This window comes from Duncaniella dubosii (genome assembly GCF_004803915.1).
Classification (GTDB): domain Bacteria; phylum Bacteroidota; class Bacteroidia; order Bacteroidales; family Muribaculaceae; genus Duncaniella; species Duncaniella dubosii.
In genome coordinates, this window is record NZ_CP039396.1 from 2,305,639 (window position 1) to 2,363,309 (window position 57,671).

Annotated in this window: 56 protein-coding genes, 1 other RNA gene and 4 pseudogenes (2 of these 61 only partly in view); 25 read left to right on the plus strand and 36 right to left on the minus strand. The window is 45.3% G+C overall.

What is annotated here, in order from left to right:
• From E7747_RS09990 to E7747_RS10015, 6 genes are all read left to right on the plus strand, one after another.
• Window positions 1–602, plus strand: partial view of a hypothetical protein gene (locus tag E7747_RS09990; RefSeq protein WP_136415732.1) — the 3' portion only. Its footprint begins 37 nt before the window's first position; 602 of the gene's 639 nt are visible here — the last part of the coding sequence; its start codon lies off the left edge, out of view; its stop codon occupies window positions 600–602.
• A 3-nt stretch (window positions 603–605) separates the two neighbouring features.
• Window positions 606–1,715, plus strand: coding sequence for a hypothetical protein (locus E7747_RS09995; RefSeq protein WP_124076567.1), 1,110 nt, complete (start codon window positions 606–608; stop codon window positions 1,713–1,715).
• A gap of 3 nt (window positions 1,716–1,718) precedes the next feature.
• On the plus strand, window positions 1,719–2,603 hold the full coding sequence (locus E7747_RS10000; protein ID WP_136415734.1) for a hypothetical protein: 885 nt from the start codon (window positions 1,719–1,721) through the stop codon (window positions 2,601–2,603).
• Window positions 2,590–3,000, plus strand: coding sequence for a hypothetical protein (locus tag E7747_RS10005; protein WP_136415736.1), 411 nt, complete (start codon window positions 2,590–2,592; stop codon window positions 2,998–3,000). Before E7747_RS10000 ends, E7747_RS10005 begins: the two co-directional genes overlap by 14 nt.
• Complete coding sequence (locus tag E7747_RS10010) at window positions 2,997–3,521, plus strand: hypothetical protein (RefSeq protein WP_136415738.1); 525 nt, start codon at window positions 2,997–2,999, stop codon at window positions 3,519–3,521. Before E7747_RS10005 ends, E7747_RS10010 begins: the two co-directional genes overlap by 4 nt.
• Before the next feature lie 564 nt (window positions 3,522–4,085).
• Window positions 4,086–4,454 carry a hypothetical protein gene (locus tag E7747_RS10015; RefSeq protein ID WP_136417100.1) on the plus strand — a complete coding sequence of 123 codons (369 nt, stop codon included), beginning with the start codon at window positions 4,086–4,088 and terminating at the stop codon, window positions 4,452–4,454.
• 65 nt (window positions 4,455–4,519) lie between these two features.
• Here E7747_RS10015 and E7747_RS10020 read toward each other — a convergent pair whose 3' ends face one another.
• From E7747_RS10020 to E7747_RS17500, 11 genes and pseudogenes are all read right to left on the minus strand, one after another.
• Window positions 4,520–5,020, minus strand: coding sequence for a hypothetical protein (locus E7747_RS10020; RefSeq protein WP_136415740.1), 501 nt, complete (start codon window positions 5,018–5,020; stop codon window positions 4,520–4,522).
• A gap of 11 nt (window positions 5,021–5,031) precedes the next feature.
• Complete coding sequence (locus tag E7747_RS10025; RefSeq protein WP_136415742.1) at window positions 5,032–6,228, minus strand: relaxase; 1,197 nt, start codon at window positions 6,226–6,228, stop codon at window positions 5,032–5,034.
• 4 nt (window positions 6,229–6,232) lie between these two features.
• Window positions 6,233–6,688, minus strand: coding sequence for a plasmid mobilization protein (locus tag E7747_RS10030; RefSeq protein WP_136415743.1), 456 nt, complete (start codon window positions 6,686–6,688; stop codon window positions 6,233–6,235).
• 209 nt (window positions 6,689–6,897) lie between these two features.
• A complete protein-coding gene (locus E7747_RS10035) occupies window positions 6,898–7,305 on the minus strand; it encodes a hypothetical protein (protein ID WP_136415745.1) in 408 nt (135 codons plus the stop codon).
• A gap of 254 nt (window positions 7,306–7,559) precedes the next feature.
• Entirely contained in the window at window positions 7,560–8,051 is a 492-nt protein-coding gene (locus tag E7747_RS10040; protein WP_136415747.1) for a hypothetical protein, read from the minus strand.
• 27 nt (window positions 8,052–8,078) lie between these two features.
• Complete coding sequence (locus E7747_RS10045) at window positions 8,079–8,318, minus strand: helix-turn-helix domain-containing protein (protein ID WP_123485460.1); 240 nt, start codon at window positions 8,316–8,318, stop codon at window positions 8,079–8,081.
• A 224-nt stretch (window positions 8,319–8,542) separates the two neighbouring features.
• Complete coding sequence (locus E7747_RS10050; RefSeq protein ID WP_136415748.1) at window positions 8,543–8,953, minus strand: hypothetical protein; 411 nt, start codon at window positions 8,951–8,953, stop codon at window positions 8,543–8,545.
• Complete coding sequence (locus E7747_RS10055; RefSeq protein WP_136415750.1) at window positions 8,950–9,573, minus strand: hypothetical protein; 624 nt, start codon at window positions 9,571–9,573, stop codon at window positions 8,950–8,952. Before E7747_RS10055 ends, E7747_RS10050 begins: the two co-directional genes overlap by 4 nt.
• Entirely contained in the window at window positions 9,570–10,901 is a 1,332-nt protein-coding gene (locus E7747_RS10060; protein WP_136415752.1) for an ATP-binding protein, read from the minus strand. Before E7747_RS10060 ends, E7747_RS10055 begins: the two co-directional genes overlap by 4 nt.
• 134 nt (window positions 10,902–11,035) lie before the next feature.
• Entirely contained in the window at window positions 11,036–12,247 is a 1,212-nt protein-coding gene (locus E7747_RS10065; protein ID WP_124030412.1) for a site-specific integrase, read from the minus strand.
• Between the two features lie 18 nt (window positions 12,248–12,265).
• Window positions 12,266–12,436: pseudogene (locus E7747_RS17500) on the minus strand (tyrosine-type recombinase/integrase); the annotation flags it as partial.
• 285 nt (window positions 12,437–12,721) lie between these two features.
• On the opposite strand from E7747_RS17500, the gene E7747_RS10075 reads away from it, so the two are divergent.
• The 3 genes from E7747_RS10075 to E7747_RS10085 are packed head-to-tail and all read left to right on the plus strand — an operon-like array spanning window position 12,722 to window position 15,581.
• Window positions 12,722–13,951, plus strand: coding sequence for a site-specific integrase (locus E7747_RS10075; protein ID WP_121773634.1), 1,230 nt, complete (start codon window positions 12,722–12,724; stop codon window positions 13,949–13,951).
• A gap of 13 nt (window positions 13,952–13,964) precedes the next feature.
• Complete coding sequence (locus E7747_RS10080; protein WP_121773633.1) at window positions 13,965–15,185, plus strand: site-specific integrase; 1,221 nt, start codon at window positions 13,965–13,967, stop codon at window positions 15,183–15,185.
• A gap of 21 nt (window positions 15,186–15,206) precedes the next feature.
• Window positions 15,207–15,581, plus strand: a complete 375-nt coding sequence (locus E7747_RS10085; protein WP_057329352.1) for a hypothetical protein — start codon at window positions 15,207–15,209, stop codon at window positions 15,579–15,581.
• Between the two features lie 347 nt (window positions 15,582–15,928).
• Here the strand turns inward: E7747_RS10085 and E7747_RS10095 are convergent, their stop codons facing one another.
• The 3 genes from E7747_RS10095 to E7747_RS16595 are packed head-to-tail and all read right to left on the minus strand — an operon-like array spanning window position 15,929 to window position 16,834.
• Window positions 15,929–16,234, minus strand: a complete 306-nt coding sequence (locus E7747_RS10095) for a helix-turn-helix domain-containing protein (RefSeq protein ID WP_057329351.1) — start codon at window positions 16,232–16,234, stop codon at window positions 15,929–15,931.
• Between the two features lie 46 nt (window positions 16,235–16,280).
• Window positions 16,281–16,592, minus strand: coding sequence for a helix-turn-helix domain-containing protein (locus E7747_RS10100; RefSeq protein ID WP_057329350.1), 312 nt, complete (start codon window positions 16,590–16,592; stop codon window positions 16,281–16,283).
• A gap of 56 nt (window positions 16,593–16,648) precedes the next feature.
• Entirely contained in the window at window positions 16,649–16,834 is a 186-nt protein-coding gene (locus E7747_RS16595) for a hypothetical protein (protein WP_155268273.1), read from the minus strand.
• Window positions 16,835–17,044: 210 nt separating this feature from the next.
• On the opposite strand from E7747_RS16595, the gene E7747_RS10105 reads away from it, so the two are divergent.
• The 12 genes and pseudogenes from E7747_RS10105 to E7747_RS10165 all read left to right on the plus strand — a co-directional run bounded on the left by E7747_RS10105 (window position 17,045) and on the right by E7747_RS10165 (window position 30,512).
• Entirely contained in the window at window positions 17,045–18,115 is a 1,071-nt protein-coding gene (locus tag E7747_RS10105) for an IS110 family RNA-guided transposase (protein ID WP_055301324.1), read from the plus strand.
• A gap of 603 nt (window positions 18,116–18,718) precedes the next feature.
• Window positions 18,719–19,186, plus strand: a complete 468-nt coding sequence (locus tag E7747_RS10110) for a DUF3408 domain-containing protein (RefSeq protein WP_121773632.1) — start codon at window positions 18,719–18,721, stop codon at window positions 19,184–19,186.
• Window positions 19,187–19,466: 280 nt separating this feature from the next.
• A pseudogene (locus tag E7747_RS10120) lies at window positions 19,467–19,694 on the plus strand (plasmid mobilization protein); the annotation flags it as partial.
• Window positions 19,695–19,766: 72 nt separating this feature from the next.
• The gene (locus E7747_RS10125) at window positions 19,767–20,183 is read left to right on the plus strand and encodes a hypothetical protein (protein WP_136413419.1); all 417 of its coding nucleotides are present in this window, start codon (window positions 19,767–19,769) and stop codon (window positions 20,181–20,183) included.
• A complete protein-coding gene (gene tnpB, locus E7747_RS10130) occupies window positions 20,170–20,526 on the plus strand; it encodes an IS66 family insertion sequence element accessory protein TnpB (protein WP_136413421.1) in 357 nt (118 codons plus the stop codon). The genes E7747_RS10125 and tnpB (E7747_RS10130) overlap by 14 nt, the downstream gene beginning before the upstream one ends.
• Before the next feature lie 78 nt (window positions 20,527–20,604).
• Entirely contained in the window at window positions 20,605–22,206 is a 1,602-nt protein-coding gene (gene tnpC, locus E7747_RS10135; RefSeq protein ID WP_136413423.1) for an IS66 family transposase, read from the plus strand.
• Between the two features lie 51 nt (window positions 22,207–22,257).
• Window positions 22,258–22,479, plus strand: a pseudogene (locus tag E7747_RS10140) (plasmid mobilization protein); the annotation flags it as partial.
• 258 nt (window positions 22,480–22,737) lie between these two features.
• Entirely contained in the window at window positions 22,738–23,307 is a 570-nt protein-coding gene (locus E7747_RS10145) for a Crp/Fnr family transcriptional regulator (protein WP_027201740.1), read from the plus strand.
• A 105-nt stretch (window positions 23,308–23,412) separates the two neighbouring features.
• Window positions 23,413–24,261 carry a hypothetical protein gene (locus E7747_RS10150; RefSeq protein ID WP_027201741.1) on the plus strand — a complete coding sequence of 283 codons (849 nt, stop codon included), beginning with the start codon at window positions 23,413–23,415 and terminating at the stop codon, window positions 24,259–24,261.
• 28 nt (window positions 24,262–24,289) lie between these two features.
• Window positions 24,290–26,581: a TonB-dependent receptor domain-containing protein gene (locus tag E7747_RS10155; RefSeq protein WP_034502598.1), complete on the plus strand. Its 2,292-nt coding sequence runs from the start codon at window positions 24,290–24,292 to the stop codon at window positions 26,579–26,581.
• A 306-nt stretch (window positions 26,582–26,887) separates the two neighbouring features.
• Complete coding sequence (locus E7747_RS10160; RefSeq protein ID WP_027201743.1) at window positions 26,888–29,197, plus strand: hybrid sensor histidine kinase/response regulator; 2,310 nt, start codon at window positions 26,888–26,890, stop codon at window positions 29,195–29,197.
• Window positions 29,190–30,512: a sigma-54-dependent transcriptional regulator gene (locus E7747_RS10165; protein ID WP_027201744.1), complete on the plus strand. Its 1,323-nt coding sequence runs from the start codon at window positions 29,190–29,192 to the stop codon at window positions 30,510–30,512. Before E7747_RS10160 ends, E7747_RS10165 begins: the two co-directional genes overlap by 8 nt.
• Window positions 30,513–30,654: 142 nt before the next feature.
• Here the strand turns inward: E7747_RS10165 and E7747_RS10170 are convergent, their stop codons facing one another.
• A complete protein-coding gene (locus tag E7747_RS10170; protein WP_136415756.1) occupies window positions 30,655–31,698 on the minus strand; it encodes a site-specific integrase in 1,044 nt (347 codons plus the stop codon).
• Window positions 31,699–32,314: 616 nt separating this feature from the next.
• Between E7747_RS10170 and E7747_RS10175 the strand changes: the two genes are divergently transcribed.
• A complete protein-coding gene (locus tag E7747_RS10175; RefSeq protein ID WP_136415758.1) occupies window positions 32,315–32,581 on the plus strand; it encodes a helix-turn-helix domain-containing protein in 267 nt (88 codons plus the stop codon).
• The gene (locus E7747_RS10180) at window positions 32,578–33,780 is read left to right on the plus strand and encodes a VapE domain-containing protein (RefSeq protein ID WP_136415760.1); all 1,203 of its coding nucleotides are present in this window, start codon (window positions 32,578–32,580) and stop codon (window positions 33,778–33,780) included. Before E7747_RS10175 ends, E7747_RS10180 begins: the two co-directional genes overlap by 4 nt.
• A 75-nt stretch (window positions 33,781–33,855) precedes the next feature.
• Here E7747_RS10180 and E7747_RS10185 read toward each other — a convergent pair whose 3' ends face one another.
• The 17 genes from E7747_RS10185 to E7747_RS10265 form a co-directional block, all read right to left on the minus strand.
• On the minus strand, window positions 33,856–35,202 hold the full coding sequence (locus E7747_RS10185) for a hypothetical protein (RefSeq protein WP_136415762.1): 1,347 nt from the start codon (window positions 35,200–35,202) through the stop codon (window positions 33,856–33,858).
• Window positions 35,203–35,293: 91 nt separating this feature from the next.
• Entirely contained in the window at window positions 35,294–35,887 is a 594-nt protein-coding gene (locus E7747_RS10190; protein WP_136415764.1) for a WG repeat-containing protein, read from the minus strand.
• Entirely contained in the window at window positions 35,880–36,287 is a 408-nt protein-coding gene (locus E7747_RS10195; RefSeq protein WP_136415766.1) for a pepsin/retropepsin-like aspartic protease family protein, read from the minus strand. Before E7747_RS10195 ends, E7747_RS10190 begins: the two co-directional genes overlap by 8 nt.
• A gap of 14 nt (window positions 36,288–36,301) precedes the next feature.
• Window positions 36,302–36,589 carry a hypothetical protein gene (locus E7747_RS10200; protein ID WP_136415768.1) on the minus strand — a complete coding sequence of 96 codons (288 nt, stop codon included), beginning with the start codon at window positions 36,587–36,589 and terminating at the stop codon, window positions 36,302–36,304.
• 242 nt (window positions 36,590–36,831) lie between these two features.
• Window positions 36,832–37,269 (minus strand): hypothetical protein, encoded by a 438-nt coding sequence (locus tag E7747_RS10205; protein WP_136415770.1) that lies wholly within the window; start codon window positions 37,267–37,269, stop codon window positions 36,832–36,834.
• A 444-nt stretch (window positions 37,270–37,713) separates the two neighbouring features.
• The gene (locus tag E7747_RS10210; protein WP_136415772.1) at window positions 37,714–38,778 is read right to left on the minus strand and encodes a DUF3871 family protein; all 1,065 of its coding nucleotides are present in this window, start codon (window positions 38,776–38,778) and stop codon (window positions 37,714–37,716) included.
• Window positions 38,735–39,637, minus strand: coding sequence for an AAA family ATPase (locus tag E7747_RS10215; protein ID WP_136415774.1), 903 nt, complete (start codon window positions 39,635–39,637; stop codon window positions 38,735–38,737). Before E7747_RS10215 ends, E7747_RS10210 begins: the two co-directional genes overlap by 44 nt.
• A gap of 83 nt (window positions 39,638–39,720) precedes the next feature.
• Window positions 39,721–39,990: a hypothetical protein gene (locus E7747_RS10220; protein WP_136415776.1), complete on the minus strand. Its 270-nt coding sequence runs from the start codon at window positions 39,988–39,990 to the stop codon at window positions 39,721–39,723.
• A 241-nt stretch (window positions 39,991–40,231) separates the two neighbouring features.
• Window positions 40,232–40,810, minus strand: coding sequence for a site-specific integrase (locus E7747_RS10225; protein ID WP_228449135.1), 579 nt, complete (start codon window positions 40,808–40,810; stop codon window positions 40,232–40,234).
• 90 nt (window positions 40,811–40,900) lie between these two features.
• A complete protein-coding gene (gene tnpC / locus E7747_RS10230) occupies window positions 40,901–42,502 on the minus strand; it encodes an IS66 family transposase (RefSeq protein ID WP_136413423.1) in 1,602 nt (533 codons plus the stop codon).
• 78 nt (window positions 42,503–42,580) lie between these two features.
• Entirely contained in the window at window positions 42,581–42,937 is a 357-nt protein-coding gene (gene tnpB, locus E7747_RS10235; RefSeq protein ID WP_136413421.1) for an IS66 family insertion sequence element accessory protein TnpB, read from the minus strand.
• Window positions 42,938–43,000: 63 nt separating this feature from the next.
• Entirely contained in the window at window positions 43,001–43,339 is a 339-nt protein-coding gene (locus E7747_RS10240; RefSeq protein WP_136415780.1) for a hypothetical protein, read from the minus strand.
• Window positions 43,340–43,390: 51 nt separating this feature from the next.
• Window positions 43,391–44,002: a phage integrase SAM-like domain and Arm DNA-binding domain-containing protein gene (locus tag E7747_RS10245; RefSeq protein ID WP_136415781.1), complete on the minus strand. Its 612-nt coding sequence runs from the start codon at window positions 44,000–44,002 to the stop codon at window positions 43,391–43,393.
• 254 nt (window positions 44,003–44,256) lie between these two features.
• Window positions 44,257–44,655, minus strand: a transfer-messenger RNA (tmRNA) gene (gene ssrA, locus E7747_RS10250).
• A gap of 111 nt (window positions 44,656–44,766) precedes the next feature.
• Window positions 44,767–45,804 (minus strand): alpha/beta hydrolase, encoded by a 1,038-nt coding sequence (locus tag E7747_RS10255; RefSeq protein ID WP_168185305.1) that lies wholly within the window; start codon window positions 45,802–45,804, stop codon window positions 44,767–44,769.
• A 133-nt stretch (window positions 45,805–45,937) separates the two neighbouring features.
• A complete protein-coding gene (rprY, locus tag E7747_RS10260) occupies window positions 45,938–46,645 on the minus strand; it encodes a response regulator transcription factor RprY (protein ID WP_107033005.1) in 708 nt (235 codons plus the stop codon).
• Window positions 46,646–46,651: 6 nt separating this feature from the next.
• Window positions 46,652–48,148, minus strand: a complete 1,497-nt coding sequence (locus E7747_RS10265; protein WP_123614356.1) for a sensor histidine kinase — start codon at window positions 48,146–48,148, stop codon at window positions 46,652–46,654.
• Between the two features lie 431 nt (window positions 48,149–48,579).
• Here E7747_RS10265 and ahpC point away from each other — a divergent pair, with 431 nt between their 5' ends.
• Window positions 48,580–49,146: an alkyl hydroperoxide reductase subunit C gene (ahpC, locus tag E7747_RS10270; RefSeq protein WP_123614357.1), complete on the plus strand. Its 567-nt coding sequence runs from the start codon at window positions 48,580–48,582 to the stop codon at window positions 49,144–49,146.
• 196 nt (window positions 49,147–49,342) lie between these two features.
• Here the strand turns inward: ahpC and E7747_RS10275 are convergent.
• Together E7747_RS10275 and uvrB are read right to left on the minus strand one after the other, a co-directional pair.
• A pseudogene (locus tag E7747_RS10275) lies at window positions 49,343–51,240 on the minus strand (YgiQ family radical SAM protein).
• Between the two features lie 63 nt (window positions 51,241–51,303).
• Complete coding sequence (uvrB, locus tag E7747_RS10280) at window positions 51,304–53,406, minus strand: excinuclease ABC subunit UvrB (protein WP_136415785.1); 2,103 nt, start codon at window positions 53,404–53,406, stop codon at window positions 51,304–51,306.
• Window positions 53,407–53,615: 209 nt separating this feature from the next.
• Here uvrB and E7747_RS10285 point away from each other — a divergent pair, with 209 nt between their 5' ends.
• The gene (locus E7747_RS10285; RefSeq protein ID WP_136415786.1) at window positions 53,616–55,580 is read left to right on the plus strand and encodes a KUP/HAK/KT family potassium transporter; all 1,965 of its coding nucleotides are present in this window, start codon (window positions 53,616–53,618) and stop codon (window positions 55,578–55,580) included.
• An 87-nt stretch (window positions 55,581–55,667) separates the two neighbouring features.
• Here the strand turns inward: E7747_RS10285 and E7747_RS10290 are convergent, their stop codons facing one another.
• Together E7747_RS10290 and scpA are read right to left on the minus strand one after the other, a co-directional pair.
• Window positions 55,668–56,837: an iron-containing alcohol dehydrogenase gene (locus E7747_RS10290; RefSeq protein ID WP_136415787.1), complete on the minus strand. Its 1,170-nt coding sequence runs from the start codon at window positions 56,835–56,837 to the stop codon at window positions 55,668–55,670.
• 96 nt (window positions 56,838–56,933) lie between these two features.
• Window positions 56,934–57,671: the final stretch of a methylmalonyl-CoA mutase gene (scpA, locus tag E7747_RS10295; protein ID WP_123614362.1), read on the minus strand. It continues 1,398 nt past the right edge of the window; only the last 738 of its 2,136 coding nucleotides appear in the window; its start codon lies beyond the right edge, outside the window; the stop codon is at window positions 56,934–56,936.

A 57,671-nucleotide genomic window follows, 5' to 3' on the forward strand; every position in this document is an offset into this window, starting at 1 on the left:
TCTTTACTTTACTGACGGTGGTGATTGCATTGCCATTGGCCGGTATTGTATGTTGGCTAAGCAGGAAGCATAGGAAACGTAATACCATACTGGCATTATCATCGCCATTTGTGTTTATATATTCGTTCTATTTCACTTGTCTAATCGGCGGTTTCACCTGTGCATCAATCTTTGATACCGGCTGCGGAATGGACGGATACTATAAGACCGATTTGCCTAACGGTTATCAGATAGAATCCCTTGCGGATGACTTCGACCGCGAATATTTCACAGGGTATATCCGCAAAGACGGAGCGCGCGTTTTTGAATGGGTAACTAAAATCAAGATTGTAGGCGATTCGATTTGTGGAGAACAGTCTTTTGAGCCTGCCGGACGAGATCATTACTTTGTCATTGACACTAAAACTGACAGCATAACGCAATATAAATCACCCCTTGAAGCAAAGGAAAAAGCACCGATGGTTGTGACTGGGCTAACGCACTTGGAGGCATTCTATTATAAAAGTTGGCCGTGGGTAATTCCTTTGACAATCCTCTCCGTTGTCGTATCATCTGGATTAGTATTTCTTTTATGGTTTATTGTTAACAAAATCTCAAAATAGCGTATGATTCAGATTCTCATAATTATAAGCGTTATTATCCTGCTTGTCGGTCTTATGGTAAAATGGCCGAGACCGGGACTGTATATTTTCAAGACTGTCTGCCTGATGCTTTTGCTGATCGGTCTGTTTTTCGCTCTGTTCTTTACTCTTATGGGGCTTGGAAAGCAAGCTTTAAACATTGACCTTCATCCTTGGCGGGAATATGTAGGTCCTCGTTTCATTGGAGCATTGATTGTAACAACGGTTATCTTCATAATATCTCAAATTCCTCTTCTTTTCTTGAAGAAATTATCAAGCAAGGTAAAATCGAAAATCTTGAAAATTGAAGGACTGGTATATGTGGCATTGTTGATACTTGGCACAGGCTTGCTATATGTGGCTGTGAGTGACAGGAATTATCCCGAAAACCAAGTTATTGACAAAATTGAGGATTTCCACGCCAGACACGGACAATATCCTAAAGATTTGAGCGACATTAATGTCAACATCGATAACGATAGCCTGTTCATAAATGATAATGTTCATCTCGGATATTCCTGCGATAAAAACGCTTATACGTTATCTATGAATTATGAATATGGCAGTTATGTTTATGATAGTAGGAAAGATAGATGGAGTGAGATTCAGGAAGGCTCGTCGATTGAGAATTATATGATTGCGATTCCCAAGGAGGCCGATGATGTGATTATAAGCGATTACGATAAGGGGGAGCTTGGTCTTTACGGAGTAAGCAACTCTGAATTTTATCAGCTCACACAATCGCAATATGAAAAGGCTCGTGAAATATTGATAAAGCATTTCGCCGATTCCATACAGCCGTCTACCAATGGTGAATACCTTATAGAACATCCCGGAGGCTGGCTGGAATATATAGCATATCCGTATGAACAATATCGCCGTCAATATTTCGGTTGGAAAGACCGGGATGGAACGCATTTTGCTATGGTTATACTCATCAGCAAGAAGCTTATTGAGCATTATATTTCATTGGGCAATTTTGAAGATAATGGTCAACTGTTTTGGATTGAAGATGGTGGAAGCGATGAAGTCGATGTCCTAATCAATCTTGATGAGAGCAAACTGGAAACCTTCGTAGTACACCAACATGGGTAAAAAATGAAATCAGACAGCAAAATATATCGGTTTTTCTTTGGACAGCGGGGTGAGAGGCACTTGCCATTTGGTGCTATATTGCTGATTCTCGTGCCTTTTCTTATTGGAGGTCTGTATTTCCAGAATCGCAAGTACAATGCTTTGTCGGCAAATCCGGAACATACATCGACTGTAATTTCAGATATTGGCTATATAGGCACAAGTGGTCCTATAATATATTACAACTTTACAGTGAATGGTGTAACATATAAAGGTGGTATGCATGCCAAAGGTTTTGCCGTTGGCGACAGCATAGGTGTGGTATATCAGAAAGATAACCCGGAGAATAATATGACGGTGTTTAAATATTATGATGGCCCGTCGTATGGTTCGGTCACAATATTCGTCCTCGCTGCGATTGTTCTGGCACTATACCGATGGCGAAAAATCAATCGAAAATACAACGAGAGCTGCCCGGAGTTGGATGGCACTGGAAGGTGTAGTATTTACCGCATTGACAAGGAATATATATTTGTTACAGTATATAATGTCACTGCGAGTCTTCCGATTAAATTCCTCCCCATAGACTGTGGTAACGGGGAATTTGAGAATACACTCATGGAAATATTCCATGCAAGTCTGCATGGCAAATATGTGGAGCTGAAAAACGCGGAACTGATCAAAGCCATGAAGCAACGCTCATGGCGACAGCTTTACCAACACTCCAAAGGCGTGCTGCTGAAACACGACAGCCGCACTCTGGAGATTTTGCCAACCCGGAAAGCCACCGATGGCAAAGGTCTTGACTGGGATTATTCCCGCGCCCTGTCTTTTGAGCTTGGCGGCGCGTCATGGAAAGACATCATAAATTCAACCCGAAAACTCCTTGAACACCATGAAACTGACTGATAAACGATTTTGGATATTTGAGGCATTTACCATTATCTATGCCGGATTATTGATGCTTCTTGGACTGATAATCTTTGGTAAATCCCTAACAGGTGAAATAATGTTATTCATTATTGCTTGGTGTTGTATCACTGGAGCTATTACCTGGCCTTTTGCAAACAGGAAACACTGGTTCGTATTTGGGCTAATCTATGAAGTCATATTCATTATCTTACTATCCGCCTACCTTATGATAGATGGATTAAATCGTGGACTTTTGGATTGGATTGACTTTGAAATGTGCGTTGCTTTTGTTTTACCGATTGCCATTGTATGTTTCATACCTTCAATGATATTGGCCTTTGTCGGCTATCATCTCTTTAACAAGAATATAACGAATAAGGAAAAATTACAATGACAGATATAACCGAGAGATATAATCAGGAGATAGAATCCACTATACAGTATGATATTTCTGAGCTGCTGCATACGGATTTAAGCGACGATCTGAAAGAACGCCTTATGAATTTGGGCAATCCAACAGTAGATAAATTCATCGCCTTATTCCCTATACAGGATAAAATCAAATTCTCTACTATAAGGGACGCGTTGAACGGCATGAAAGTTATTCTCCCAAAAAACTTGTTTGAAGAAACCAAAGATGAAGTAACAGAGATTTGCGATGATTATAAATGGCTGAATAGTAAGAATGGCAAGTTAATACTGAAAATAGAGGAATGGATAAAGGATGCAAGACATTGTATTGCGATTGATTTTCCTTCTGAATATATCTATATTGGCAGAAGTCTTTTTGACCCTATTAGTCTTATCGTTGGAGGCTATGTAAAAGAATTGAACACTAAGACCATAATTGAATCATGTCTTGACAATATGAATCCGCCAATAGACATTGAATATAGAATTGTGATATGCGATTGAACGATAAACGATTTTGGAACAGATGTGGAAACGCGGTCAATGAGTTATTCTTTTGGCTCTTTATTGCGTTTGCCGTATTGCTCGCCATTGATTTATGGTGTATGTTGGCGACTGCCATAGTATGCCGGTTTGGTGCGATGGATAAGTCATTGACATTGTTGAAAATATTTGGAGCGTTTGGGATAATTCTCATACTTTTCACCAATTTTACATTATGGCTGACAATGTATTCGCCAATGATATATAAACGGCTTGCGTCAGTAGTCTGGAGCAAAAGACTGAGGCCATTGTATTTCCTGACATTAGGCTATGTGAACGTATTTCTGCTGAGCCTCTATTACATCAGATTCAGATATAGCCAATATGACCTGACTCAGTATCGTGTAAATGTGTTATATTCGGTTTTAGTCATGTTCCCAATCATAAATATCCCGGTCTATATAGCGGCCATTCGTCGTAGCGGGCGACAAGTGCCCTTGGGCTATGCGGCAAAGTTATATATGCAGGGAAGATTGGCAACGTACCTGATACAAAAGGATTATTCATCATTGATTAAAGATGGAAATGAACAGTGAAATATACCATCCTATAAATTTGATTGATTGCGAGTGTTCAATCAACTCAATAGACTACAATGCAACGGATCTTGTTGTCGAGCTGGAACGGTTCGACAACAAAGGCATAGTCAGAGTTGAGTTCAAAGAAGTGTTCGCGTATCGCGTGACTTTGGAACATTTCAGAATTAACGACATACTGGAGGGTGCAGGTATGGCACCATTATATGAAGTTAAAAACTCTGATTATTATAGCTGGCTAATGCAATCCGGTATGAAGGTGCTATATGGCGACACCCTCAAAGTCAGGCATTTTGCCATAAAGACAACCGAACATATCATAGATATTCTCACCACTAATAGTTATACTTTGATATGATGGAATGTAACCAAACATATTATCGAAAGAGAATCCCCATGCTGACGCACAGGGATTCTAAGGTTTCAGTGCCATTTGAATTTTCGGGTGAGATAGGTGACGAGTGCCACTGAGACCACCCAAAAGAAGATTATCAGGGAGACAAGCAAATTTATCTCTTCGGAATGTATGGCTTGGGAATTTGCGAAAATTACCAAGGCGAGAAATACGAACAGCCATATCAGGGAAAAGAGGATTATGTAGGCGGCGAGTGCCGGAATGATTACGCAGTTCCTTGCGGTCTCCATCTTATCGGCCATAGGCTTGACTTTGGCGTTGAATGTCGCCGCCATTTCGGTTGCGGTCTTCTGGAGATTCCCACTGACTGCCGATGAGAACTTTTGAGCGTCCATAGGCGAGGCGGATTCCCGAATCTCGCGGATTATATAGGGAGCCTCTTTCATGAAGAGCCGGATCTGCAAGGCGAGGTCGCTCTGCGCCTCGATCTCTTTCTGCCGCAACTCGTCGTCTCTCGTCTCGGCTATCGCGCTGTCGATGCCGGAGACATCAATCTTTTTAAGAGCCATAATATAATCGGTTATCTTCGGATTCCTTTTCTTCTTACAATTCCTATCTTGGAGCGGGCTGCTGCGGCACAACGACGGGCGCGGGCTATCTCTTCCTCGATGTCGTCACGCTTCTTCGGGAGGTCGTTGTTCGATGCCCCTCCGCTGCCGGAAACATAGGTCGGCGCGTTCAGGAACGACATGAAGCTCATCGCGACGGCGAAGTGGTAGCAAGCCTCATTGATAAGGTCGGCCCAGTTCTCAACCTCCCGGAAGTCAAACTCGTCATCGAACACGCGCATGACCTGTTCCGGGATAAAACGGGTGTGGGTCTCGTCATCATGGACAATATCGACACGCCGTGTGTCAGGTCTGTAATCGTTATAGTCCGGGCGAATATCGGATTCCCTGCTGTCGGCTTTTGTCTGCTGTTCCTGTGCCGGGTGCAACTTGTTCCATGTGCCTTCAAGTTTGCTTACCATGAGATTGCGGCCTTTGCCAAGCTCGGATGCCTTGAACTTGGCGTTGCCTTTCTTCAGTATATAGCCTCTTACAATGCCCTTCTCATCTTTCCTTACCTTGACATCATATCCTTTCGCCTCAAGCCGGGCGAAATAATACTCAAGCGACCATTTCCCCATTCTGCCGAGGACATCGAGGCAGTCACGGCTTACGGACTGACGGTTGATGTCGTGGATGTTGGCCGCTGTCTGCCAGCCCCGTTTTCTCGCCACACGTTCCGCCGCCCGTTGTGCCCGAAGATGGATGTTGCGGTCATTGTTGATGTTCCCGTTTTCGTCAAGACGGCTCACAACCGCATGGAGGTGGGGTATGCCGCTGTCGGATTCAAGGTGCAGCCACACGGTTGACTTGCTTCCTGCGAGATTGGTTTTCGGAGATAGCAAGCAGCCTTTCTTGTCCTTCATCTCCAGACGGTCAAACTCTGCAACGAAATCCAGCCATAGCTGCCTCCAATCTTCGGCCGAGAAATGGCGTGTATGCTCCTTTGCCGGACTTATCTCAATCCGGATGAGGTTGTTCTTCATTCGAGGACGGCACAAGGAATCAAGTCTGACGGAGTTCCATATCCCCAACGGGTCTATGCCGGGAGGGAGAAAACTGTCGCAGATATGGAAGATTCTCTCCGGGTGTTTCTTGTTCGCCGACACGCCTGTTATGTAGTTAAGGGCATTGATGCCGTGCGATATTGATTTTGCTTTCGCTATCATGTTCTCAAATTTTTGTGATGGTTTTCCTTGTGCGCGGACTCAGACGGCCAGCGTTTATCACGGAGTTAAGGAACTCGGTTACGGCGTTGGTTATCGGCACCATCTGCCTGTACCAGTCGAGCATGAAGGAGACCTTTTGAAAAAGTACGATTCTCTTGTCTTGCTTCATTCCGGCGAGTGCGTTGGCGAAGTTGAGTATATCTACACGGCAGCCGTCAAGGTTGTGCAATAGTTCCGATTCTTCGGCTGTCAATGCCGATGGTGGCTCGTAGCCCAAGGCACGCTGCCTCATGTAGTCGCTCGGTGTAAGGTTGCATCCGGCGGCAATGTCGTGTATATTCTCACGTTCTGCGGCTGTCACTTTTGTGGTGACGGTGCATGACCGCACAGCCTCCGGCGGCAGTTTCTTTCGCTTCGTCTTTCCAGTGTTGTCGCCGGGGCTATTGTCTGTCTTATTCATATATAAGCGGATTTTTCACGATTGGTATAACTGATTATCGGGTGCGAGCCTGCGAGCGGCCATGACCCTGACCGCAGGGAGGGGCGAGGCGTTTTGGTGCAACCGGGCGAAGCCGGGTGTAACACCAAAACATATCTCGCAACACTTCTCAAAAGACCTGCCTTCACGCCATAGTTCCCTGCATGTAGCCGCACATCGGATTTCATTGCTCACCCTTCGGGGAAGCCGTTGGTTATCGGTTCTCCGTCGGGGTTCACCCAGCCCGTTATGCAAGAAAACGAGAGAGCCGAGCCAATACGCGAGTTATAAATTGTCACCAGCCCTACGGTCTCCATTCTCGATAGGAGATTGTGCATCCTCTTCCGTCCGAGATTCCATTTCCCGGCAAGACCAATTTCCGAGAACTGCGCCTGACCGGGGTTCAGGTTGAGCGGTCTGCGGAAAGTGCCGTCATATCCGGGAGCGGTACGCATCTCTTTCAGCAGTCCGCTGAATATAGCCATGTGGCTGATTGCTTTGCCGTCGTTGTCGGTCGTTGTTCCCGACAGCCATTCAACGGCTTCAACTGTAAGCCGGATGTTTACCGATGAAAAGGGATATATATTTTGTTGTTCCATGTTCCTTGTTTTCTTATGGATGGATTATTGGCGAATTACCAAAGATTGGAAATTTCACAATAGAAAATTTGTGTATGATAATTTGTCGGCGGTTCTCCTTGTCCCCTTTGCTCGTCAGTCAATATTTCCAGAATATTCAATTTATATATAAGATTGCGCTTCCAAATATCCTTCAAACATCAGCTCCGACAATTTTCTAATTGAGGATTGGGGAACAATGAAAACGGAGGGAAAAGAGGGATGACAATGATTCCCTATTTCGGTATAGGCACATTTGACGATGTGTTTCCTGCATTTGCACCACTGCCGGGAGTCTGCAATTTCGGAAGGCTGTTCAACACCGTCTGTATGTCCTGCCTGTCGGAAGATACGGTGAGCAGTGCTGTAGTGATGTCTATTATCTCTTCCTTCCCCACATATTGCGACACCGATTTCATCAGTCCGAGTGCCCGCTTCTGCCGATGTGCGCGGATGCCGTCCACACCTTCGGTTTCCTTGTCGCAACCGAAGTTGAGATAGCGGTTGAGCGCGGAGCGGTCATACTGCGGCATGGTCTCCAACGTGCTCTTTCCTGTCGCAATCGAAAGCATGGCTCGGAGCGCGTCTGCCTCGTAGGGGGTACATCCGCCAAGAAACTCCATGATGACTTGGGTTTTCCTTTGATTCCCGGATTTTGACTCTTTGGATTTGGTATCCGATGATTTGCCGGTCTTTCCTCCCGGCGTGGTTGTTATGTCTGTCGGCATAGTCTTTAATGATTTGATTTGTGAGGGTTAAAGAGGCTTCTTGTTCGCGAGATAGCGGGCGGCTTCGGCGTCTATTTCGTCCTGCGAGGATATGCGGACGCTCTTGAGGTATGCGTCGAGGTCATCGGGGTCGAAGAAGCATATCTTTCCGCTCGGCTTGTACATGGGGATTACGCGCCGCATCATCATCTTGCGGAAGTACGACAGGGAGAAGCCGAGATAGTCTGCGGCTTCCTGAGAGTTGAGAAGTTTTCGTTTAGTCTGCATCGACAAAAGTTTTTTAGTTGATATTCTTTGTTTTTAGAATGTGCTGATTGATAGACTTGTCAGCCTTTTGATTCCGATGCAAAATTACAGCCGTCCCCGTGTGGCACAATGTGGGTCTCACGGGGAAAGGTTAAAAATGACAAACGCACCATACGCTGAATTTCAGTCGTATAGTGCGTCGTTAAAACGAATATGTCTGTTGTAAATGGGGATAAGCCGGATTATTACGGGATTCTGCGCCTTGAACACCATTCCTCTATGGCTTCATCAATGGATTTGCGGTAATTCCGGTTGTCCTCGGTGGCATGGCCGGCGCAGATGTCGGAACGGTGCTTGTCGTAGTATGACCTGGCGATGCCGCAGCGTTGCAGGAACAACCGCGCCCATGTCTCAGCCTCTTTCCTCGGGCTGATGTTACTCGCCACGGCAAAGACCATGTAGCAGACCCGCAGTTTCTCCTTCGGCAGCACGGCAATGGATTTTGCCTCTTCCCTTACGTTGAGGAAATTGGCAAAATCGAGAGGGGTACAGTTCTCAAACTGGCTGTCGTTGCAGACATCGTGTATCGCCATGCACAAGCCCAGTTCAACCACATCACGCCACTTGGCGGTTTCAAGCAACAAACCTCCGTTCATCGACCTTCCCCTTTCTCCATGCGGTCAAGGTCGTTTATAATACTTCCGGCTATGCCGTTCAGTTTCGTGGCAAGCGCATACAGGTGTGAGGCTTTGAGGGAAAAGACATCCCCGGCGCGCTGGTTCTCATGCTCGTATTCAGCATATATTCTCCTGACATCGGTCTGCCGCCTGTCATGTTCCGCCTTTGCAGCATCGCACTCCTTCTCAGCCTCGGCATACTCTTTTGAGCCGAGAGGTAGATAGTCAAGGCGATGGTTCAGCTCGCAGTACCGTTTCCAGTAAGGGTTAAGTTCATCAGAAGCCTTTTGAAATATGGCATGGTAATGTCGGGAGTGAGCGTTTGCAATCCCCCGGAAATCAATGCCATCAAGCCGCCCTATATTATTAAGGAGTGTCGTGGTCTCTGCTTTGAGGGAAATAGCTATCTCACGTAATCCTGACAAATCCTCACCTGCCATAACCTCCGCATCGGCTATAAGCGCATTGGTGTCCTGAAAGTCGTAGTAGAACCGTGCAAGCTCATACGCCTGTTCAAAAGACATCGTACTACCATTGCAAGCGGCAACAATCCCATTGACTTCATCGAGCCGGTTTGCGATATTTATAGATTTCTTCATAAAAACATTGTCATATATACCGGGAGACACAATACAGTGCCATCCTTGCGCATATCTTTCGTATATACAAGATATTCATTTTTAATTCTTGACGAAAATTTAGAGCAGAAAGCATCCAATGAGGCATGAGCCTTGTAACCGGACGATTTCACCTCGATTGGGCTAACCTTGTCTCCGTCTGAAATCAAGAAATCAACCTCGTAATTGTGTTTTCCGCTCTCTGTCGGAAATGTATAGTAGTGCAGTTCGTGGCCTGCGGCCTTAAGTATCTGCGCCACCACATTCTCGTAAACATAGCCGAGGTCGGCACTGAGTTTGTTGCTCAGCAGTTTTTCATATATTACATTCTGTGTGAATTTTTTATCCCAAAATGCAAGTGTTACGAAAAGTCCGGTGTCACCGACAAACATCTTGAAACGGCTTGTGTCATGGTGCAACGACATCCCGGCACCCGGATCGTTGGCATGGTATGACATATTGACCGTCATTGACTCCTTCATTTCCGACAGCACGTCCGCAAGCTCGTGACTTCTTGCCCCGCCTGTTGAACTCCACGCCATATAACGGTTTGAATTGCGTGTCAATTCCGACGGAATGTTATGGAACAGCAGCGATGCGTTGCCGGATGGGTCTATGCGGTTGAAGTCGTTTTCATAGAGAGTGATTATTCCCCGTTTCGTGCGATCGACCTTCTCCATATTGTTCGTCTCTATATAAGTGGCGACGGCCTGCGGCATACCTCCCACAAGCATATACAGCCGGAAATCGCGCATGAGTGAGCGGTTGGCTACATCCCCAAGAGATTTTCGGTCTCTGAAACATTCCTCAAGCATAGGTACGGACACTCTGTCACCTAAAGCCCACTTGAACTCCTCGTAATCCATCGGGTACATATTGACCGTAAGTTCCTCGCTGGGTATCAGTATCCCATCAACATTTTTCCTTATAGAAATCAGCGAGCCGGTCTCAATATAGTCATAACGACGGTCTTTAACGAGATATTTTATGGCCTGTCGTGCCTTGGGGCAGTTCTGCACCTCATCGAAGATGATGACAGACTTCCGTTCAATCAGCTCAACATGATATATCATCTGCAGGCGCATGAATATGAAATCGAGGTTTGACACGTCATTGAACAAATCCCGTACCTCGTCGCTGCACTCGACAAAATCAATCAGTATGTAACTGTCATACTCGGCGCGTGCAAATTCCTCGGCAATCGTTGACTTTCCGACCCGTCGCGCGCCTTTTATCAACAAGGCTGTGGAACCGTTGTCCGATTCTTTCCATTGTTGCAGTTCCCGGTATATCTTTCGCTTGAATATCATGTAATAGCCATTGTTTAACAGGTGCAAAGATAATCAATCTCACACGATTCTCAAAATGTTTTAGACTGTGTTTGGCACGATTCTCAAAATGTTAGCCTTGTGCAAATGTAACTTACTGTCAGACAATGACATTTTTAGTCGTTTTCTTCTTTTTCATTTCTCTTCTCAAACATCTTGTCAACGAGGTTGACAGCCTCAATCTTCTTACTGTCAACAATTTTTGCGTAAATCTGCGTTGTGCGGACATCGGAATGCCCCATCAGCTTACAGGTCGTATAAAGGTCTGCTCCTACGGTCATCATGAGTGTTCCGAATGTATGGCGGGATGTGTGAAAAGTCAGATGTTTGTCTATTCCGGCGGATTTTGCCCAAACCTTGAGAATCTTGTTGATTGTCATCAGAGACGGCAGCCCTGAGAAAATGGGAGAGTTTTCATCTTCATTTCTTTCAGGAAGCCATGCGAGCGCATTGTTGGAAAGCGGGATATAAACAGGTGTCGATGTCTTCTTCATTACAACCGACAGCAGGTATCTGCCGTCATTCATCTGCACATCTTTCCATTTCAAGGCGTAAATGTCGCTCATTCTAAGTCCGCAATAGCATGAAAACAGGTATGCCTGTTTCACAACCGGATTATAGCAATCGGTGGCTGTGATTTTCTTTAATTCTTCAATCGTCAGGAACTGTCGTTGTGATTCGGGCTTTTTCACACGTTCTGCCGCAGAAAGCAGCATGAACGGATTTTCGCCGAGTACTTCCGCACGGACAGCGGCATTGAGCGCAATCGAAAGCTGGGAGATATAGCTCACCGCCGTGCCTTGCGATATACGGCCTTCCTTTGGCGCGTATGCACTGTTCCTAATTCCCTCGCTCACCTTGTTCTGCCTGTTGTATGAGTTCTGCAGCCAGTCGATGAAGCCGAGTGCCCATTTCTTGTCTATATCACCCATGCGGGTCTTTTTGCCGTACAGTGTCACGACTTTAATAACACTGCCCAAAAGTGCTATATTGCGTATGCCCTTGCGTTCCTGCGCGGCCTTGAATTTGTCGAGCCAGTCCGTCAGCAGAAGTTTCTGCCACCCGGCATTGCGCCTTATTCCGGCCTTTCCGTTGGTTATGTCTATTATACGCTGGGATTTTATGGCTTCCACTGCGGCACGGGTCGCCCTGTTCTGCTCCTTGACTTTCGCGCTGACTTCAGGAAGCAGATAGAGTTTAAGAAACTCATAACTACGTTTCCCATTGACATATATGTCAAGATAGAAGGATTCTGAACCGTCAGCGAGTTTCTTGGTGCGCACTCTGACAGGTTCTTTGAGTTTTGTTTTCTTTTTGGGAGAGGTCATATTATTTAGTTTTGTCATTTATAAAACCTTGTCAAGGAGATTCATCGCCTCGACTTTTTTACTGTCGATAATTTTTGCGTAAACCTGGGTCGCGCGCACATCGGAATGTCCCATCATCTTGCTTGCCGTATAGAGGTCAACCCCGGCAGTCATCAGCATTGTTCCGAACGTATGGCGCGACATGTGGAATATACACGGCAAAGCAAGCGACAGCGAACAGGTAAAAATTAAACGTAAACCGTTAGAAATAAGCGACATTTCAGTATTCTGCCAAGTTGAGAAAATGCAAACCACAACGGAATATTGAGGTTGTTCAGTTACCAAACCGTTAGCCGGGCTGTTACCGAAACGGGAATAGGTAACAGAAAGCGATAAAAAGAAATCCTCACCGTTTTGTTTGCACTCATACACAGTGTTTTGCATATCAAGGAACGCTTATATGGCAAGTAAATTTGCACTTAAAAATATAAGCGTATGAAAGTAGAAAAATTCAAGGTGCTGCTCTACCTCAAAAAGAGCGGACTGGACAAGTCGGGCAAGGCTCCCATCATGGGACGCATCACGGTGAACCGCACGATGGCGCAGTTCGGATGCAAGCTGTCCTGTACCCCCGAACTGTGGAATCCCCGTGAAAGCCGTCTGAACGGCAAGAGCAAGGAGGCGGTGGAAATCAATGCCAAGATTGAAAAGTTGCTGTTGGCGGTGAATAACGCTTTCGATAATCTGATGAGCCGTAAAGTGGATTTTGATGCAACCGATGTGAAAAACCATTTTCAAGGCAGCATGGAAACACAGATGACCCTTATGAAAATGACGGACGTTATCTGTGACGACCTCAAAGCCCGTATCGGCATTGACCGGGCGAAAGGGACTTATCCCGGTTATCACTATATGCGCCTGACACTCGGTGAATTCATCGAACATCAGTACAAGGTCAAGGATTTGGCATTCGGGCAACTGACGGAGCAGTTCATCCACGACTATCAGGCATTCGCTATGGAAAACAAGGGATATGCGATAGATACCGTTCGCCACCATCTTGCCATCTTGAAGAAGATATGCCGTCTGGCATACAAGGAGGGCTATGCAGACAGGAGCCACTTCCAGCATTTCACCCTGCCTAAGCAGTCAGATAAAACCCCACGGGCATTGAGCCGTGAATCGTTTGAAAAAATCCGTGATGTGGAAATACCTGCTTACCGTAAATCCCACATATTGGCAAGGGATATGTTTCTCTTCGGGTGTTACACCGGGGTCTGTTATGCAGATGTTGTCTCAATTACCCGTGAGAACCTATGTACGGATGAGGACGGGGCTTTGTGGTTGAAGTATCGGAGAAAGAAAAACGAACTTCGTGCCAGTGTAAAACTGTTGCCGGAAGCGATTGATCTGATTGAGAAGTATCACAGTGAGGAAAGGGACACCCTGTTTCCTTTACTGCGCTGGTCAAATCTCAGAAGGCACATGAAGGCGTTAGCTGCACTGGCTGGCATCAAGGACGACTTGTGCTATCATCAGGCGAGGCATAGTTTCGCCTCGTTAATCACGCTCGAAGCGGGTGTGCCTATCGAGACCATCAGCCGGATGTTGGGACACTCCGATATTTCCACCACTCAGGTATATGCCCGTGTCAGCCCGAAAAAACTGTTCGAGGATATGGACAAGTTCATAGAAGCAACCCAAGATTTCAAACTCACCCTATAAACCCAACAACAATATGCGAAGCACTTTTTCACTATTGCCCTATATCAACCGCAGCAAAGTCAAGACTGACGGTACGACCGCCGTACTTTGCCGTATAACCATTGACGGCAAGCAGACAGTCATAAGCACAGGTATCTATTGCCGCCCAGAAGACTGGAACGGCAGGAAGAATGAGATAAAGATTATCAGGGAGAACAACCGTTTACGGGAATACCTGCGTCTGACGGAAGAAGCCTACACCGAGATACTGAAATCGCAAGGCGTGGTCAGTGCCGAAATGCTGAAAAACCACATATCCTTGAACAACATTCATCCGACTACCTTATTGCAAATGGGAGAATGGGAACGTGAGCGGTTGAAGAAACATTCCGAAGAGATTGATTCCACTTCTTCCTATCGGGCTTCAATGTACTACCAGAAGTACCTGACGGACTTTATAGCGTCAACCGGGAAAAAGGACATTCCTCTTGAAGAAGTGACGGAGGATTTCGGCAAGTCCTACAAAGCCCATTTGAAGAAATGCAAGAACTTCGGAGTTTCCCAAACAAACCATTGTCTGCGTTGGCTGAACCGATTATTGTACCTTGCAGTCGATAAGGAGATTATCCGTGTGAACCCCTGCGAGGATTTGGAATATGAAACGAAACCTGAGGCAAGACACAGGTACATCAGCCGTGATGAGTTCAAGAAGATACTTTCCACACCGATGTATGACAAGCGGATGGAACTGGCAAGACGGGCTTTCATCTTCTCGACCCTGACCGGACTGGCGTATGCAGACATACAACTGCTGCATCCCCATCATATCGGGACGAATGCGGAGGGCAGACGCTACATCCGCATCAACCGCAAGAAGACAAAAGTGGAGGCGTTCATACCCTTACATCCCATAGCGGAACAGATATTGTCGCTGTATAACACAACTGATGATGAGAAGCCCGTGTTTCCTCTTCCCAACCGTGATGCCCTATGGTTTGAGGTTCACGAGTTGGGAATAACCATAGGAAAAGAGGATAACTTGACCTATCATCAAAGTCGGCACAGCTTCGGCACTTTCCTGATTTCAGCGGACATACCCATTGAGAGCATCGCCAAGATGATGGGACACTCCAATATCAGGACGACACAGGGATATGCACGGATAACAGACGATAAAATCTCCAAGGATATGGACAAACTGATGGAGCGGAGAAAGAAAATATCGGCTGGCGAAAAGAAAGAGAATAGTAAATAACCATTATAAAATAGATGAATTATGAACAGAGGAATAATAACAATCAGTGAAACGGGGGTGGTCACCGTACCAACTGCCCCCGTGTGGATGACCCAGTTTGAGATAGCCGACCTGTTTGGGGTGTTCTCGTGCGACATCCGCAAGGCGATACGGGCAATCTACAAGAACAAGGAATTGAGTGAAACTTATACAATGAAGTATATCAAGCAAACTGACGGCATCAGCTATGATGTGTATAACCTTGAAATGATTATAGCCATTGCATTCAGGATATGCAGTAAAGAAAGTTTTCAGTTCAGACGGTTCGTAATAAATGAAATCTGCGCCTCCAAGAAAGGAAGTCCGACAACATTGTTCTTCTCTTGCGGTAAGGGCAGTAACCTATGGTATAGTTGAGGTTCATCCCGTCAGCCACCTGTTCCCGATGCTCGGATGCAAAGGTAGCGTGTGGCTTTGACGGCATTGGCAAGGTCAGGCGGCAGAGCCGTTTCAGGCAGAATCTTCCTCAAACGGGTTTGAGCGTATTCCGCCCGAAAACCTTGCCACTGCCATCCACACGCTTGAAAGGCATCCGGCAACGGAAACAAGCGACTGGCGGGAAATCAGAAGAAATAGAGGAACGGCTTACAGACGAAGCTAAACATTGATGCTTCATCTGTAAGCCGTTCCTTTTGTCTTTTTGCCGAAGTTCCATTGCTGCCGCAAACATAGGGCAGACGGCAAACTGCGCTCCTTCAAGAAAATCAGGTTGCCTTCAGTCGGTAGGCGGATTGGTAGCCGTCAGCCAGCATCCTTTCGATGTCGGATTCACGGTAGAGGATTTTGCCGCCCAACTGAATGTAGGCTATACGTCCCTCGTTGCGGTAGTCCTGAAGCGTCCGGCGGCTCACTTTCAACCGTGCCGACACTTCCTTGTCTGTGAAGAAACGCTCCCCGTTCAGTGTCGGGCGGTAGTTTGCGGTCAGATGCTCTACGTTGTCCAGCAGACGGTCAAGGCTGCCCAAGAAGTGGATTATCCACTCGTTGTCTTTGTTAATCAGTTCGTTCATATTACTTTGGATTTAGTGGAATTATTGTTATTACTCTATTCGGTTATCAGATTGTTCTGCCTTTGAACTTTGCTTCTTTTCGCCTGTCCTCCACGATGGAAACGATGCGTTGCACGTCTTCGGGACGGTAATAGGTCTTGTGGTTTATCTGCGAATAAGCCAACGTGCCGTTGTCCCGAAGCGTCTGCAAGGTTCGGGGGCTGATGTTGAGCATCCGGCACACGTCCTGATTGTCCATCCACTCGCTCATTTTCTTTTCGCCGTGACGATGGCAGATGGCATCCATACGGCTGACGAAGCGGTCGAACTTGGCGACCAGTTCCTCGAAGGTCTTTCTCTCGATTGATACGATTTCCATATTGTCTTTCTTTTAGTTGTTACTGTTTCTTTTGCCGCAAAGGAATATATAATCCGTTACCTGACAATAGGTTCCCCGAAAGTGGAAGCGTGTTGCGCTGATACGGCAGTCATTGTCCGGGATGCTGACTTCCCTTTGGCGGCTATCATTCCTTCTCCTGCAAAGAAATACATAATCCGGCATCCGGCAATGGTTTCAATCAGGTCTGGCAGCAAGTGGCACAGGGTGGTAGAGGTTGGCATTGGCTGGAGGCAGCGGTTATCTTCTTAATTCTAAAAAATAGAAAGTCACTATGTTTGCATCAGATTAGCTGACGGGGCGCTCAACGGGGGCTGTCTGCCCCCTTGCCGCTAAGGCTTCCCCGAGAGGAGTGAGGAGAAAAGATAGACGTAAGGGCAATTGCATGTAAATTTGTAAAAGCAAAATACATTAACAGCAAAACCGATACGTCTATGGTACAAAGTAACAAAAAAGATTTCAGCGGACAAAATATCTCTATTGGTATCGACGTCCATCTGAGAACATGGAGTGTCACGGTGCTCACCCCCTCTGGTTTTATGCGCACTCATACTCAAAAGGCTTCGGCCAAAGAGCTCTTTGAACATTTGAACAAGCATTATCCTAACGGTAGCTACCATGCAGCCTACGAGACGGGGTTTTCGGGCTTCTCGACCTATTATGCCCTGACTGAGCTTGGTATAAAATGCACCGTGGTACATGCGGCTGACGTTCCGACCACCCAGAAGGAAAAGGTCTCGAAGTCAGACCCGGTGGATTCAAAAAAGCTGGCCAAAGCCCTTATGCGCGGTGAGCTCGGCAGTGTGTACATTCACTCGAAGGACAGCCTCGATGACCGTGCGCTGGTACGCCACCGCGCCACTATTGTGAAGCTTTCCGGCGGCATAAAATCCAGAATCAAGCATCTGCTGTACAACAACGGCGTGGAGTACCCCGAAGAATATTTCCGAAGCAACCGCCACTGGACAAGAAGTTTCATAACGTGGTTGCAGAATGACGTGCGGTTGCTCTCCGACACACGGGTCTCGCTTGACCTGCTCATTGCCGAGGTACTCCATTACAGGGAACGCCTCCTTGATGTGAACCGCAGATTGCGCTCGCTGGCGCGCAGCGACAGGTATGCCGAGAAATACGGCATCCTGATGTCGGTTCCAGGCATTGGTTCGACAATTGCCATGAGCCTGCTTACCGAGATTGACGACATCGGTCGCTTCAGTAACCAGCGCCAGTTCGCATCGTTCCTCGGACTCGTGCCGATGATGTCGTCAAGCGGCGACAAGGAATACGTCGGTGAGAAGACTTTCCGGGGAAACAAATTCCTCGGTCCAAAAATAGTCGAGGCCTCATGGATAGCCATACGGCACGACGCGGAACTCTCCGCAAAGTTCGGCGCATTGTGCACCCGCGGAATGAAGTCGCAGGAAGCCATAATCCGGATAGCCCGCAAGCTCTCCAACATAATATTTTCCGTACTGAAATCAAACCGCAGATATGAATGCCGTTAGATAATGCGACACTCAAAAGTCTTATAGGCAAATACAGTAAGACGGCTACTCTCGCCTCCTTGATGAGCCTTGGCTGCATCTAAAAGAAAGGTTGTGGCGTCTTTCCTATTATGCTGAATAAGTAAACTGTCAGCCCGATGGGGCGTGACTGATAGAAGTTTGCCTGATAGGACTTTTTTAACTACAAGGCATTTCGGGCTCTAACCGATTGCCGGTTATTTGATTGGGGCAGAGGCCTCGATCATGACTCTTTTGTGCCTACACAATTGGCACAGAAACATAAGCAATTGATTTTTAACGTTAATCTTTTCTAAATCTCAACGAGAATTTTGGAATACAACATAGAAGGTGGCAAGGGGAAAAATAAGGACTTAATTCAAATTCGCCTACAATTGAGTCTTTGCCCTTTCGGGCATATACATCCGGCAAAACGGTGAAGTCCTCACCGCTTTATCAACCGCCATAATGCAAAACCACACAAAATTGCCTAAGAGAATCCAAGTGCTTGACTGACTGTATTAAAGCACCTTACTTTGCTCCCGATAATCGGTCAAGGTGTTTACCAAGACCACAGTTAATAACTTAATCAATTTGTTTTTTACAATGAAGAGAGAACCAAACATTACAGAGCAGCAGGCTCGTGAAATCGTGGAAAAGATGGGACGCAGGGAATCCTACACTCCCAAGTCGATGAATGACATCTACAGACGTATCGGTCTGGAGCCGGATGAGCTGGAACTGCCCGGCAATATCGTTACGGAGGAAACGGAGACCGCTATGGCGGATGAACCGTCAAGTGAGGCGGTCGAGAAAACGGCAATGCTGCAGAAGCGTGTCAGCAGCAAGCAGCGCAGGTTGTCGTTGGAGGAGTACCGCGCCACCTACTTGAAAGTCCCGAAACTTGTCAACCGCAAGCCCGTGTTCGTCAGCGAGACGGTGCGTGACGAACTCGACAGGGTTGTCCGCTTCCTCGGAGGAAAGGGCATGAGCGCATCGGGGCTGATTGAAAACCTCGTCCGCCTGCACCTCGACACCTATCGGAACGACATCGAGCAGTGGCGCAAGCTCTGACGGGATTACAGAAAGTCGGTTGGGCTGGTGAATACACTTCATCGGCTTAACCGATACCCAAGATGAGTGAGTACACCCGGAAACAAATCCGACAGGCGGAGGATTTTTGTGTCCTCAAAGACACAGCAAGGTATATTTTCAGTTACCCGAATAATTCTAAGTAACTGAAAATGCCTTCACCGCCGTGGGCAGAATTATCCTCCGCAGTCGGATAATTTCGGGGTTCTTTAATCAAAGATTAAGCAATAGACAAGCCATAAAATTAAAAGAATTAAGAAGTATGAAAAAGAAGACTAAGTACGGGAGAAATCCCAAGTTGAACCCGAAGACGCACTGCGTGATGGTGCGCTTCGACGATGTGGAATGGAACAGGTTCCTGACGATGTACGAGGAATCGAACGTGTATGCGAAAGCAGTCTTTCTAAAAGCGCACTTCTTCGGACAGAAGTTCAAGGTGCTGAAGGTGGACAAGACGATGCTGGACTACTACACCAAGCTGTCGGATTTCCAGTACAACCATCCGCGATAGCATATTGACGAACTCCGAAAGAGAGTTGTATCTTTGTCGACAAAAAGAATCATGGGTTATAACAAGTCTTTGTCCGATGTCTATTCAGAGACATGGACGCGTTACAAGAATCAATGCGAGACAGACGGCTATATCGCATTGAACCGTTTCTGTGCCGGTACCGGCGTCAACGTCCAGCGGCTTTATGAGTGGCTTCGGCGCCGCAAAATCAGCATAAGCGATTATCAACGCAGTCTGCCGGAGAGACCGGATTCGTCGCGGGAAGGTGGCGGGCCGTTATTCCGGGAGGTTAAGGTTCCCGGTATTCAGGTTGCGGATGAGAGCCGGGATGTCGGTGCCACCAGTGTCGTGCGTGACGTGCACATCGAACTCGGTTGGGGCCGAGGCGTGAGTCTGGGAGAGATAAGCGCGGAGGGGCTGGCGCTTCTGGTGGATGTCATGACACGCAGGAGTGATGTGGAGTCTTGAGGCGGATATGCGGCTCTGGGTATGCCGGCAGCCGGTATCGATGCGCTACGGCATCCGGGGTCTGGCCCAGATGGTGTGGTCGTGGAAGGGGCATTCTCCGGCATCGGGCGATGTGTATGTGTTTTTCTCAAAGGACCGCAAGACCATGAAGGCGTTGAAATGGGATGGCGACGGATTTTTGATGTACACAAAAAGACTGTCGCGAGGCCGTTTCCGGGAGGTGCTCAAAAAGGGCGATGACGGCGTGCGCAGGCTCCAATGGGACGATTTCTATATGCTGATGAGGGGCCTCACGCCTGTGAAGGTGATGGTCGAAAATCGCTTCAGAATGGCCGTAAAATAAGGCTTAATAATTTGTTAATCAAATAAATAAATGGCGTGGAAAGTTGCAAATGTCAGATATTTTTTGTAACTTTACACCATGAAAAAGAACGAGTTGATAGAGTTTCTGCAACGTCAGATCGAGTTCCTTCAAGGGCGGCTCGACGAGGCGTTGGCCTCTGTCAGCTCGCTTACTTTATCCAATGAAAAGCTGCAGTCGACCAACGAGAAGCTTGTGGCGACTGTAGATGAACTGCGCAAGCAAATGGCCTCAATGGAGGAGGCTATGAAAGGCAAAAGTGCGGAACTGAGCAAAGAGAAAGCCGCGCGTCAGGCAGTGCAGCGTCTGCAGGGCTCGCCGTCGGAGCGTCAGAAGAAACCGGTGACGACTCCTGCCACATCCGAAACTCGACAGCAGAAGCCAGAGAAGAAACGTACCAACAACGGCGCCAAAAGGAAGACGCATCCGGAGTGTGAGGTGGAGACCATTATAGTGGAGCCTGACAGTCCGGACTTCAATCCCGAGGCGGCGACGTTTATCGGCGAGTGCGATGTCGTGCGCTACGTCATGGAGCCGATGCGCTTCAAAAAAATTATCTACAAGGTCAGAAAATACGTGCAGGACGAGAAAATATACAAAGGTTCCGCACCCGCCACACCGCTGCTTAACTCGCAGTATACATCTTCCTTCATAGCCGGACTCGCCGAGCTACGCTATCTCCACTGCATGCCACTTGAAAATGCTGTCGAATACTTCCGTGCCCACGGCTTCGACCTTGACAAAGGCACCGCACAGAAGCTCGTAAGTAAGGTAAGGGTACATCTGGAAAATCTATACAAGGCGCTGGGTCAGGCAATAGTCGCGGACAATTATATCTGCGGTGACGAGACCTATCAGAAAGTGCGGCTGCAGGTGGCAACTCCTTCGGGAAGAAAGATCAAGAAAGGCTACATATGGGTGTTCGTCGGCATGACAACCGGGCTTGTGTACTTCTTCTATGACGACGGCTCCCGCTCGGCCGAAGTCTTCGAGCAACACATAAAAGGCTTCAACGGAGCCTTCCAGTGCGACTATTACTCGGGATACCGGCATATCGGAATCGGTGGGATGAGCGGGATAAAACGCTTGCCATGCCTGCAGCACATCAAGCGAAAGTTTCTCGATCTGAAAGACAATCCAAAGGCGCAGGAAATAGCAAAGCTCTTCGGACTCCTTTACCACTTCGAGCATCAGCACCGCATAGGCAAAGACGGATGGACGGCGGGAAAGCACCTTGAGTGGAGACAACGATACTCCAAGGTGATGCTCGAGAAAATCCGCATGAGACTGACAGCAGTCAAAGACCGCATCGGCGTGCCACCCGACGACCCGCTGCTCGCCGCCACCGAACATGCACTCAAACAATGGGACGAGATACCACGCATCTTTGCCTCACCCACCTACAGACTCGACAACAACGAAGTCGAGCGAATCAACCGCTACATATCCCTGACCCGTCGCCGACTTACAATCGGCTCCCACTCCGGAGCCGAAGCCGCCGCCCTGTACCACTCTCTTGCGATCACCTGCCACCGCTGCGGAGTCAACGTCTTCGACTACTTCTGCGACATAATCGACCGATGTGCCGCATGGCCGCCAAACACCCCGATCGAAAAATACCGCGACCTGCTTCCCGACCGCTGGAAACTCTCACAAAAATAGCCGCCCAAAACCTGGACGGCTATTTTTTTAAGCTATACCTGCTGTCGCGGACGGTTGTACGATTTCCATGTCCAGTTCCGCTGCATAGGCACGAACTACAATCAGGTCGTTAAAGAGCTGCGCATCCACTTTTCGGAGAAAAAGGCGATGGTGTTGCTCTACAAGCTGGAGAAGTGTACCATCGACCTCGTGAAACTGAGCCGGGAGATTGTGGAGCTTTCGAGGGAGATGGAGGCTAAGTGGCAACAAAGATGGGACGATTCCATGGCATAATGCTCCTTTGATAAGCAGTCCGGCAAGTGAACGAATTCCCACGGGCAATTTCATTGCCGACCATGTCACAATCGTGCGTCCGGGGCTGTATGTCAAGGATGAGAACCGACCGATAGGAATGAAAATGTAAAATTTTAATAGTCCCAAGAAGCCATTTAGAGTGAATTGTAGTCTGAATGGCTTCATTTACATGTTATGTTATAGATAGTTTGAAATAAAATCACTACCTTTGCAAATAGATGTCATACAGACTATTATATGGATAAATTCAATCTCTATATAGATAAAATTGATTTGAACTTTTGGCGCGAACTATGCACCAAAGAGGGTAAGTTACGCTCATACAAAAAAGGTGAATATTTTCTTCATCGTGGAGAAACCACAAAATGTGTATGGGGATTCATTAAACACGGATATTTCAAGTATTCTGTGATAGACTCAGAGGGTAATATTCATATTACCGGATTTTCATTTTGTGATACTCCGATAGGTGATTATTCAAGTCTGGTGATGAATACTCCTGTTGCAGCAGATATTATAGCGGCAAAGGATTCTGAAGTTTATGTATGTAACCGAAACATTGTGGATGAACTATTCGAGAAAGAACCTAAGCTGCATAGTGCTATATCGGACGGATTTTTCATTCAGGCATACGATAGTTTTCTGAATATGTATCGTCTGTCTGCAAAGGAACATTATATCCATTTATTAAGGTGTTGCCCTGATATACTGCAAAACATCACACTTAAAGAATTGGCATCTTATCTGCAAATAACGCCAACATATCTTAGCCGTATTCGCAAGGAGATTACTTTTGGAGAGAAATAGCATCTCCGAAAAAATACCCTTCTGTGCAACTCTCAACTTAGTTTGAGAGTTGTTTCGTTTAATGCCCGTAACTTTGCACTGATTATAACAACCAAAAAAAGTAATATGAACCAACTTAAATTCTGGCATATAGCATTGCTGCTAAGCATATGGTCACTGACAAGTTGCAGTGATGATAATAACGAAAATGAAGCGATTACTCCGTTCTGTCTTGGAGATACTTACTATGAGGTAAGATTAGGACAAGAAACTAACAGCATCTACATAACAAATGGTAGTGGGGATATTAGTTTGGCGATAGAAGATGAAAATATTTTGCAAGCCACTTATAATGGCAAGTTATATGCAGACAAGCCGGGAGGTGTTGTCTCTTTGTTCGGAAAACAGAAAGGAAGTACCATGCTGTCCATTATAGACAATGTGACAGGAGATAAAGAAACTATTGAAGTGAAAGTAACAGATTGCTACCTTGCATACGTTATCAATGACAGCAACTACCCGATATTGCCGGCAGGCACCACACTCTTTTTAGTGAACAATCAAGCTCAGGACTACTATCTGTTCGACCAAGATAACATATATAACAAGCCTATACTAAAAGACAGCGGTTACGAGTTCTTCATCACGCAGAATGCCGACACAGGTGCGGCACCCACTAAATACGCTATTCCCAACTTACGCTTATACAAACACAATCCCGCTGATGCTGGAACTACTGCGTCGAAGTTCTATGATTTCCAAATAGAACTGTATGGCGAAGAAGCCAGTTCTTCGTACGTGCTACAAGTCATTCAAGCCTACTTAGGCGTCGATTGGGAAAGGCTTATAAACAATGCTTTGACCAAATCACCTGCTCCCATAGATATGACTATGATATTGACCGTTCCTGATACAGACTATCGAATAAGAGGAATAATAAGCTTTGTATCCATTCCGAAATACATATTGGATTGATAGATTTCTTGTAATCAACTGAATTCGTATGATGCAGTTACGCAAAATTAAAGTACTTACATTTTTCTTCCTATCGTTCGTTTGCTCCCAAACGACTGTTTATGGGCAAATGATTAGCGGTAAAATAATAGATGCCGAACAACTACCGATAGACGGAGCGACTATTATTCTGCAAGCGATGGATTCGACCTATATAGCCGCATCCATCTCTAATACTGACGGTATATTCGTTTTTAATAGCCAACAGGAAGAATACCGTTTGATAATACAACACATTTTATATGAAACCAAACAAATGGCAGGTAAGGGAAATGATGTCGGAACTATTCAACTTCAACCTAAAGACTATGCTTTGGATGAAATTATTATAAAGGCAGAACGTCCTTTTGTTAAAGTGAAGAATGGACTTTTAGGGTATAATCTTGCTGTCCTTACCCAAAATCAACTTGTAAACAATGCTTATGAAGCATTGACAAAGATACCGGGAGTACAAGAAGAGAGAGGAATACTGACTTTGGCAGGAGCCGGGAAACTGACGATTATTCTAAATGGCAAACCAACAACAATGGATGCCGGACAACTTGAAACGATTTTGCGCAATACTCCGGTTAATCGTGTGGAAAAAGTGGAAGTGATGTACAGTGCGCCTCCTGAATATCATGTACGGGGCGCGGCTATTAATGTTGTTTTAAAGCGTTCAAACGACTACTCTTTTCAGGGTGAGATAAGTGCTGACTATAAAAACCAATACTTCAATGACGGGGGAATGAACGGGAACTTTCGGTTGTCAACTCCTAAAATGGCTTTTGATGTAATGTATGGAGTAAATAACGTAAAAAAAATGGAGTACATAGACCTTGATTCCAAGCATACGCTAAAAGAAGAACTCCATTCTATCACACAAAATGAACAGTTGCGCAGCAAGTATTGGAAGCATGACCTTAGAGCCGCTTTTGAATATAATTTCAACGATAAAAACAATATCAATATTGCCTACACAGGTAGTTATACCCCTGACCAATATAATAACAGCCGGACATCAGGCAATTACCAAACCGGTAATGTTGATAAATATATTGACAATCAAATGCACAATGTCACATTGCAATATCATTCAGGATTCGGTCTTGAAATAGGAGGTGACTATACCTATTATACTTCCAATAATAATCAATGTTTACATACTGATTATCAAAATGGAAATCAGAGTAGTTTCTCTATGGTTGGCGGACAAAAGATAGACCGCTATTCTATTTATGTAGACGGGAAACACTCTTTATCCAAAGGATGGAATTTGGGTTATGGAGTTTCCTATCGATTTGCCAAAGATCTTGATTTCCAAACTTACGATAAAGTGACAGGTGACATTCAAACACAAAATACATATTCCAATCTGAGAGAACAAACTGCCAGTTTTTATGTGTCGTTGAGCAAAAACTATGCAACAGGTACATCTTTATCCGTTTCTGCTACAGGAGAGTATTATACGATTGGCAATTATCATAAATGGGCAGTCTTTCCACAAGCATCATTGACCTATTTTAAAACACCGGAACATCTGTTTCAATTGTCATTATCTACGGATAAAACCTATCCAAGTTATTGGGATATGCAGTCTTCCGTCAGTTATCTTAATGGATATACAGAATTGTGGGGTACACCGAATTTGAAGCCGATGACGAATTATAATCTGAATGGAAGTTATATCTTCATGAAGAAGTATATTTTCAGTCTGTTTTTCACGCATACATCGGATTATTTCACACAAGCCGCCTATCAATCTACCGACAGGCTGGCACTGATCTATAAAAATACAAACTGGAACTATATGCAGCTATGGGGAGCAAATATCATAGTACCCTTTAAAGCAGGAAACTGGCTGGATTCCCGATTCTCCTTAGTCGGAATGCAAATGCACCAACGCTGTGATGATTTTTTCGACATTCCTTTCAATCGGAGGAAATGGGTATTTAGCGGCACATTGGATAACACGTTTAAAGTAAACAAGAATTTATCTTTCGAGTTGATAGGGAATGTACAGACTCCTGTCATACAAGGGACATTTGATATAGAATCTATTTTTAATCTCACTGCCGGATTAAAATGGAATTTTGCAAATGACAAATTGAGTTTATCAGCCCGTTGCAATGACATATTTGATACAGGAATGCCTGCAACAAAAGTCCGCTTTAAGGGGCAACACTTGGATATGAACAGCGGATTTTATTCACGTTCATTTACTTTGCATTTCAGTTATTGTTTTGGCGGATATAAGAAAAAGGAGATAAAAGGAATAGATACATCAAGATTCAGATACTAATTCAAAAATGATATGAGGACATTGTTGCTAACTCTGAGTGTTTTATGCTTATACTCATGCTCATATAAAACTTCTCTGATTACCTATCGAAATGGATATGTATTTAACACCCAGGGTAAAATGATTGGAAACTATTCCAATGGCTATATTTTCACCGAAAATAAAATACTCATAGGATATTACTTCAATGGATATATTTGTGATGATAATCACAATATTATAGGAAACTATGCAAATGGATTTGCAAAAATTGGAAAAACAAAATAATTAATTTTTTTCTGTCAATATCATAGATGTAAACATACAGTGAAACATCTTCAGAAAGCGGTCGCTTTCGGCTATACACTTATTGCATTGTTAATCGGATGTATTGCCTACACTTGGCATCATGAATGGCAGGAAGTGGAAGCATTGGAGGTTGGCAATCGACGTATAAATGAATTCAGGAAGGATGTAAACCGTATTCATATCCGACTGATAGAGTTCTCTTTGTTGGGAGAAACTATATTGGATTGGGACGAAACAGATTTGGAGAATTACCATGCCCAACGTATTGCATTGGACAGTATATTATGCAGTTTCAATGTAACTCACAAAATTGAGCGTGTTGACAGCGTGCGCAGTCTTTTGGAGTATAAGGAACGGCAGATATTCCAGATTGTCCGGTTAATGGATGAGCAACAATCCATCAACAGGAAGATAGCCAGCCAAGAACCGGTGATTGTGCAGAAGATTGTGCAGGAACAGCCCAAGAAACCGAAGCGCAAAGGATTCTTGGGCATATTCGGTAAAAAAGAGAAAACGAAGCCATTGACAACAACGACTACGCTTCGTTCTCCCGATAGAAACATGGTCAGCGAACAGAAAGCACAAAGCCGTCGGTTGTCGGAACAAGCCGACAGTCTTGCGGCTCGTAATGCCGAACTTAACAGACAACTGCGAGGATTGATTTGCCAAATCGAAAAGAAGGTACAATCTGATTTACAAAGCAGGGAAGCCGAGATAACCGCCATGCGTGAAAAATCATTTATGCAGATAGGCGGCTTGATGGGATTTGTCCTTTTGCTGTTGGTCATTTCTTATATCATCATACACCATGATGCAAAGAGCATCAAACGATACAAACGCCAGACAACGGATTTGATAGGGCAATTGGAACAGTCCGTGCAACAAAATGAGGTACTCATAACCTCCCGAAAGAAAGCGGTATATACTATTACCCACGAGTTGCGTACACCGCTGACGGCAATAACAGGCTATGCCGAACTGTTGCAAAAAGAGTGCAGCAATGGGAACAATGTGCATTTCCTTCAAAGCATACAACAATCCTCCGACCGTATGCGGGCTATGCTCAACACTCTGCTGGACTTCTTCCGCTTGGATAACGGCAAGGAACAGCCCAAAATGCAACCTTGCAGAATTTCAGCAATCACGCACATCCTTGAAACGGAGTTCATGTCCGTTGCCATGAACAAGGGACTGTCCTTGACCATGAAGAACGGGAATGATGCTGTTGTATTGACCGACAAAGAGCGAATAGTTCAAATCGGTAACAACCTGCTGTCAAACGCCATCAAGTTCACAGAGAAAGGTGGTGTGTCACTGACTTCCGACTATACCAACGGAGTGTTGACACTGACCGTCGAGGACACCGGTACGGGCATGACCGAAGAGGAACAGCACCATGTGTTCGACGCATTTGAACGCCTCTCAAATGCCGCCGCAAAGGACGGTTTCGGACTTGGACTTGCCATCGTTCATAATATCGTGACGATGCTTCATGGAAAAATCAGACTGAACAGTGAAAAAGGGAAAGGAAGCCGTTTCATGGTGGAAATACCGATGCAAAAAGCTGATGATGTGCCGGAGCAAGTAATACAGACGTATATTCACAGAAAAGACAGAAACCTCAATGTCATCGCCATCGACAATGACGAGGTGTTGCTCCTGATGCAGAAAGAGATGTACGCCCAAGAGGGAATACACTGCGATACTTGCACCGATGCGGCGGAACTGATGGAGATGCTACGCCGGAAAGAATATAATCTGCTGCTGACAGATTTGAATATGCCCGGTATAAACGGTTTCGAGTTGCTGGAACTTCTGCGTTCGTCCAACGTGGGCAATTCACAGATAATCCCCGTGGTCGTGGCAACCGCTTCGGGCAGTTGCGATGCGGAGGAACTTTTGGCAAAAGGCTTTGCCGGATGCCTGTTCAAGCCGTTCTCCATATCGGAGCTGATGGAGGTCTCGGACAAGTGCGGCATAAAAGAAACTCTGGACGGAAAGCCGGACTTATCCACCTTGCTGTCATACGGCAATGAGGCCGTCATGCTGGAGAAACTGATAACGGAAACTGAAAAGGAAATGCGCTTGATGCAGGATGCGGCAACGCGAAACGACCTGCAAGAACTTGATGCCTTGACACACCACTTGCGTAGCTCGTGGGAGGTACTCCGTGCCGACCAACCGCTGAGGGAACTTTACGGATTGCTTCATGGAAAGGCTATACCGGAAGAAAGTGAGTTAAGCCATGCTGTTACCGCAGTATTGAATAAGGGCGCGGAAATAATCCGGCTGGCAAAAGAGGAAAGGAGAAAATACGAAAATGGATAAGACCAGAATAATCGTGGTGGAGGACAACATCGTGTATTGCGAATATGTCTGCAACCTGCTGGCACGGGAGGGCTACCATACCGTGAAAGCTTACCACCTATCGACAGCGAAGAAACATCTGCAACAGGCAACGGATAATGACATAGTAGTTGCCGACCTGCGCCTGCCTGACGGCAACGGTATAGACATGCTGCGTTGGATGCGCAAGGAAGGAAAGATGCAGCCGTTCATCATCATGACCGACTATGCCGAAGTACATACTGCCGTGGAGAGCATGAAACTCGGTTCGATAGACTATATACCTAAAAAACTGATAGAGGACAAACTCATTCCACTTCTCCGTTCCATACAGAAGGAGCGTCAGATGGGACACCGCCGTATGCCCGTGTTCGTCCGTGAAGGTTCCGCCTTTCAGAAAATCATGCATCGCATAAGGTTGGTAGCCGCTACCGATATGAGTGTGATGATATTCGGAGAGAACGGCACGGGCAAGGAGCATATCGCCCATTACCTACACGACAAGAGCAAACGTGCGGGCAAACCCTTCGTGGCGGTTGACTGCGGTTCACTCTCAAAAGAACTTGCGCCGTCGGCATTCTTCGGACACGTCAAGGGAGCGTTTACAGGTGCAGACAGCACCAAGAAAGGGTATTTCCATGAAGCGGAAGGTGGCACGTTGTTTCTGGACGAGGTGGGCAACCTCGCGTTGGAAACCCAACAGATGTTGCTCCGTGCCATACAAGAGAGACGTTATCGCCCGGTCGGTGACAATTCGGACAGAAGTTTCAATGTCCGCATCATCGCCGCCACCAACGAGGATCTGGAGGCGGCAGTGAGTGAAAAGCGTTTCCGGCAGGATTTACTCTACCGTCTGCACGACTTCGTGATAAGCGTGCCGTCGTTGCGTGACTGTCAGGAAGACATTATGCCGTTGGCAGAGTTCTTCCGTGAGATTGCCAACAAGGAACTGGAGTGTAATGTGGGCGGATTCAGTCCCGAAGCCCGTAAAGCATTGCTGATCCACACATGGCCGGGCAACGTGCGGGAACTTCGGCAGAAAATCATGGGTGCGGTATTGCAGGCGCAAGAAGGTGTTGTAACGAAAGAGCATCTGGAACTTGCCGTGACGAAACCGACCTCACCCGTCAGTTTCGCCCTGCGCAATGATGCAGAGGATAAGGAACGGATAATGCGTGCGTTGAAACAAGCGAACGGCAATCGGAGCCTTGCCGCCGAACTGTTGGGAATAAGCAGGTCGGCACTATACAGTAAACTTGAAGAGTATGGACTTAAATATAAATTCAAGCAACCATAGCCGATTTTATTGAATTTGACTATCTGCAAAGGTTTATTATTCAAAAAATAATATTACCTTTGCATTTAGGAAAAGCGTTCTTTTGAATTACTGCAAAACGAAGTGAAACACAGAATTTCGCTGTTTTCTAAATCGTTACCTGTCAAGCTGCAAAAATTTGCAAGTGCTTGAATTTTAGCAAGAAAGAAAATTTGATATGTCTTGACATGTGGAAATGTATCTCCTTGCCTATACCGGCTTGTTTAGTCCATTTTTTAAGATGTTTCCCAATTCTGGTCTTGCTCGGCAGAGTATCAAAGACAGCTCTGTCAGATGGCGCGACACCCCTTTCCGGCAGATATTCCACCGCTTTTGATGAGAGGGGAACCGATACATGCTTTCTTGTCTTCTTCATTATAAACGACAACACTACCGTTTCTCCGCTTTTAGAAATATTTTGCCACCGGAGATTCAGCATATCGGAAATACGAAGCCCGCTGAAACAGCAGAACAGGAATGCCCGTCTGATATGGTCATGTTTATATGGTGTGGCTTCCAGTATGCCGACCTCATCAAGAGTGAGGAAACTACAAGTGGACTGCGGTTCAGTGATCTTGTCGGCAGTATTAAGAAGCGTCCACGGATTGCTCTTGATATACCCCATACGCATGGCGTTGTTGAGAATATCCGCAAGATGCCAGAAATATCCAAAAGCGGTTTTCCTTGCCAGCACCCTGCCGGTTTTAGGACTGCGATAAGATAAAACCCAGTCTTTGAAATCAATGCAGAATTTCTTATCCACATCACACAGTCTGGTGCCCGGCCTGAAAACTTCAAAATTTCTTCGTGCCGTGACAAGAGCCTTGTAGGTATTCATACCGCGCTCCTTATAATAGGAAATCAGGATGTCGATATAATCACATAGAAGGATTCCGGATTTGTCTTGTGTCTCTATTGCCTCCGATATACCTTGTATATGGGCGTTGCATTTTTCGATGATGATTTCCTCAGCCCTGCGCAGTGTTCTGGCATTCTCGCGCTTTGCCTTTTCGGTTGCTTCGGGCAGAAGATACAGTTTAAGGAACTCATACTCATGTTTTCCGTTAATGGCATGGTCTATGAAAAGCGACTCGCGCCCGTCCGCAAGTTTGCGACGGCGTAACTTGTACGGACTTTTATCTACTTTTGATGTTCTTTTTCTACCCATTGCTTTTCAGTACATTATATCCGATTGCAAAGGTAGTAAATAAATCCGATAAAAGTATCAAAACAAGTAACAAAAATAATCTCCAAATTGGTATTTAAGGAAATCAATGAGAATCTGACTCTCAGCAATAAAACGCTTATATATAGGATTATAAATGTTTTTATACAGCTGATTATTTCGCTTAAATTCCATATTTATTTTCTTCCCTTTTGTCTTTCTCCAATTAGACCTTAGACCAACAATAAACAACACCCAATCTTACATTTTTGGGTGTAAAATTGGGTGTTAATCTTGTAAATCACTGAAAATCAGTGTTGATTGTGGAGCTGGAGGCTCATGAACCAAAAGGAATATTGCCTTTGTATTCAGTAAGTTATCTCAGCTTAAAAACTCATGTCCAATGAAAAGTCCAATGGACTCTGCAATCTCGGTATCAAGACCTTATGCACTGCAAAAGTATGAAAAATGCGGAAACTTCACAAATTTCCCTGCTTAAGATTTGGAATTTCCTTTGTTTTGGCAGTAACTTTGCATCAGCATTCACGGCAGGGTGAATGCCAATAGGTACATTCATTTGTATCAGCCTGTCATGATACGCGAATAAAAAAGGAGACACATGAAAAATGAAACAGTCTTTCATGGATACGCTCCTAATGCGTCTGTAATCAGCTCAGGTAGCTGCCAAGTTACAGAAAAATTAGGAAAGGACACCTCCATCCTTTATGACCTCGTTGATTTGGAGAAAATCTTCAAAGTAACCAAGAGGACACTTTTTAATTGGAGGGCAAAAGGTATAATCAGCCTTATTGACTTCGGCGGAAGGTTGTATATGACACACGCCATGCTCGTGGCGCATATAGAGGCGAGAGGAGGTATGGTATGAACGAAGCAGTTATGCCTATATCCACGATGTGTGTGCCTGCCGCATTAAAGAACGAAGTCGTTCCAACAGAGGGATTCAGTTCTGAGATTGAACAAATCCAACAGTACTTGTCATCGCATTATGCATTCAAGCACAATAAAGTGACAAACAGGGTTTTGGTAAAAAACAAAGCAGATCCCAATACGGACTTTCATTATCTGGAGGATTACGAGTTCAACTCTATTCTCCGGGATATTAAAATGCACAATATCAAGTGCTCAAAGGATACACTGAGAATGTTGCTTTTCTCAGATTTTGTTCCGAGTTTTGATGTGTATAGGTCGTATTTTGATGCCTTACCCGAATGGGATGGAACAGATTACATCGGTGAACTTGCAAAATCCGTAACAACAACACAACCCGAACATTTTGATTTCTGTTTGAGAAAATGGCTCGTGGCACTTGCCGCATCGCTATTAGATGATAATGCGGTTAACCATACTGCCATTGTGTTGTCCGGGCCTCAAGGGATAGGTAAAACCACATGGTTTCATACCATTATCCCCGATGAGTTTCAAGAATTTATCCATGAGGGATATATCCAAACTAAAGATAAGGAGGTCTCGGTCAAGATTGCTGAATGCGTCCTGATTTTGATGGATGAGCTTGAAAATCTCTCTGATAAAAGTATGGATAGTGTGAAACAACTTATGACGCAGAAGGGCACTGCGATGAGAAGAGCTTATACGACAATAACGCAATATTATTTTCGTAGGGCTTCTTTTGCAGGAACTGTCAACAAGAAGCACTTCCTCAAGGACTTAACAGGGAATAGACGCTTTCTGTGTTTTGATGTGCATGAGATAAATCTGAGACACAATATCCCAATACCTCAGTTGTATGCTCAAGTGAAGTATCTGTGTCAGACCGGTTTTCAATTTTGGTTTGATGAATCTGAAATCCAAATACTGAATGAGATGAATGCGGAATTTAGGGACATATCCGTAGAGGAAGAGGCATTTGTTAATTACTTCAAGATATGCAATCTACACGATGAAGATTCACAATTCTTGACAACAACACAATTACATCAGCAGTTAGTTCTTAATACAGGGTATAAATCACTTTCAATACAGCAACTTGGACGTGTCCTAAGAGAGATGAAAGTGCCGAGACTGAAAAGGAATGGTGTATATGGATACTTAATCAAAACCAAATAAGTATGCAAAATATCTTGCCTTGCTTACCTCGCTATATCGGGTAAGCAGGGTAAGTCATTTTTATATGTTCATTCTTTAGAATGGTGGTTCTTCATCATCCGAACAGTCTTTGACATAACCGCAAGGAGAATCACAGGGACGAAAATAAAAGGGGAAGTCCTTTGAACTCTCTTGTTCTTCTGTTGAAATTTCAGGGAATAACGATGGCTGTAAAGGAGTATTGACTATCGGATGGTTTTCTCTCATTGATAGTACGCAGTCAAGGAATTTTATAACAATCTCATGGTTGGCAATAAAGTCTTTCAATCCTAGGGATAAATAAAGATAATCACTGCCAATCATTAAACTATCATTGCCGACAACATCACACATCATTGAGTCCAACTTATTGATGTACGCTGTATTACTATTATAAACCTTTTTACAGTTACCCCAATTAGGACAATTGTTGCAGTCAAGCCTGATTATATCCTCATACCATTCTTGCTTGCAAGATAGTTCCATGGCACAGAACTCTCGCCACTCATCTCTGAATATATATCCTAAGCGAATTCCTGTTGGCAATTGATTATATTCAATAAACCATTCTTGTTCATAGAATCCTCCATAGTATTTTATTGATATCTTGTTGTATTCCTCATCATAATAAAAGTTTTTAGATAAAATATTATTCCATCTTCCATTGTCAGCTTCCTTACAGATTGATTGGAACAAGTCATTAAGCGATGACTTGATGGATATTTGTGGCATGTATCTTTCATGATAGGGTGGAATAAAAAATATCCGTCTGTCATTATCTCCAGCCATCTTATAGAGCACATTATCTTCTGTAGAATATATTGAATCATGTTTTCCATACATAACTATTTTCTTCAAATATGAAAGAGATTCCAGTCCATCAAAACATTTCAGAGAGGTTGGAATTTCAATACGCTCCACATACTCATTATAGTTGAAACAATGTTCCTTAAGTCCAATTATCCCATCTGGCACATGAATGGATTTATTCTTTCTCCCAGAAGCATAGTCAATTACAGAATACATTTTCTTGTCAATAAGCATTCCATCAACAACATAATAGTTGCTTTCATCCTCCAATTCTATATTATTTATTATCGGAATTATGTTATGCGAAGATGTCAAAAAATAATGAATCATTCTTATCTGCCTTCCATCATTATTATCGGTAACTCCTTTACCTAAAAAAAGAGTATCAATTTGAGGATTCTGTAAAAGAATTTCACATAAATCTTTACTAGTAATACCAACATCGAAATGCCATACTAGCAGTTTGTTATGTTTTATTTCATAGCCATCTTTATGACTATAATCCTTAATTTCAAAATCTAAATCGAATTCTTCAATAAAATTTTTTATATTTGGATTTAATTTGCTAATCAAGTTGTTAATGTATTCGTCCATAATAATTTAATAAAAAAAGTATGCACTTCTCCTATATTAACAAAAGAAATGCATATATCATTAGTGAGTTAATTCTTATCAGATAATGATGTCAGTCAATGTTCCAATACATATCGGGGTCTCCTTCAAAAGCCTCATTTATCACATCATCAGAATATCCCATGACATCTTGTGCATAACTACCTGAAAATTCATGATAGTTTTGTCCATAAGTGTCATTGCATTCTTTAACGATTTCGGCTTTATTCATGCTTTGTAGTCTTGCTATGACAGACAAAGGATTATTCTTCAGTCTATTATAGGGAATTTTATGTTTATTACCTGCGTTTGTTTCAATTACAATTGAAGGAAAGTCCTTTCCATAAAATTTCCATACATTATACTCCAGAGGTACGACTTCTTCCCCTAACTCATTTATTATTCCTTGTTTTGCAAGATTCAATACAGGTTTCTCAGGTAAAGTCAATGTCCTAATAACGTTTTTGGAAGAGGATGTATCTTTGTGGGATATTACTTTGGCAAATCCATTTTGGAAACCTCCAATCCAACGATATTTACCAAAAGGAACAATGACATTATTACCGTTATCTACTACACCCCATTTATTGTCACATCTCTTGACACTATATAGCCGTGAATTAATGGGTGGTGTTATAATCAAGTAGTTGTTTTCAAATTTATTCACTTGGTAAGGTTATTTTGAGTTTATCGAAATCAATAATCCATTTGTTCTTGGTAAGGAAATCCACTCCGAGAATTCCATGAAGTTGGAATCCATTGGATTCTTCCAAATGATTTACAGCTTCATCGGCTTCAATAACAGAGAATACGGTTTCAGATGGCTTCTCCCCAAATGTAATCACGGCTTTGACTTCTTGGGTTTTAATCATATTCCCCTCAATACCAAAAGTAGTACCTTCGGTTCCAAGTTTAGTGAAGAAATCAAGTAATCCTTCATATACAAATGAGAAGATTACATTATGGCTTGCACCTGTATCTACAAGGAAATTTAAATGTGGCTTTGTAGATGTTACAATGATAGGTAATCCTACACATTGGATGCTGTTTGCTATTGATATTGACATAAATATTATTTTATTTATTTGAGTAAATTAGTCCCTAAAGTTCTTACAATATTGTTCAAAGTAATCCATATTTTAGATGTTGTGTGATTCTCATCATCATCTGGTTCTTCAATGACCAGCATGAGCTTTTTGGGATCACAAGTGAAATTATTCTTTAGTTTAATGGAGCATGGAACCCACCCATAATTGGGAACATATAATGCCCTATTTTTATATTTTATTCCTGTTGATCCACGAAGTATAACATACCCACTTTTAAGAGGTCCATATTTATCAAGATATGCTAAGCTAATTGATTCCATTGAAAGAATGTATTTGAAACTAAGGTCTAAACACATGAGTATCATCACCAATATTAGAGCCAAATATTAAGGCTGCCAATATTATTATGGACACTATTATGAATAGCATAGAATTTGGCTTCTTTTTATCGTCACTGAGTTTGGATGTTATGAATCCTGATATAAGAAATATTACTCCTAACACTATCGGAATATATATTATTAAGATAAGTATGATTGTTATAGTATCCATTATTCATATTTTATCTATATATGTTATAAATATCATAAAGTCTCATTTCAACACAACTGCGAGTACAATTATCTTCAAGTGCGTCAAATATCATTTTGACAGTTACTTCTTCGCTTGAGTAACAGTTATATTCAAGGAGGTCATTTAACTCCGACAGTCTATGATATCTCTTGTCGCCTTTCCCAATATATTCAATATAATCTTTACCATTAGATTTTACTAAACGAATTTCCATTACTTTCCAATAATCTGAAATTACTAAGAAATCTGATTGATGTATTATACTCTGACCAGTATATAGTTTATGATACAAAATATTGAAAGAAAAAAACTCTGATGCCTTTCTTATCGTTTTTTCACCATATCTGTTAAATATTATCTCGTTATCTCTCATATTTCCTTTTTCTTGCACAAAAAAGAGGCATAGGCTGTCTTGTTTAGCTTTCAAGGCATCGCCAAACGCCTATACCTACAAACAAGAGAAGCCTACGCCTCATGGCGTAAGCATCCACTTATTACAAAGTAGGTATCTTTTAGAGTTTTGGCGATTTCTGAAAGCTACTTGTAAGAAGCAAACACTTCTTTAATATGTCTTGGTTAAACTTTTATTTCATTAGCTGTTAAGTTTTGATTAACGATGCAAATGTAACACTTTTATATCGTATTATCAAGACTCTACAGAGGGAATAAATTTTAGCCTAAGACATTATAAGCCATGAAACGTAGGACATTTGACATAGGTAAGTCTTTAGGATTACACCTCAATTGTAACCCTAAAGACCTAACAACATAACAAATCAATGGTTCTCTTCATTGTAGAAGACAGCCCAGCAACCCAATAATCCGAGTGCCAAGGAAAGTGTGATGTGAATAATCTCTGCCATTGTAGTAGTCATTTGATGAACCATGAATATTCACTATCTTCATAGAGAGCCTTGTTCAGACCCTCTGCAAGCTGAGTGGCATTGAGGCTTCTGTCAAGGAAGTTGTCAATATAGGAAGACTTATTTGCTCCTGTAAGGAGATTATAGACATTCCACATATTGATTTCCTTACTACCTTGTGGAACAGAGAAACTTTCATCATTATAGTATGCTCTGGCTATCATGCCTATCTGAGTATCAGTCATAAGCATCTGAGGCAGTTTCTTCTGCTCGGACTTAGGCAAGAAGCCATAAAGTCTTGACTTACCCAAGAACTGAGCAAACTGATGTTCCGTCATGTAGCTCTCCTGTAAGCCTCCCATCTCATAAAGATGTTTAGCCATGTTGTAGTCCTGAAACAAAGCTACAGCAGAGTTGAAAAGACTTCTTACATCCATTACCTTTAACTCCGACTGATAGCCATCTGTGCTTACACACAGATTACAGCATACCATATTCTTGAAGCCAATAAAGATTTTGAACTTCTCGGGACTTTTCTTGGAGTAGAGGTTCATGTGGTTGTATGCTCTTACACCACCTATCGTGAGATTGAGCCTGTTGCCTCTTATATCCTCGCAGATTGAGGGTATTTCAAAGCAGAACATCATCCTCTCCCAGTATATGGTCTTATCCTCATCAAGAAGATCCTTGACATTCTTGTGGATTGCCTCGGGTGTTCTGCCCTTGATAACATGGCTTACTCTGATAGATGGTTTTTCTATGCTTTCTCTTGGAAAAACTTTTGAAGCTGCACTCCACACTGCCTCTATGAAAGCAGGGTGGGATATGGTAATTTCATTGTCCTTTGAGAACACAGGCACAACACATTCATCTTTTAGATGATTTATTGTAACCTCTTTTGTGTTGGCTTCTATGAAAGGAAGCCTTTTGGAGAATTGAGGAGTGACAATATCCTCAATAACCTCCACAGCTTCAACCTCTATGGGTGGTCTGAAGCTGTCATTCAGCCTGCTTGGAAAGGTATTGAACCTACTGACAGGCTGTAGCTGCAAAGTTGATAATGCGGTCTGCATGGTTTATTCTTGTGAAGTTGGGTTGATAACTGATAGGATGAGTTTCAGACTTGGACTGTAGAAGCTCAGTCTTTCTTTTAGTGAAGTCAGCCAATAACTGCTGATTCCATTCGGGATATTGCTGATAGACTGAGGTCAGTTGCTCGATTGTTTCAGCCTTGGAGATTTCGGCCTTTATCATCTCCAATGTGACACCATCATTACACCAATCGAGTATTATCTTACCTGTAGTCGGAGTAATAGTAAACTCCGGCTTATTGGCAAAGAGATTGGTTCTGTCCTTAGATGCTATGGCTTGGTGCTTTATATTGATGTCAAAGACTATGGTGTACTCATAATCTATTCCATCTCTCATCACAGCCTTTAAGCCCACCTTTTCAGGAACCATTTTGCCGTTCTTCTCTGACAGGACATAATCCTGCTTGCACCTCATTGTGGAGATTACATGGCAGTTTACTCCGAGTATCATCTGAATGAGAGATGTCATTCTCGGAGTGACCTTTTGCCAGTTTGTGAAAGAATTGCCGGGCAAACAGGCATGATATTCAAGAAGATTATCCCAACACTGACTCATGGAGTCTATGATGATAACTTCCATACCAGCCTTTTCACATACCTTGATGGCATCAATGTATGTTTCGGGGGCATACTTCCCCTCAAGAGGGAGTACATTGTATTGTCCTAAGTGAGCATATAGGTCAGCAGAGTTATTCTCACTGTCTATAACTGTAATCTTAGTCCAATCGCCACATAGCCCATAGGCTAAAAGTAGTGCAGACATAGTTTTACCACTGCCAGCACACCCTTGCATAGCAAGCTTTATCTTCGCTTGCTTCTTTGAGGATTTTCTTAACTGCATATTACTATTGATTTTAATTGTTTGCAAAACAAAGGCAGTCAGGCCATTATTCCCGACTGCCTTAGAACTTGATGTGATTTAGGTCAGAGTGTCGCCAACACAGGCGCACCTCCTTCTCCTTTCTGATGCAGGAGATAGAACATGTCACCTGTCTCCTGCACACACACCTGCGAAATTACAGGTTGTGAGATTTCTCCCTTGATGAATTTCTCGCTGACGGCTCCCACTTCAAAGCCATAAGTGAAAAAGCATTTGCCAGTCCTGTGGTTCTGTTTCACCTCAATCTTGTTTATACCTTTCTGAGCCTTGAACTCTGCAACAGAAAAGGTTTCGATGAACTTGATTTTTTCCATACTGATTCGTTTTTATTTGTTCCAAAGGGAGGGGAATATCCCCATATCCGAGAGCAGGGGGAGGTTTCAGGTGGCTATTATGTGCTTTTAAAAACAAGATTCAATAAAAATTTTGGAGAATTTTTATTTTCACCCACTAGGATGTAATAATCGATGGAGTAAAAACAGTTATTGTTTTCAGATGCGATTAACAGCAGAACATAGCATACATTTTCGGGTAATGCCTGATTTGAACAGACTGTCATTCATAGTTCTTTTCAACCTCCAACATTTCATTTTCAATGGAGGCATCCAATATTCTTGCATAGTGCTGTGTCATTCTGATACTTGAATGACCTAACATTTTGGATACATTCTCTATTGAAACATGATTGGCAAGTGTTACAGTGGTTGCAAATGTATGCCTCGCAAGATGGGTGGTTAAATCTTTGTCAATTCCAACTATGGCTGCAATTTCTTTCAAATATGCGTTCATCTTCTGATTTGATAGCACTGGGAGTAATTTTCCTGTTGCTTGTGCCGTAAGAACATATTTTTCAAGTATATCTCTCGCAGGTTTTATTATGGGTATATGGCACATTACACTGGTCTTGTGTCTTGCCTTTCTAATCCAAAGCCTATCACTATCCTCCACAATATCATCAGCTGTGAGAGAATGAACATCAACATAGGCAAGCCCTGTATAACAGCAGAACAGAAATACATCTCTGACTTGCTCAAGCCTTATCACATCAAACTCCTTATCAGCGAGTTTTGCTAATTCGGTTTTGTTGAGAAAACCTTTGTCTACTGGTTCGATTTTCAATTTAAGTTCCTCCAATGGTGAGGCTTGAATGAGTTTCTTAACTACGTACAACCGTCCGCGACAGCAGGTATAGCTTAAAAAAATAGCCGTCCAGGTTTTGGGCGGCTATTTTTGTGAGAGTTTCCAGCGGTCGGGAAGCAGGTCGCGGTATTTTTCGATCGGGGTGTTTGGCGGCCATGCGGCACATCGGTCGATTATGTCGCAGAAGTAGTCGAAGACGTTGACTCCGCAGCGGTGGCAGGTGATCGCAAGAGAGTGGTACAGGGCGGCGGCTTCGGCTCCGGAGTGGGAGCCGATTGTAAGTCGGCGACGGGTCAGGGATATGTAGCGGTTGATTCGCTCGACTTCGTTGTTGTCGAGTCTGTAGGTGGGTGAGGCAAAGATGCGTGGTATCTCGTCCCATTGTTTGAGTGCATGTTCGGTGGCGGCGAGCAGCGGGTCGTCGGGTGGCACGCCGATGCGGTCTTTGACTGCTGTCAGTCTCATGCGGATTTTCTCGAGCATCACCTTGGAGTATCGTTGTCTCCACTCAAGGTGCTTTCCCGCCGTCCATCCGTCTTTGCCTATGCGGTGCTGATGCTCGAAGTGGTAAAGGAGTCCGAAGAGCTTTGCTATTTCCTGCGCCTTTGGATTGTCTTTCAGATCGAGAAACTTTCGCTTGATGTGCTGCAGGCATGGCAAGCGTTTTATCCCGCTCATCCCACCGATTCCGATATGCCGGTATCCCGAGTAATAGTCGCACTGGAAGGCTCCGTTGAAGCCTTTTATGTGTTGCTCGAAGACTTCGGCCGAGCGGGAGCCGTCGTCATAGAAGAAGTACACAAGCCCGGTTGTCATGCCGACGAACACCCATATGTAGCCTTTCTTGATCTTTCTTCCCGAAGGAGTTGCCACCTGCAGCCGCACTTTCTGATAGGTCTCGTCACCGCAGATATAATTGTCCGCGACTATTGCCTGACCCAGCGCCTTGTATAGATTTTCCAGATGTACCCTTACCTTACTTACGAGCTTCTGTGCGGTGCCTTTGTCAAGGTCGAAGCCGTGGGCACGGAAGTATTCGACAGCATTTTCAAGTGGCATGCAGTGGAGATAGCGTAGCTCGGCGAGTCCGGCTATGAAGGAAGATGTATACTGCGAGTTAAGCAGCGGTGTGGCGGGTGCGGAACCTTTGTATATTTTCTCGTCCTGCACGTATTTTCTGACCTTGTAGATAATTTTTTTGAAGCGCATCGGCTCCATGACGTAGCGCACGACATCGCACTCGCCGATAAACGTCGCCGCCTCGGGATTGAAGTCCGGACTGTCAGGCTCCACTATAATGGTCTCCACCTCACACTCCGGATGCGTCTTCCTTTTGGCGCCGTTGTTGGTACGTTTCTTCTCTGGCTTCTGCTGTCGAGTTTCGGATGTGGCAGGAGTCGTCACCGGTTTCTTCTGACGCTCCGACGGCGAGCCCTGCAGACGCTGCACTGCCTGACGCGCGGCTTTCTCTTTGCTCAGTTCCGCACTTTTGCCTTTCATAGCCTCCTCCATTGAGGCCATTTGCTTGCGCAGTTCATCTACAGTCGCCACAAGCTTCTCGTTGGTCGACTGCAGCTTTTCATTGGATAAAGTAAGCGAGCTGACAGAGGCCAACGCCTCGTCGAGCCGCCCTTGAAGGAACTCGATCTGACGTTGCAGAAACTCTATCAACTCGTTCTTTTTCATGGTGTAAAGTTACAAAAAATATCTGACATTTGCAACTTTCCACGCCATTTATTTATTTGATTAACAAATTATTAAGCCTTATTTTACGGCCATTCTGAAGCGATTTTCGACCATCACCTTCACAGGCGTGAGGCCCCTCATCAGCATATAGAAATCGTCCCATTGGAGCCTGCGCACGCCGTCATCGCCCTTTTTGAGCACCTCCCGGAAACGGCCTCGCGACAGTCTTTTTGTGTACATCAAAAATCCGTCGCCATCCCATTTCAACGCCTTCATGGTCTTGCGGTCCTTTGAGAAAAACACATACACATCGCCCGATGCCGGAGAATGCCCCTTCCACGACCACACCATCTGGGCCAGACCCCGGATGCCGTAGCGCATCGATACCGGCTGCCGGCATACCCAGAGCCGCATATCCGCCTCAAGACTCCACATCACTCCTGCGTGTCATGACATCCACCAGAAGCGCCAGCCCCTCCGCGCTTATCTCTCCCAGACTCACGCCTCGGCCCAACCGAGTTCGATGTGCACGTCACGCACGACACTGGTGGCACCGACATCCCGGCTCTCATCCGCAACCTGAATACCGGGAACCTTAACCTCCCGGAATAACGGCCCGCCACCTTCCCGCGACGAATCCGGTCTCTCCGGCAGACTGCGTTGATAATCGCTTATGCTGATTTTGCGGCGCCGAAGCCACTCATAAAGCCGCTGGACGTTGACGCCGGTACCGGCACAGAAACGGTTCAATGCGATATAGCCGTCTGTCTCGCATTGATTCTTGTAACGCGTCCATGTCTCTGAATAGACATCGGACAAAGACTTGTTATAACCCATGATTCTTTTTGTCGACAAAGATACAACTCTCTTTCGGAGTTCGTCAATATGCTATCGCGGATGGTTGTACTTAACTACAGCCATATTGAGGACCTTGCCGAGATTTCTGAGATACTTGACTGTGGTGTTATTGTTGTTATGCCTTACGGTCATCAGATAGTGCTGATACTTTTTCAGCATATCAACATCTACCTCATTGACAGGAATATCCTTGGCTTTGTACTTGAACATAAGAAACTCTTGAAAAAGTTTCATTGATGTTTCATGCCTCTTGTATGTTCCGAGGGCAACAGATATTCCAACAAGCTCTTTCTGCTCCTGATTATGTTCGGCGTATAGAGCCAAAATCCCAATCTTAGGCACATTGAGGTTCTTGTATCTGTTCAAAATCTCTTTTGCGCTTACCTGCTTACCCTCCCTTTGGATCTGGAGTGTCAAATCATGAAGGGTATAGTCCAGTTGGTCAAGAAAGGCATTGACTTGCTTTGTTTTAAGAGTGTTTCCTTTTGCTCTGCCTTTAGTTGCCACCCATTGGGAGGGCAGAACACTCTTACCCGTTGCAACTTCGGCTGAGAGTTTGCCGAATGTTACTCTTACAAAGATGGATGCTGTGCCATCTTTGAGAAGCTTTTTCCTTTTGATGAAAAATAAAATTGTTTCCATTTTACACTATGATTTTATTGTTAAATTCAATAGTGCAAAGTTCTTGACAATTAGTGGATTGTCAAAGTGCAAAGAAGTGAATATCAATGAAATATGATGAAGCCTGTTGGACTTGGAGCATTGGATTTTTCAAGTCCAACGGAATGTCCAACGGACATCTTTCCTCTGTATTCATTTTTGTTCATCTTATTACACATAAGAAAATCCTGCAATTCAATGAGTTGCAGGATTCTTCATTGTCTTTCATCAGACTTTTGTGGAGCTGGAGGGACTTGAACCCTCGTCCAAACGTGGAACTAATGAGCTTTCTACATGCTTAGTTTCTACTTGGTTTTCGAGTGGAGACAGGCAAGAAACCACCAATCTCTACCTTATCCTCTAAGTGTCTCGGCGAGTCGCGAGGCTTTCGTCGCCATATTTCCGATTTAACTGCACCACCGGGTCGATCCGTCTCGGAAAAAGGACAATCGGGTGATGTCTCGTTTCCGCAACTGTTGCGGAAATAAAGTTAATCTACTGTACTTCGATTAAGCAGCGAGAGCGTAGTTGTTTTCGCCATTTGAAATTTTGATGTCCCTGATTTAAGAGCGTAGCCATCATTGCTCTGCATGCTTACTCACCACCTCTACACGCTGTCAATACCGGTCAGCCCCGTAAAATAGGTTGGTACGTAATATTTTGTAAAATTACTGATTGTAATCATATTCTCAAAATATCAGCCGATAGAATTAACTATAATTAACTTATTAAAATGCGGATTGGCTTTAAAGTCCGTTTCGTGAAAGCCAGTTGAAGATGTAGCGGTAGAGAGGTTCTCTCACTTCGGGGGATGAAAGCACGAGATCGTGGAGGCCACCCTCGACGCGCACGCATATGACGTCTGGCCCGAGTTGCATGCCATATTTTTTGATGTCATTTACATCAAGCACTCCATCCGCACGGTTATGTTCAGGAGTCCATTCCTCACCGTTTACGCTTCTTGACGAGTAGAGCAGGAGAATAGGGATACGGATGTCGGCTTTGCCGTTGCGAAGTCCTTTCTGGGCTTGGGTGATTGCCCGGACCCATCCTGCGGTTACGGGAGGCGATTGGGTGAATTTCCAGTCAGTGCGGTAGTTCCATTCTCCATGATAATCTTTGAGAAGACTTTCGGCATAGGCTGTCGATATTCCCTGACTGATTTTAAAATTGGGGAACAGTTTTCCGAGCATACATACGGCAGGTATGATTCTCTCCTTCCAGCCGAGATTCCAGTCAAGGAAAGGGCTGTTTAGGATAAGGGCTTTAATCTCCTTCGGATGACATCGGCTTTCAAAATAAGCTGAGGTCAGTCCTCCGGTCGAATGACCCATAAGTATTATTTCGGAAAGGCCACTCCGGCTCATGGCGACGAGGGCTGAATCTATGTCGGGAAAATAGTCGCTGAGGCTGCGTACATCGAAATTGCGTTCGCCGGTGGTGATCGAGCGGCCGTAGCGCCTGAGATCGACGGCATAAAAGTCATAACCATGCTCAACGAAACGGTCGCCCATTTCTGCCTGAAAGAAATAATCGTTAAACCCGTGGACGTAGAGGACTCCTCGGTGAGTGCGGGTACTGTCAATCGATACGTCCGGACAGAGTTTGCGGATGATTGTGGAGACGACCTCGCCTGTATAGTCGGCCGGATGGCTGACATGGCGTATTTCATAGCCGTCGCCGAGGATGTCAGGTTTCCAGCCTTCGGATGATTGTGTGAATGCCTGCAGAGCTATGCTTATCAGTATAGCGCTCAGGATTATGCGCAGAGAGTGTAGTTTCATAGACATTCTGAGGTAGGGAGATGTGGCTGTTAAATGTCCGGCCCGGTGCATCCGATAAGAGCACCGGGCCGGTAAATGATATTGTTCAGGTCTGGTGGGATTCCACGGGGCAGACTGAATCAATTTGAATTAATCAGTTCGACGATTCGAGTTCGGGAGCGATCAGCTTATAGCCCTTGCCGTGGATATTGATGATTTCGATAGACGGGTCATCTTTGAGGTGCTTGCGGAGCTTGGTGATGTAGACGTCCATTGAACGGGCATTGAAATAATTGTCGTCAATCCAGATTGTCTTCAGTGCGAAATTACGTTCGAGGATTTCGTTGACATGTGCGCACAGGAGGCTCAGGAGTTCGGATTCCTTTGTGGTAAGTTTTGTTACCTTGTCATCGATGAGAAGCACCTGTTTCTGGGTATCGAAAGTGAATTTACCAATCTTATACATGGTAATTTCTTTGCCTTTCTTGCCTTTGACACGGCGAAGGATGGCTTCGATACGGAACACAAGTTCCTCCATCGAGAACGGTTTGGTGATATAGTCGTCCGCACCGATCTTGAATCCTTCGAGGATGTCTTCCTTGATTGACTTTGCAGTGAGGAAGATGATGGGTACTTCAGAGTTTACGGTCCTTATTTCCTGAGCGAGTGCGAAACCGTCCTTTTTGGGCATCATCACGTCGAGGACGCAGAGGTCATATTTCCCCTTGAGGAATGCTTTGTAGCCGCTTTCCCCGTCTGCGAACAGATCGGCGTTGAACCCTTTGGCCTGAAGATATTCTCTAAGGAGCATGCCGAGGTTCTCGTCGTCCTCGCAAAGTAGTATGCGCAAACGTTCTTCCATAGTTCTTTAGTTTTTAGTTATTGGTAATGTTATTATAAATTTTGTTCCTACATTGAGTTCGCTTTCCACGTTGATTTCTCCGCCAAGTTCTCCGACCATTTTCTTGACGTAAGCAAGTCCGAGTCCGAAGCCTTTTACATCGTGGCGGTTGCCGGTGGATACGCGATAGAATTTCTCGAATATTTTTTTCAGGTCCTCGCGCTTCATGCCAATGCCATTGTCACTGATGGTGATGGCTATGCGTTCATTGTTATGTGTGTTTATGTCGCGCGTGCTGACCGTCAGCTTGAGGGGCACATCTTCACGCCGATATTTGACCGCATTGTCGAGAAGATTGAAAATCACATTTGTGAAGTGCATCTCGTCGACATTGACTGTCGATTCCTCCGCGTCAAGTACAGCGTCTATTTTTCCGCCATATTTCTCTACCTTGAGTTTGAATGTCGATGTGATATTCGCAATTAGCACGTTTGCATCGACATGTTGCAGACGCAGTGTCGCTTTCTGGCGTTCGAACATTGACATCTGGAGCACTTTTTCCACTTGAAAACGCAGACGTTTCGTCTCGTCGTTGATCACGGTGGATATGTGTGACAGCATGGCCGGCGATTTCAGCACAGCGCCGTCGTTAAGCATCTGTGCTGCCAGTGATATGGTTGAGATCGGAGTCTTGAACTCATGGGTCATGTTGTTGATGAAGTCGTTTTTCATCTCGGTGAGCTTCTTCTGCCTGAAAGCGAGGATAATCGTGCAGAGGAATGTCACAAGCAGAATGAACGTGAAGATAAACGACGGAATCATGAATCGTATCGACCCGAAAATATAGTCGCTCTTGGTCGGAAAATAGACCTTGAGGTAATACATCTTGTTTTTCGGATCATTTGGGAAGAGGGTCTGTATGAACATGGAGTTTTCATCGCTCAGGGTCGGATGATAGCCTCCCGAACGATAGACTATGCCTCCTACACGGTTGACCACCGCGAATTCAAATGGAAGAGTCAGTCCGTTGTTGTCGAGTTCTGAACGCAGATAGCTGTTTACTTCAGCCGAGTCGGCGCGTTCGCTTATCGGACGGTTGCTTGACTGTGTGATGATGTTGAAGATTACTTCGTCGAGCAGTCCCTTCTGATAGAGGTATTTTCCTCGCATGATCTCACGCATCGAACTGTTGCCTTTGGGTTTGTCGTTGCTTCCTTTAAGCGTGAGGTCATAGTTAGTCCCGTCATAAGTAGTGAAGTTATAGTTCATATCGACAGTCCCGTCGGCGTTTGTACGCGGATAGAACTGAGTCTCCATCGAAGCCATGTCTTCTTCAAGAAAATGTTTGGTCTCGTCTTGTTCAAGGCGGGTGCTGACAGCATAGAGGGAGCGTTTCACGCCCTCGGCAAACTGGTCGTCACGCATTTTCTTCATATTGTTCATATACATTATCTGTATATAGAGCAATCCGATGAAAGTAAGCGCCATTATGATGGTCAGAAACCAGATAGTTGACTTTTTCATTCTCTCTTTAATATATAGATGTGTTGTCCTGCTGAAAAAGGACTTTCACGTGGAGATTTGTGTGGATATTTAATATGTTAACAATTGCAATGTATAATTGTTGTGAATTTTTTCAAACAAGTTTCAACTGCATTAACATTTTGCGTCAAAATTAACATAAAAATGTGAATAAAACAACGGAGTTTTCTATATTCTATACATTATTATAGCTAAATACGCGCTTTTAACTATTTATAATACTTCAAGTTGCGATAAAATTAAGTGAAAAGGTAAATCTCGTGAAAATCGAACTGTTTTTGATAGGTCTTTGTTATTTTATATGATGAACGAAAGGCGACATGTCATGGCCTTGTAATTAATATCGTGTCGGACTTTTGATTCAGATACCAAGTCATGAAACATTTATTCTACTAAAAAACAAATACCGAATTATGCAGACAATCATTAATCAAGAAATTCCCCAGTTTTCAGTCGAAGCTTTTGTCGACGGAAATTTTAAAAAAGTGACCGATGCCGATCTCAAGGGCAAATGGTCCATTCTCTTCTTCTATCCGGCAGACTTCACATTTGTGTGTCCTACGGAATTGGTCGATATGGCCGACAATTATGATAAATTCAAGGAACTCGGTGCGGAGGTCTATAGCGTAAGCACCGACAGCCAGTTTACACATAAGGCATGGCATGATGCCAGCGATTCAATCAAAAAGGTAAAATTCCCGATGCTTGCCGATAAGACAGGTGTCCTTTCCGAATATTTCGGTGTGCTCAACTCGGATGACTTCATGTCTTACCGTGGCACGTTTGTCATCAATCCCGAAGGTAAGATCAAGATAGCCGAAATTCAGGATAATGGTATCGGCCGTAATGCCGAGGAGCTTCTCCGTAAGCTTGAAGCCGCGCAGTTCGTTGCCCAGCATGGCGATCAGGTCTGTCCGGCTCGTTGGAAACCGGGCAAGGAGACTCTTAAACCCGGCATTGATCTCGTTGGCAAAATCTGATACGAACAATGTCCGGCAAGGTGGTTTGCCGGATTTTGAAACTTATTAAACCCAGCCTTGGCAATAACACCGTCAAGCGCTAAAACAAGGAGAGGCTGTTTTTCCATTATTAAAGGGGAAACAGCCTCTTTTCATTATGACAGACTCCGATACATCTGCCCCGATAATTGAAGATTGAGTCGGTCTTGGAGTCCTGTTATCGCTTGGAATTTTTCCTATATGGATGTGATGCCTGCTGTGGGAAAAGTCGTTTTAGCAGGTCGGGGCGATGGAGTCGCTGTAGCGATCGCATTATATCGGGACGGTATGCACGGTCATACCAGAAGAAATATTTTCTCTGTGCGAGTTTCTCCTCCGGAGATGTGGCGGTGAAGATTTTCTCGCCGGTATAAGGATGGTAGCCTGTATAATATATTTCTGTTGACAGGGTCATTGGCGTAGGCGTGAAATCCTGCACCTGCTCTAAATGGAGATTAAGTTCTTTTGTCTCTGCTGCGAGCTGGGCCATGTCAATTTCGTGACATGCAGGATGCGAGGAGATGAAGTAGGGTATGAGCTGTTGTTTGAGGCCGTGATGCGAATTGACTCGTTCAAAAATCGGTTGAATTCGTGATAGAGCTGGAAGGAGGGTTTACGCATGATGTTGAGCACTGTCTCGGATGTATGTTCCGGTGCGACTTTGAGCCGGCCGGATACATGAGATGTGATCAGCTCCTCGTTATATTGTCTATTGGCGGCATCAATCACCGGGTCACCGGTGTGGTGCATCGACAGGTCATAGCGGACACCGCTGCCGACAAACGATTTCTTTATTCCCGGAATGGCATCGACTGCATGATATAGGTCGAGCAGCGGACGGTGGTCTGTGTTGAGGTTCGGACATACTTTAGGGTGCAGGCACGATGGCTTGAGACATTTCTCGCAGATGGATTGATTTTTACCTCCCATCCGATACATGTTTGCGCTCGGAGCGCCGATGTCGCTTATATAGCCTTTGAAATCCGGCATCTGTGTCACCTGTCTGACTTCGCGCAACACAGACTCCTTGCTTCGCGATGCGATAAATTTGCCCTGATGAGCGGAAATAGTGCAGAATGAGCAGCCTCCGAAACATCCTCTGTGTATGTTTACGGAATGCCGGATCATTTCGTAGGCAGGTATGCGCTTGTCTTTGTAGCGGGGGTGTGGCAGACGTGTATATGGAAGATCGAACGACGCGTCGATTTCTGCAGTAGTCATCGGTGGGTACATCGGATTGACTTTCACCCAGAATCCATTGTGGAGTTGCCATAGCGTCCGGCCGTGCCTTGCGTTGCTCTGCTGTTCGATATGTTTGAAATTCTCAGCCTGCAGCCGCTTGTCGTGCAGACAGTCGGTGAACGAGTGCAGGATTATATCGTCTTTCCCGGGAGAAAAATCTGTCTCCGGGATGCGGACCACCGTTTGCGGAAGGTCGGTCATTGATGACAGGGGTGTGCCTTCGTTGAGTTGCCGTGCAATTTCGAGGGTGATTTTTTCACCCATGCCATAGCTGATGATGTCGGCCTCACAGTCGGCGAGCAGTGACGGACGCAGACGGTCCTGCCAATAGTCATAGTGGCTGAGACGTCGCATCGACGCTTCGATGCCACCGGCTATTATAGGAGTGTCCGGATAGAGTTCGCGTAGTATTTTTGAGTATACGATTGTAGGATAATCAGGGCGCGCTCCGTGGCGTCCGCCGGGTGTATATGCGTCATCGCTGCGACGGCGGCGCGCGGCTGTGTAGTGGTTGACCATAGAGTCCATAGCTCCTGCCGAAACTCCGAAAAAGAGTCTTGGAGCGCCGAACTTTTTGAAATCGCGTAAATCATCCTGCCAATTGGGCTGTGGCACGATAGCTACGTTGAAGCCCGCATCCTGAAGCACACGGCCGATCACCGCTGCGCCGAATGACGGGTGATCTACGTAGGCATCTCCTGAAAAGAGAACGATATCCACGTGATCCCATCCCAAAGCCTTCATTTCCTTGACACTTGTAGGTAAAAATCTGTCGGCGGAAGGATATGGCGGCCGGTTGACAGCCGGTCTGTTAGTCTTGGATGTGTTATACATAATATATATGTTATTTATACTGCTTGGTTGGTTATCCGGATTGGATTTTCTGTTGTATGGTTGTTATCCTTCGGCCGGCATTTTTGAAAGCTGGTCTTCCATTGCGAGCACCTCGTCGCGCAGACGGGCGGCTTCGATGAAGTCCATGCGTTTGGCTGCGTCGACCATGTCCAGACGGCGCTTGGTGATGAGCTTCTGTAGCGCATCGGCTGACAGATATGGCATGACTGGGTCGGCGGCGAGGTTGACTTTTGTCCCATATTCTTCGGCGTATGGCACAGGCGCTTTCGAACGGCCTGTCTTTTTTTCTTTGCCGGATGATGCCGAAAGTGGACGTGATGGCTTAATCTTGCCGGCGGTATCGTCGTCGGTCTCAAGCCCGATGATTGAATTGCGCGCCTTTATGATGGCCTGAGGCGTGATGCCGTGTTCCTCATTGTAGGCAAGCTGGACAGCACGTCGTCGTGCGGTCTCGTCAATGGTCTGCTGCATCGAGTCTGTAATCTTGTCGGCATACATGATGACTGTGCCGTTGAGGTTACGGGCGGCTCGACCGACAGTCTGGGTCAGCGAGCGGTGGCTTCGGAGGAAACCTTCCTTGTCGGCATCGAGTATGGCCACAAGGGAGACTTCAGGTAGGTCGAGACCTTCACGCAACAGATTGACACCGACAAGCACGTCGAACTCTCCGGCTCTCAGTCCGTCAAGAATCTTGATGCGGTCAAGTGTGTCGACGTCGCTGTGTATATAGGCTGTCTTTATGCGCAGCCGCGTGAGATAGTCGTTAAGCTCTTCGGCCATTCTTTTTGTAAGGGTTGTGACCAGCACGCGTTCGTCGCGTTCGATACGTTCGTTGATTTCATGAAGCAGGTCGTCAATCTGATTGAGCGAAGGACGTACTTCTATAATCGGATCGAGCAGGCCGGTGGGGCGGATAATCTGTTCAACCACCACGCCCTCGCATTTTTCAAGTTCATAGTCGGCCGGTGTCGCGCTTACATATAGCACCTGAGGGGTCAGTTTTTCGAATTCCTCGAATTTCAGCGGGCGGTTGTCAAGCGCGGCCGGCAGACGGAAGCCATATTCGACAAGATTCATTTTTCTCGAAAGGTCTCCTCCATACATCGCACGGCACTGCGGAAGTGTCACATGGCTCTCGTCGATGATGGTCAGGAAGTCTTTGGGAAAGTAGTCAAGGAGGCAGAACGGTCTCATGCCGGGCTGACGTCCGTCGAAGTAGCGGCTGTAATTCTCGATTCCTGAACAGTGGCCTACCTCGCGGAGCATCTCGACATCGTAGGTCACTCTTTCGAGTAGGCGTTTGGCCTCCATTTCCTTGGCCTCGCGCATGAAATAATTGTATTGCTCGCCAAGGTCGAGTTCAATCTGTCCGATTGCCGATCCCATTCGTTCGGGTGATGTGACAAAGAGATTGGCCGGATATATCTGGAATATGTCGTGAGATCCGAGCGATGTGTTGTCGTCGGGGTGGAGAGTCTTGATGGATTCGATTTCATCGCCCCAGAATGTGACGCGGACAATGATTTCCTCGTAGGCGAGGCGGATGTCGACCGTGTCGCCCTTCACACGGAATGTTCCGCGTGAAAGTTCGATTTCATTGCGTGAATACAACGACCCTACAAGTGAACGGAGGAACTTGTTGCGTGTTATCTTCTGTCCGACTTTTACGGTCACGACATTGCTGTCGAAGTCCTCAGGATTGCCCATACCATAGAGACACGACACCGATGACACGACCACTACATCCTTTCGGCCTGACAGTAGTGCCGAAACCGTTGACAGACGGAGTTTCTCGATCTCATCGTTGATCATGAGGTCCTTTTCGATATATTTGTCTACGGTCGGGATGTAGGCTTCCGGCTGATAATAATCGTAGTATGACACGAAATACTGCACGGAGTTGTTTGGGAAAAATCCCTTGAACTCGCTGTAGAGCTGTGCTGCGAGGGTCTTGTTGTGGCTGAGGATGAGGGTGGGCTTTTCAATCTGGGCTATGACATTGGCCATTGTGAAGGTCTTGCCCGAACCGGTCACGCCAAGGAGTGTCTGAGCTTTCTCTCCGGCATTGATGCCGGCAACGAGCTGCTCGATGGCCTGAGGCTGGTCGCCGGTAGGTTTATATTGTGAAGATAACTCGAATTTCATAACCTACAAAATTACGGAAATTACGTGTAATATCCTATAGCGAAATTCCATCTGCTAAGAATTTTTATAGACTATTTGCATAAGTGATATTTTTAAGAGTTGTCGTTACTTGAGTTTTTATTGGGACTTATGGTATTATGGCGATGCAGACGGAACAATTGCCGTGATATAATGGTTTATATTTTCGTATATAACCCGTTAAACACATTATGCAGACAGAAACTACAACCTCACGTCAGAATCAACAGGTACATCGCGTCACCATCGCGGCGCTACTGGTGGCTATAGGCATTGTTTTTGGTGACATAGGCACGTCACCGCTTTATGTGATGAAAGCTATCATGGGTGTTGACCGCGGATATGGTCCGGACTATGTGATAGGCGCGGTGTCGTGTGTCATCTGGACTCTTACCTTACAGACTACATTGAAATATGTTGTCATTGCTCTGCGTGCCGACAATAAGGGCGAGGGTGGGATTCTTGCTCTCTATTCGCTCATAAAGGGATTGAAACGGAAATGGATTTATATTCTTGCCGCTGTCGGGGCGAGCGCCTTGATTGCCGACGGTGTTATAACTCCTGCCATGACTGTGACTTCTGCCATAGAAGGATTGCGAGATCTTGACCCCGACGCGCCGGTGTTGCCGATTGTGGTCTTGATTATTTCGGGTATATTCCTTGTCCAGCGTCTCGGGACTAAGGCTATCGGCAAATTTTTCGGTCCGTTCATGCTTGTATGGTTTCTGATGCTCGGCATTCTTGGCTTGATCCATCTTTCAGACCATTGGGCTATAATGAAAGCTTTCAATCCATTGTATGCGGTCAGACTTCTTGTAGATTACCCGGGGTGGTTTATGATTCTCGGTGCTGTGTTTCTATGCACTACCGGTGCTGAGGCTCTCTACTCAGATCTTGGACATTGCGGACGTATGAATATCACCTATAGCTGGCTGTTTGTTAAGCTCATGCTGATACTTAATTATCTTGGACAGGGAGCATGGTTAATTTCTCAGGCAACCGGTTATCCCGAAAATATCAATCCGTTCTATGGGGTCATGCCACGATGGTTTCTCCCTGCCGGAATCATCATAAGCACCGGCGCGGCCATTATAGCGAGTCAGGCTTTGTTGAGTGGATCGTTCACCATCTTCAGTGAGGCGATGAGTCTCGACTTCTGGCCACGTCTGCGAATCAAATATCCGTCAACTGTAAAGGGTCAGTTATACATTCCACTTGTCAATTGTTTCCTGTATGTAGGATGTATCCTGACTGTTGTCATTTTCCGTACCTCAGGTCACATGGAAGCTGCTTATGGCCTTGCAATTACTATCACTATGCTTATGACGACGATGCTTCTCGCTCTGTATCTCAGACATAAGGGAGTGAAACTATGGATTGTTGGTGTCTTTACGGTTGTTTTTACCTTGATCGAGGGTGCGTTTTTCGTGGCCAATATGTTTAAATTCACTCATGGAGGTTGGTTCACATTGTTGATCGCAGGACTTGTCTGTGCCGTGATGCTTGTGTGGCGCAAGGCTACAAGAATCAGGCGTAAATATATAGAATACAGGTCGTTTGATGATTATACTGATATTATCAAGGATATAAAATCGGATAAGGAGATTCCTAAATATGCCTCTAATCTCGTGTATATGAGTCGTTCGGACAAGGCGTGTGAAGTTGAGAGCAAACTGATTTATTCAATAATCAATAAGCAGCCCAAACGTGCAGACCACTACTGGATACTGCGCGTTGAGTTTACCGACAATCCAGATACGTTGGAATATGAGCGTACGGTCATTGTCCCTAATACTATTACAAGCTTCAAATTCCGTATCGGATTCAGGATTCAGCCTCAGTTGAGCGTCTATCTTCGTCAGGCAATAGAGGATATGGTTGAAGACGGACTGATTGACCTGACGAGTGATTATCCGTCGCTCCGCAGCCATGGCATATCAGGCGATTTCAGATTTATTATCATACATCGCGTGTTCTCTCAATCAAGTCAGTGTAACAGCCGCGACAGATTTCTGATGAATTTTCACGCTTTGTTGCGCAAGATGGAGCTTGATGCTGGAAATGCTTTCGGATTTGACACAAGTAATTTGAAAATCGAGACAGTCCCGCTGATTATAAATACTCATACTCCCCGCCGTATCATGCGTATCCAGTAGGCGCAAATCATACCGTCAGCGGGCCATGTAAGCCGATTCTTACATGGCCTGCTGGTTTATTTAGGAAGTCTACCTATGTGTGCAGGGTTATCGCGCAAGGTTGAATATGGCCTCTGTGTCTTTAGCCTCAAGTGAGAGATAACCTCCGATTTTCGGTCCTTTGTTCTCATGAAGCTTTCCGACGAGTTTCTCGATGTCGGGATTTTCTATTCCAAGTTCTTTCATTGAGACAGGAAGTCCGATGGAATGGAAAAATTCGCGCAGGAGTCTGATTCCTTCCATAGCAGCCTTGGAGTCATCGTTTTCCGTCACATCGAACACCCTGCGGGCAAACTGTGCGACTTTAGCCGGACGGCGTTCTCCGACATAGCTCATCCATGCGGGGGTGATTACGGCAAGACCTGCTCCGTGAGTCACGTTGTATAGGGCGCTCAGTTCATGCTCGATGAAGTGTGAGGCCCAGTCCTCACGTCGTCCGCATCCGCAGATTCCGTTGTGGGCGAGTGTACCGCTCCACATTATGTTTGCACGTGCGTCGTAGTTCTCAGGCTCGGCCATTACCTTCGGTGCTTCGGCGATGATTGCTTTAAGCAGCCCTTCGCACAGGCGGTCGGTCACTTCCACTCCTTCCGTAAGGGTGAAGTAACGTTCCATGATGTGTACCATCATGTCGGCTATACCGCTTGCAGTCTGATAGGGTGGGAGAGTGTATGTCAGTTCAGGATTAAGACATGCGAATTTCGGACGTAGCTCGGTGTCGGTGCGCAGAGACAGTTTCCGCAGTCCGTCGAGGCGTGTGATGACCGAGTTGCCGCTACCTTCGCTTCCGGCTGCCGGAATAGTAAGGATGACTCCTAACGGAAGCACCTTCTCCACAGTTGACTTGCCACAATAGAAGTCCCAGAAATCACCTTCATACAGTATGCCTGCCGCAATGGCTTTTGCAGTGTCGATAACAGATCCTCCACCGACAGCGAGGAGCGCGTCAACGCCTGCCTCACGTCCGAGAGCAATGCCGTCATACACTTTATCATCCGTCGGATTCGGTTTGACACCTCCAAGTTCCGTGACAGTAATACCTGTGTCGCCAAGAGATTTTCTTACGCGGTCAAGTAGCCCGCTGCGTATGGCAGACTGTCCGCCATAGACGATCATTACATGTTTCCATCCGGCTTCATGGCAGAGGGTCGCAGCCTTACACTCAGCTTCGTGTCCGAATACGTATCTCGTCGGGGTGCAGAATGAAAAATTGTCCATTGAATGCAAATGTTTTGGTTATTGATATTAGAAATAGCAGGGGCGCCCGAACCGAGCGTCCCTGCATAAATGATTGATATGGAAATATCAGTGAGATTATTCCTCGCCTTCGAGAAGTTCAAGCATCTTGATTGCAGAGACGGGGATACGTGTGCCGGGGCCGAAGATGGCTGCAACTCCCGCTTTGTAAAGGAAGTCATAGTCCTGAGCGGGGATAACGCCACCGGCGGTCACGAGGATGTCTTCACGTCCGAGCTTTTTGAGCTCTTCGATTACCTGCGGGATGAGAGTCTTGTGACCGGCGGCAAGCGACGACACACCAAGGATGTGTACGTCGTTTTCCACTGCCTGACGAGCTGCTTCGGCCGGAGTCTGGAAGAGAGGACCCATGTCTACGTCAAAACCGCAGTCGGCATAACCTGTAGCGACAACTTTTGCGCCACGGTCATGGCCGTCCTGACCCATCTTGGCAATCATGATACGGGGTTGACGACCTTCGCGCTTAGCGAATTCTTCACACATCTGCTGAGCCTTCACGAAGTCGGGATCAGCTTTGGTTTCTGATGAGTACACGCCTGAAATTGTTCTGATTACAGCTTTATAACGGCCTACGACTTCTTCGCAGGCATCCGAGATTTCGCCGAGTGTCGCGCGGAGTCCGGCAGCCTTGACTGCGAGGTCAAGGAGGTTGCCTTGCTTGGTGCGTACACATTCGGTGATTGCTTCAAGTGCTTTCTTGACAGCCTCTTCGTCGCGGTGAGCCTTGAGGTCAACGAGACGGGCAACCTGATCCTTGCGGACTTCGGTATTGTCGATTTCGAGGATGTCAATAGG

What these genes read in the sequence shown, in the direction of transcription:
- E7747_RS09995 (WP_124076567.1), top strand. Translation starts at nt 606, where the DNA reads ATGATTCAGATTCTCATAATTATAAGCGTTATTATCCTGCTTGTCGGT.
- E7747_RS10000 (WP_136415734.1), top strand. Translation starts at nt 1,719, where the DNA reads ATGAAATCAGACAGCAAAATATATCGGTTTTTCTTTGGACAGCGGGGT.
- E7747_RS10005 (WP_136415736.1), top strand. Translation starts at nt 2,590, where the DNA reads ATGAAACTGACTGATAAACGATTTTGGATATTTGAGGCATTTACCATT.
- E7747_RS10010 (WP_136415738.1), top strand. Translation starts at nt 2,997, where the DNA reads ATGACAGATATAACCGAGAGATATAATCAGGAGATAGAATCCACTATA.
- E7747_RS10015 (WP_136417100.1), top strand. Translation starts at nt 4,086, where the DNA reads ATGAACAGTGAAATATACCATCCTATAAATTTGATTGATTGCGAGTGT.
- E7747_RS10020 (WP_136415740.1), bottom strand. Translation starts at nt 5,020, where the DNA reads ATGGCTCTTAAAAAGATTGATGTCTCCGGCATCGACAGCGCGATAGCC.
- E7747_RS10025 (WP_136415742.1), bottom strand. Translation starts at nt 6,228, where the DNA reads ATGATAGCGAAAGCAAAATCAATATCGCACGGCATCAATGCCCTTAAC.
- E7747_RS10030 (WP_136415743.1), bottom strand. Translation starts at nt 6,688, where the DNA reads ATGAATAAGACAGACAATAGCCCCGGCGACAACACTGGAAAGACGAAG.
- E7747_RS10035 (WP_136415745.1), bottom strand. Translation starts at nt 7,305, where the DNA reads ATGGAACAACAAAATATATATCCCTTTTCATCGGTAAACATCCGGCTT.
- E7747_RS10040 (WP_136415747.1), bottom strand. Translation starts at nt 8,051, where the DNA reads ATGCCGACAGACATAACAACCACGCCGGGAGGAAAGACCGGCAAATCA.
- E7747_RS10045 (WP_123485460.1), bottom strand. Translation starts at nt 8,318, where the DNA reads ATGCAGACTAAACGAAAACTTCTCAACTCTCAGGAAGCCGCAGACTAT.
- E7747_RS10050 (WP_136415748.1), bottom strand. Translation starts at nt 8,953, where the DNA reads ATGAACGGAGGTTTGTTGCTTGAAACCGCCAAGTGGCGTGATGTGGTT.
- E7747_RS10055 (WP_136415750.1), bottom strand. Translation starts at nt 9,573, where the DNA reads ATGAAGAAATCTATAAATATCGCAAACCGGCTCGATGAAGTCAATGGG.
- E7747_RS10060 (WP_136415752.1), bottom strand. Translation starts at nt 10,901, where the DNA reads ATGATATTCAAGCGAAAGATATACCGGGAACTGCAACAATGGAAAGAA.
- E7747_RS10065 (WP_124030412.1), bottom strand. Translation starts at nt 12,247, where the DNA reads ATGACCTCTCCCAAAAAGAAAACAAAACTCAAAGAACCTGTCAGAGTG.
- E7747_RS10075 (WP_121773634.1), top strand. Translation starts at nt 12,722, where the DNA reads ATGAAAGTAGAAAAATTCAAGGTGCTGCTCTACCTCAAAAAGAGCGGA.
- E7747_RS10080 (WP_121773633.1), top strand. Translation starts at nt 13,965, where the DNA reads ATGCGAAGCACTTTTTCACTATTGCCCTATATCAACCGCAGCAAAGTC.
- E7747_RS10085 (WP_057329352.1), top strand. Translation starts at nt 15,207, where the DNA reads ATGAACAGAGGAATAATAACAATCAGTGAAACGGGGGTGGTCACCGTA.
- E7747_RS10095 (WP_057329351.1), bottom strand. Translation starts at nt 16,234, where the DNA reads ATGAACGAACTGATTAACAAAGACAACGAGTGGATAATCCACTTCTTG.
- E7747_RS10100 (WP_057329350.1), bottom strand. Translation starts at nt 16,592, where the DNA reads ATGGAAATCGTATCAATCGAGAGAAAGACCTTCGAGGAACTGGTCGCC.
- E7747_RS16595 (WP_155268273.1), bottom strand. Translation starts at nt 16,834, where the DNA reads ATGCCAACCTCTACCACCCTGTGCCACTTGCTGCCAGACCTGATTGAA.
- E7747_RS10105 (WP_055301324.1), top strand. Translation starts at nt 17,045, where the DNA reads ATGGTACAAAGTAACAAAAAAGATTTCAGCGGACAAAATATCTCTATT.
- E7747_RS10110 (WP_121773632.1), top strand. Translation starts at nt 18,719, where the DNA reads ATGAAGAGAGAACCAAACATTACAGAGCAGCAGGCTCGTGAAATCGTG.
- E7747_RS10125 (WP_136413419.1), top strand. Translation starts at nt 19,767, where the DNA reads ATGGGTTATAACAAGTCTTTGTCCGATGTCTATTCAGAGACATGGACG.
- tnpB (WP_136413421.1), top strand. Translation starts at nt 20,170, where the DNA reads ATGTGGAGTCTTGAGGCGGATATGCGGCTCTGGGTATGCCGGCAGCCG.
- tnpC (WP_136413423.1), top strand. Translation starts at nt 20,605, where the DNA reads ATGAAAAAGAACGAGTTGATAGAGTTTCTGCAACGTCAGATCGAGTTC.
- E7747_RS10145 (WP_027201740.1), top strand. Translation starts at nt 22,738, where the DNA reads ATGGATAAATTCAATCTCTATATAGATAAAATTGATTTGAACTTTTGG.
- E7747_RS10150 (WP_027201741.1), top strand. Translation starts at nt 23,413, where the DNA reads ATGAACCAACTTAAATTCTGGCATATAGCATTGCTGCTAAGCATATGG.
- E7747_RS10155 (WP_034502598.1), top strand. Translation starts at nt 24,290, where the DNA reads ATGATGCAGTTACGCAAAATTAAAGTACTTACATTTTTCTTCCTATCG.
- E7747_RS10165 (WP_027201744.1), top strand. Translation starts at nt 29,190, where the DNA reads ATGGATAAGACCAGAATAATCGTGGTGGAGGACAACATCGTGTATTGC.
- E7747_RS10170 (WP_136415756.1), bottom strand. Translation starts at nt 31,698, where the DNA reads ATGGGTAGAAAAAGAACATCAAAAGTAGATAAAAGTCCGTACAAGTTA.
- E7747_RS10175 (WP_136415758.1), top strand. Translation starts at nt 32,315, where the DNA reads ATGAAAAATGAAACAGTCTTTCATGGATACGCTCCTAATGCGTCTGTA.
- E7747_RS10180 (WP_136415760.1), top strand. Translation starts at nt 32,578, where the DNA reads ATGAACGAAGCAGTTATGCCTATATCCACGATGTGTGTGCCTGCCGCA.
- E7747_RS10185 (WP_136415762.1), bottom strand. Translation starts at nt 35,202, where the DNA reads ATGGACGAATACATTAACAACTTGATTAGCAAATTAAATCCAAATATA.
- E7747_RS10195 (WP_136415766.1), bottom strand. Translation starts at nt 36,287, where the DNA reads ATGTCAATATCAATAGCAAACAGCATCCAATGTGTAGGATTACCTATC.
- E7747_RS10200 (WP_136415768.1), bottom strand. Translation starts at nt 36,589, where the DNA reads ATGGAATCAATTAGCTTAGCATATCTTGATAAATATGGACCTCTTAAA.
- E7747_RS10210 (WP_136415772.1), bottom strand. Translation starts at nt 38,778, where the DNA reads ATGCAGACCGCATTATCAACTTTGCAGCTACAGCCTGTCAGTAGGTTC.
- E7747_RS10215 (WP_136415774.1), bottom strand. Translation starts at nt 39,637, where the DNA reads ATGCAGTTAAGAAAATCCTCAAAGAAGCAAGCGAAGATAAAGCTTGCT.
- E7747_RS10220 (WP_136415776.1), bottom strand. Translation starts at nt 39,990, where the DNA reads ATGGAAAAAATCAAGTTCATCGAAACCTTTTCTGTTGCAGAGTTCAAG.
- tnpC (WP_136413423.1), bottom strand. Translation starts at nt 42,502, where the DNA reads ATGAAAAAGAACGAGTTGATAGAGTTTCTGCAACGTCAGATCGAGTTC.
- tnpB (WP_136413421.1), bottom strand. Translation starts at nt 42,937, where the DNA reads ATGTGGAGTCTTGAGGCGGATATGCGGCTCTGGGTATGCCGGCAGCCG.
- E7747_RS10240 (WP_136415780.1), bottom strand. Translation starts at nt 43,339, where the DNA reads ATGGGTTATAACAAGTCTTTGTCCGATGTCTATTCAGAGACATGGACG.
- E7747_RS10245 (WP_136415781.1), bottom strand. Translation starts at nt 44,002, where the DNA reads ATGGAAACAATTTTATTTTTCATCAAAAGGAAAAAGCTTCTCAAAGAT.
- E7747_RS10255 (WP_168185305.1), bottom strand. Translation starts at nt 45,804, where the DNA reads ATGAAACTACACTCTCTGCGCATAATCCTGAGCGCTATACTGATAAGC.
- rprY (WP_107033005.1), bottom strand. Translation starts at nt 46,645, where the DNA reads ATGGAAGAACGTTTGCGCATACTACTTTGCGAGGACGACGAGAACCTC.
- E7747_RS10265 (WP_123614356.1), bottom strand. Translation starts at nt 48,148, where the DNA reads ATGAAAAAGTCAACTATCTGGTTTCTGACCATCATAATGGCGCTTACT.
- ahpC (WP_123614357.1), top strand. Translation starts at nt 48,580, where the DNA reads ATGCAGACAATCATTAATCAAGAAATTCCCCAGTTTTCAGTCGAAGCT.
- uvrB (WP_136415785.1), bottom strand. Translation starts at nt 53,406, where the DNA reads ATGAAATTCGAGTTATCTTCACAATATAAACCTACCGGCGACCAGCCT.
- E7747_RS10285 (WP_136415786.1), top strand. Translation starts at nt 53,616, where the DNA reads ATGCAGACAGAAACTACAACCTCACGTCAGAATCAACAGGTACATCGC.
- E7747_RS10290 (WP_136415787.1), bottom strand. Translation starts at nt 56,837, where the DNA reads ATGGACAATTTTTCATTCTGCACCCCGACGAGATACGTATTCGGACAC.